The organism is Nostoc sp. UIC 10607, assembly GCF_047228265.1.
Classification (GTDB): domain Bacteria; phylum Cyanobacteriota; class Cyanobacteriia; order Cyanobacteriales; family Nostocaceae; genus Nostoc; species Nostoc foliaceum_A.
In genome coordinates this window covers 1-57,671 of the sequence record NZ_JBIQNW010000036.1, presented here as the reverse complement: position 1 = coordinate 57,671, position 57,671 = coordinate 1, and the positions used below count along the sequence as shown (strand labels likewise).

51 protein-coding genes and 1 pseudogene (1 of these 52 running past the window's edge) are annotated in these 57,671 nt (G+C 41.8%); 27 read left to right on the top strand and 25 right to left on the bottom strand.

What is annotated here, in order from left to right; all coding sequences use genetic code 11:
- The 10 genes from ACEYW6_RS24440 to trmD all read right to left on the bottom strand — a co-directional run.
- Positions 1–1,423, bottom strand: partial view of an amidohydrolase gene (locus ACEYW6_RS24440; protein ID WP_412981790.1) — the 5' portion only. The gene continues 32 nt to the left of window position 1, outside the view; the window shows 1,423 of its 1,455 coding nt (coding positions 1–1,423); it begins with the start codon at positions 1,421–1,423; the stop codon falls past the left edge of the window.
- A gap of 429 nt (positions 1,424–1,852) precedes the next feature.
- A complete protein-coding gene (locus ACEYW6_RS24435; RefSeq protein ID WP_412981800.1) occupies positions 1,853–1,969 on the bottom strand; it encodes a PEP-CTERM sorting domain-containing protein in 117 nt (38 codons plus the stop codon).
- Between the two features lie 101 nt (positions 1,970–2,070).
- Positions 2,071–2,883 (bottom strand): alpha/beta fold hydrolase, encoded by an 813-nt coding sequence (locus ACEYW6_RS24430; protein WP_412981789.1) that lies wholly within the window; start codon positions 2,881–2,883, stop codon positions 2,071–2,073.
- Between the two features lie 188 nt (positions 2,884–3,071).
- Positions 3,072–3,566: an NUDIX hydrolase gene (locus ACEYW6_RS24425; protein ID WP_190894735.1), complete on the bottom strand. Its 495-nt coding sequence runs from the start codon at positions 3,564–3,566 to the stop codon at positions 3,072–3,074.
- Positions 3,567–4,442: 876 nt separating this feature from the next.
- A complete protein-coding gene (gene argH, locus ACEYW6_RS24420) occupies positions 4,443–5,831 on the bottom strand; it encodes an argininosuccinate lyase (protein ID WP_412981788.1) in 1,389 nt (462 codons plus the stop codon).
- Positions 5,832–5,955: 124 nt separating this feature from the next.
- Positions 5,956–6,165: a hypothetical protein gene (locus tag ACEYW6_RS24415; RefSeq protein ID WP_412981787.1), complete on the bottom strand. Its 210-nt coding sequence runs from the start codon at positions 6,163–6,165 to the stop codon at positions 5,956–5,958.
- 107 nt (positions 6,166–6,272) lie between these two features.
- A complete protein-coding gene (larB, locus tag ACEYW6_RS24410) occupies positions 6,273–7,061 on the bottom strand; it encodes a nickel pincer cofactor biosynthesis protein LarB (protein WP_412981786.1) in 789 nt (262 codons plus the stop codon).
- Positions 7,062–7,126: 65 nt separating this feature from the next.
- A complete protein-coding gene (locus ACEYW6_RS24405) occupies positions 7,127–8,881 on the bottom strand; it encodes an ABC transporter substrate-binding protein (protein WP_412981785.1) in 1,755 nt (584 codons plus the stop codon).
- A gap of 93 nt (positions 8,882–8,974) precedes the next feature.
- Positions 8,975–9,460: a 2-C-methyl-D-erythritol 2,4-cyclodiphosphate synthase gene (ispF, locus tag ACEYW6_RS24400; RefSeq protein ID WP_412981784.1), complete on the bottom strand. Its 486-nt coding sequence runs from the start codon at positions 9,458–9,460 to the stop codon at positions 8,975–8,977.
- A gap of 24 nt (positions 9,461–9,484) precedes the next feature.
- Positions 9,485–10,198 (bottom strand): tRNA (guanosine(37)-N1)-methyltransferase TrmD, encoded by a 714-nt coding sequence (gene trmD, locus ACEYW6_RS24395; RefSeq protein ID WP_412981783.1) that lies wholly within the window; start codon positions 10,196–10,198, stop codon positions 9,485–9,487.
- 537 nt (positions 10,199–10,735) lie between these two features.
- Between trmD and ACEYW6_RS24390 the strand changes: the two genes are divergently transcribed.
- Both ACEYW6_RS24390 and cphA read left to right on the top strand, forming a co-directional pair.
- Positions 10,736–11,599, top strand: coding sequence for a cyanophycinase (locus ACEYW6_RS24390; RefSeq protein ID WP_012412065.1), 864 nt, complete (start codon positions 10,736–10,738; stop codon positions 11,597–11,599).
- Positions 11,600–11,770: 171 nt separating this feature from the next.
- The gene (gene cphA / locus ACEYW6_RS24385) at positions 11,771–14,476 is read left to right on the top strand and encodes a cyanophycin synthetase (RefSeq protein WP_412981799.1); all 2,706 of its coding nucleotides are present in this window, start codon (positions 11,771–11,773) and stop codon (positions 14,474–14,476) included.
- A 69-nt stretch (positions 14,477–14,545) separates the two neighbouring features.
- On the opposite strand, the gene tatA is transcribed toward cphA, so the two are convergent.
- On the bottom strand, positions 14,546–14,719 hold the full coding sequence (gene tatA, locus ACEYW6_RS24380) for a twin-arginine translocase TatA/TatE family subunit (protein WP_190894808.1): 174 nt from the start codon (positions 14,717–14,719) through the stop codon (positions 14,546–14,548).
- 113 nt (positions 14,720–14,832) lie between these two features.
- Complete coding sequence (locus ACEYW6_RS24375) at positions 14,833–16,233, bottom strand: serine/threonine protein kinase (RefSeq protein ID WP_412981782.1); 1,401 nt, start codon at positions 16,231–16,233, stop codon at positions 14,833–14,835.
- Between the two features lie 94 nt (positions 16,234–16,327).
- Here ACEYW6_RS24375 and cbiT point away from each other — a divergent pair, with 94 nt between their 5' ends.
- Together cbiT and ACEYW6_RS24365 are read left to right on the top strand one after the other, a co-directional pair.
- Positions 16,328–16,930 carry a precorrin-6Y C5,15-methyltransferase subunit CbiT gene (gene cbiT, locus ACEYW6_RS24370; RefSeq protein ID WP_190894743.1) on the top strand — a complete coding sequence of 201 codons (603 nt, stop codon included), beginning with the start codon at positions 16,328–16,330 and terminating at the stop codon, positions 16,928–16,930.
- Between the two features lie 121 nt (positions 16,931–17,051).
- Complete coding sequence (locus ACEYW6_RS24365) at positions 17,052–17,933, top strand: phosphatidate cytidylyltransferase (protein ID WP_196511660.1); 882 nt, start codon at positions 17,052–17,054, stop codon at positions 17,931–17,933.
- A 256-nt stretch (positions 17,934–18,189) separates the two neighbouring features.
- On the opposite strand, the gene ACEYW6_RS24360 is transcribed toward ACEYW6_RS24365, so the two are convergent.
- Positions 18,190–18,903, bottom strand: coding sequence for a DUF2993 domain-containing protein (locus ACEYW6_RS24360; protein ID WP_412981781.1), 714 nt, complete (start codon positions 18,901–18,903; stop codon positions 18,190–18,192).
- 134 nt (positions 18,904–19,037) lie between these two features.
- On the opposite strand from ACEYW6_RS24360, the gene ACEYW6_RS24355 reads away from it, so the two are divergent.
- The gene (locus tag ACEYW6_RS24355; RefSeq protein ID WP_190894746.1) at positions 19,038–19,796 is read left to right on the top strand and encodes a pseudouridine synthase; all 759 of its coding nucleotides are present in this window, start codon (positions 19,038–19,040) and stop codon (positions 19,794–19,796) included.
- A 29-nt stretch (positions 19,797–19,825) separates the two neighbouring features.
- Complete coding sequence (locus ACEYW6_RS24350; RefSeq protein ID WP_412981780.1) at positions 19,826–20,641, top strand: helix-turn-helix domain-containing protein; 816 nt, start codon at positions 19,826–19,828, stop codon at positions 20,639–20,641.
- Between the two features lie 134 nt (positions 20,642–20,775).
- Here ACEYW6_RS24350 and malQ read toward each other — a convergent pair whose 3' ends face one another.
- On the bottom strand, positions 20,776–22,284 hold the full coding sequence (gene malQ, locus ACEYW6_RS24345; protein ID WP_412981779.1) for a 4-alpha-glucanotransferase: 1,509 nt from the start codon (positions 22,282–22,284) through the stop codon (positions 20,776–20,778).
- 173 nt (positions 22,285–22,457) lie between these two features.
- On the opposite strand from malQ, the gene ACEYW6_RS24340 reads away from it, so the two are divergent.
- The 8 genes and pseudogenes from ACEYW6_RS24340 (at position 22,458) to ACEYW6_RS24305 (ending at position 28,766) form a co-directional block, all read left to right on the top strand.
- Positions 22,458–22,889, top strand: coding sequence for an NUDIX domain-containing protein (locus tag ACEYW6_RS24340; protein ID WP_412981778.1), 432 nt, complete (start codon positions 22,458–22,460; stop codon positions 22,887–22,889).
- A 107-nt stretch (positions 22,890–22,996) separates the two neighbouring features.
- Positions 22,997–23,503 (top strand): annotated as a pseudogene (locus tag ACEYW6_RS24335) (RidA family protein); the annotation flags it as partial.
- A 44-nt stretch (positions 23,504–23,547) separates the two neighbouring features.
- Positions 23,548–23,808, top strand: a complete 261-nt coding sequence (locus ACEYW6_RS24330; RefSeq protein WP_412981777.1) for a type II toxin-antitoxin system ParD family antitoxin — start codon at positions 23,548–23,550, stop codon at positions 23,806–23,808.
- A 50-nt stretch (positions 23,809–23,858) separates the two neighbouring features.
- On the top strand, positions 23,859–24,116 hold the full coding sequence (locus ACEYW6_RS24325; protein WP_412981798.1) for a type II toxin-antitoxin system RelE/ParE family toxin: 258 nt from the start codon (positions 23,859–23,861) through the stop codon (positions 24,114–24,116).
- A 157-nt stretch (positions 24,117–24,273) separates the two neighbouring features.
- On the top strand, positions 24,274–24,747 hold the full coding sequence (locus ACEYW6_RS24320) for a hypothetical protein (protein ID WP_163934555.1): 474 nt from the start codon (positions 24,274–24,276) through the stop codon (positions 24,745–24,747).
- A gap of 771 nt (positions 24,748–25,518) precedes the next feature.
- Entirely contained in the window at positions 25,519–28,110 is a 2,592-nt protein-coding gene (locus ACEYW6_RS24315) for a tetratricopeptide repeat protein (RefSeq protein ID WP_412981776.1), read from the top strand.
- 153 nt (positions 28,111–28,263) lie between these two features.
- Positions 28,264–28,503, top strand: a complete 240-nt coding sequence (locus ACEYW6_RS24310) for a hypothetical protein (protein ID WP_412981775.1) — start codon at positions 28,264–28,266, stop codon at positions 28,501–28,503.
- Complete coding sequence (locus tag ACEYW6_RS24305; protein WP_412981774.1) at positions 28,500–28,766, top strand: type II toxin-antitoxin system RelE family toxin; 267 nt, start codon at positions 28,500–28,502, stop codon at positions 28,764–28,766. The genes ACEYW6_RS24310 and ACEYW6_RS24305 overlap by 4 nt, the downstream gene beginning before the upstream one ends.
- Before the next feature lie 82 nt (positions 28,767–28,848).
- Here ACEYW6_RS24305 and ACEYW6_RS24300 read toward each other — a convergent pair whose 3' ends face one another.
- The 3 genes from ACEYW6_RS24300 to ACEYW6_RS24290 form a co-directional block, all read right to left on the bottom strand.
- A complete protein-coding gene (locus tag ACEYW6_RS24300; RefSeq protein WP_412981773.1) occupies positions 28,849–29,094 on the bottom strand; it encodes a toxin-antitoxin system HicB family antitoxin in 246 nt (81 codons plus the stop codon).
- A gap of 364 nt (positions 29,095–29,458) precedes the next feature.
- On the bottom strand, positions 29,459–30,115 hold the full coding sequence (locus ACEYW6_RS24295) for a (2Fe-2S) ferredoxin domain-containing protein (protein ID WP_412981772.1): 657 nt from the start codon (positions 30,113–30,115) through the stop codon (positions 29,459–29,461).
- A 63-nt stretch (positions 30,116–30,178) separates the two neighbouring features.
- On the bottom strand, positions 30,179–30,436 hold the full coding sequence (locus ACEYW6_RS24290; RefSeq protein ID WP_412981771.1) for an Asr1405/Asl0597 family protein: 258 nt from the start codon (positions 30,434–30,436) through the stop codon (positions 30,179–30,181).
- A gap of 442 nt (positions 30,437–30,878) precedes the next feature.
- Here ACEYW6_RS24290 and ACEYW6_RS24285 point away from each other — a divergent pair, with 442 nt between their 5' ends.
- From ACEYW6_RS24285 to ACEYW6_RS24260, 6 genes are all read left to right on the top strand, one after another.
- Positions 30,879–31,433: a Dps family protein gene (locus ACEYW6_RS24285; RefSeq protein WP_163934571.1), complete on the top strand. Its 555-nt coding sequence runs from the start codon at positions 30,879–30,881 to the stop codon at positions 31,431–31,433.
- Positions 31,434–31,999: 566 nt separating this feature from the next.
- A complete protein-coding gene (gene carB, locus ACEYW6_RS24280) occupies positions 32,000–35,266 on the top strand; it encodes a carbamoyl-phosphate synthase large subunit (RefSeq protein ID WP_412981770.1) in 3,267 nt (1,088 codons plus the stop codon).
- 570 nt (positions 35,267–35,836) lie between these two features.
- Positions 35,837–36,793, top strand: coding sequence for an RNA polymerase sigma factor, RpoD/SigA family (locus ACEYW6_RS24275; RefSeq protein WP_190894756.1), 957 nt, complete (start codon positions 35,837–35,839; stop codon positions 36,791–36,793).
- 258 nt (positions 36,794–37,051) lie between these two features.
- Positions 37,052–37,396, top strand: a complete 345-nt coding sequence (locus ACEYW6_RS24270) for a DUF760 domain-containing protein (protein WP_412981769.1) — start codon at positions 37,052–37,054, stop codon at positions 37,394–37,396.
- 454 nt (positions 37,397–37,850) lie between these two features.
- Positions 37,851–38,285: an 8-oxo-dGTP diphosphatase MutT gene (gene mutT / locus ACEYW6_RS24265; RefSeq protein ID WP_190894758.1), complete on the top strand. Its 435-nt coding sequence runs from the start codon at positions 37,851–37,853 to the stop codon at positions 38,283–38,285.
- Positions 38,286–38,557: 272 nt separating this feature from the next.
- Positions 38,558–38,980 carry a hypothetical protein gene (locus tag ACEYW6_RS24260; RefSeq protein ID WP_412981768.1) on the top strand — a complete coding sequence of 141 codons (423 nt, stop codon included), beginning with the start codon at positions 38,558–38,560 and terminating at the stop codon, positions 38,978–38,980.
- Positions 38,981–39,161: 181 nt separating this feature from the next.
- Here the strand turns inward: ACEYW6_RS24260 and ACEYW6_RS24255 are convergent, their stop codons facing one another.
- The gene (locus ACEYW6_RS24255) at positions 39,162–39,332 is read right to left on the bottom strand and encodes a hypothetical protein (protein ID WP_412981767.1); all 171 of its coding nucleotides are present in this window, start codon (positions 39,330–39,332) and stop codon (positions 39,162–39,164) included.
- Positions 39,333–39,409: 77 nt separating this feature from the next.
- Between ACEYW6_RS24255 and lysS the strand changes: the two genes are divergently transcribed.
- Positions 39,410–41,095, top strand: coding sequence for a lysine--tRNA ligase (lysS, locus tag ACEYW6_RS24250; RefSeq protein ID WP_412981766.1), 1,686 nt, complete (start codon positions 39,410–39,412; stop codon positions 41,093–41,095).
- 155 nt (positions 41,096–41,250) lie between these two features.
- On the opposite strand, the gene ACEYW6_RS24245 is transcribed toward lysS, so the two are convergent.
- Complete coding sequence (locus ACEYW6_RS24245) at positions 41,251–41,847, bottom strand: glyoxalase-like domain protein (protein ID WP_190735826.1); 597 nt, start codon at positions 41,845–41,847, stop codon at positions 41,251–41,253.
- A 196-nt stretch (positions 41,848–42,043) separates the two neighbouring features.
- On the opposite strand from ACEYW6_RS24245, the gene ACEYW6_RS24240 reads away from it, so the two are divergent.
- Together ACEYW6_RS24240 and ACEYW6_RS24235 are read left to right on the top strand one after the other, a co-directional pair.
- Positions 42,044–42,673: a sigma-70 family RNA polymerase sigma factor gene (locus ACEYW6_RS24240; RefSeq protein WP_412981765.1), complete on the top strand. Its 630-nt coding sequence runs from the start codon at positions 42,044–42,046 to the stop codon at positions 42,671–42,673.
- Positions 42,674–42,771: 98 nt separating this feature from the next.
- Positions 42,772–43,854, top strand: coding sequence for a tetratricopeptide repeat protein (locus ACEYW6_RS24235; protein WP_412981764.1), 1,083 nt, complete (start codon positions 42,772–42,774; stop codon positions 43,852–43,854).
- Positions 43,855–43,912: 58 nt separating this feature from the next.
- On the opposite strand, the gene ACEYW6_RS24230 is transcribed toward ACEYW6_RS24235, so the two are convergent.
- Both ACEYW6_RS24230 and ACEYW6_RS24225 read right to left on the bottom strand, forming a co-directional pair.
- Complete coding sequence (locus ACEYW6_RS24230) at positions 43,913–44,581, bottom strand: hypothetical protein (protein WP_412981763.1); 669 nt, start codon at positions 44,579–44,581, stop codon at positions 43,913–43,915.
- 367 nt (positions 44,582–44,948) lie between these two features.
- The gene (locus ACEYW6_RS24225) at positions 44,949–46,457 is read right to left on the bottom strand and encodes a sensor histidine kinase (RefSeq protein WP_412981762.1); all 1,509 of its coding nucleotides are present in this window, start codon (positions 46,455–46,457) and stop codon (positions 44,949–44,951) included.
- A 391-nt stretch (positions 46,458–46,848) separates the two neighbouring features.
- Between ACEYW6_RS24225 and ACEYW6_RS24220 the strand changes: the two genes are divergently transcribed.
- Positions 46,849–49,809, top strand: a complete 2,961-nt coding sequence (locus ACEYW6_RS24220) for a hypothetical protein (RefSeq protein ID WP_412981761.1) — start codon at positions 46,849–46,851, stop codon at positions 49,807–49,809.
- 94 nt (positions 49,810–49,903) lie between these two features.
- Here ACEYW6_RS24220 and ACEYW6_RS24215 read toward each other — a convergent pair whose 3' ends face one another.
- A complete protein-coding gene (locus ACEYW6_RS24215) occupies positions 49,904–50,347 on the bottom strand; it encodes a hypothetical protein (RefSeq protein ID WP_412981760.1) in 444 nt (147 codons plus the stop codon).
- 646 nt (positions 50,348–50,993) lie between these two features.
- On the bottom strand, positions 50,994–51,404 hold the full coding sequence (locus ACEYW6_RS24210) for a hypothetical protein (protein ID WP_196512105.1): 411 nt from the start codon (positions 51,402–51,404) through the stop codon (positions 50,994–50,996).
- Between the two features lie 957 nt (positions 51,405–52,361).
- On the opposite strand from ACEYW6_RS24210, the gene ppk1 reads away from it, so the two are divergent.
- Both ppk1 and ACEYW6_RS24200 read left to right on the top strand, forming a co-directional pair.
- Positions 52,362–54,542, top strand: coding sequence for a polyphosphate kinase 1 (gene ppk1 / locus ACEYW6_RS24205; RefSeq protein WP_412981759.1), 2,181 nt, complete (start codon positions 52,362–52,364; stop codon positions 54,540–54,542).
- Positions 54,543–54,733: 191 nt separating this feature from the next.
- On the top strand, positions 54,734–55,150 hold the full coding sequence (locus ACEYW6_RS24200) for a response regulator transcription factor (protein WP_190894770.1): 417 nt from the start codon (positions 54,734–54,736) through the stop codon (positions 55,148–55,150).
- Positions 55,151–55,278: 128 nt separating this feature from the next.
- Here ACEYW6_RS24200 and ACEYW6_RS24195 read toward each other — a convergent pair whose 3' ends face one another.
- Positions 55,279–55,452, bottom strand: coding sequence for a hypothetical protein (locus tag ACEYW6_RS24195; RefSeq protein WP_190894771.1), 174 nt, complete (start codon positions 55,450–55,452; stop codon positions 55,279–55,281).
- A 313-nt stretch (positions 55,453–55,765) separates the two neighbouring features.
- On the opposite strand from ACEYW6_RS24195, the gene ACEYW6_RS24190 reads away from it, so the two are divergent.
- Positions 55,766–56,329, top strand: coding sequence for a DUF2854 domain-containing protein (locus tag ACEYW6_RS24190; RefSeq protein ID WP_412981758.1), 564 nt, complete (start codon positions 55,766–55,768; stop codon positions 56,327–56,329).
- Positions 56,330–56,698: 369 nt separating this feature from the next.
- On the opposite strand, the gene ACEYW6_RS24185 is transcribed toward ACEYW6_RS24190, so the two are convergent.
- Positions 56,699–56,959, bottom strand: coding sequence for a chlororespiratory reduction protein 7 (locus ACEYW6_RS24185; RefSeq protein ID WP_412981757.1), 261 nt, complete (start codon positions 56,957–56,959; stop codon positions 56,699–56,701).
- Between the last annotated feature and the right edge of the window lie 712 nt (positions 56,960–57,671).

The window sequence follows — 57,671 nt, the reverse complement described above, 5'->3', positions numbered from 1 at the left end:
TCTGAGCAATGGAAGTAGCTTCACGGCGAATCCTCTCAGGGTCAACCGTGAGCATCCTACGTTTTTCCATTAGAACTTGCCCATTTACAATCACACTATCAACATCTTGGGAATCTGCTGCATAAACAAGATGTGAGATGACATCGTAAAGCGGGAGCAAGTGTGGTTCTTTAAGCTGGACTTGAATTAGGTCTGCTTGAAGTCCCACCTTAATCGCACCAATTTTATCTGATAAGCCGAGTGCTTCTGCACCACCAAGTGTTGCCATACGCAAAACTGTCTTCGCCGGTACAGCAGTGGGGTCAAGGGTAGTCCCTTTATGGATGAGGGCGGTGAGGCGAATTGCCTTCCACATATCAAGAACGTTATTCGATGCGGCTCCATCCGTACCTAAACCAACTTTAATTCCCGCTTTCAGCATCGCCGGAATCGGCGCAAAACCAGAAGCCAGTTTCAAATTCGAGTCAGGATTGTGGATAACACCAACACCGCGTTTAGCCAGCAGGGCGATTTCACTTGCGTTAGGCCAAACAACGTGTGCGGCAAATACACGCGGTTCCAGGAAGCCGAGATTGTCTAAATGTTTGACTGGGGTTGCGTTATAGCGTTGCTGGACATCTTTAACTTCAGCTTGTGTCTCTGCCAGGTGAATTGTCAACGGCACATCGTAATGACGCGCAGCCTGAATAGCTTGGACGAGATGCTCTGGCGAGACGGTGTAGGGAGCGTGTGGAGCAATAGCTGGTATTATACGTTCGTTCTTACCTTTCCAATGTTTCAGAAAATTTATCGACGAGGCAAAGGCATCATCCCATCCTTGGAAACCAGGGCTGGGAAAATCTATTGACGAGGGCGCAATAATGGCGCGTAAGCCGCATTCACTAACGACTTTGGCAGCGACATCTGGCTGAAAGTACATATCAACAAAGGTTGTTGTACCACCGCGTATCATCTCCCAGCAGGCAAGCTGTTCGCCAACGCGGACAAAATTTTCATCAACGAACTTCCCTTCTGCTGGGAAGATGTAATTCTGGAGCCAATCCTGCAACGCTAAGTCGTCTGCAAGACCACGAAACAGAACCATTGCTGAGTGAGAATGACCGTTGACCAGACCCGGCATCAGCACCATACCGTCGCCTGGCAGCGTCCTGTCGGCTCTGTAAGATGACGTGATTTTGTATTGTGTATCTACTGCAACAATTTTGCCGTCCTTAATGGCGATCGCACCATTCTGGATGACGGGTTGTGCTTCGTTCATCGTTACGATGAAATCGCCACCCACAATCAGTTGTACTCTTTGCTTCCCTTGAGCAACTAGATTATAGTTACTCTGAGCAATAACTATCTGACCGAAAAAGACGAACAACGTCGTACAGACAAAAAGAACTAATAGCTTATAGTATTTTGTCAGATGATATTTCACACTAAAATATCCTTGTTGAATTTTTGTCGTGACTTTATCATCCGTCTAATTGCTACTAATTTCACCATTAAAAATTGTGATTTACACTCATATATCTGTAAGCATTCTTCACAAATTGTTAGTCTTGAATAGCAACCTTTAATCGTTTCTTAATCACTTTCTTTGGAGAAAAATAATCGTTACTAAATAAGACTCTCATTAAAAATGAGAATTGATTATAGACATAATATTAGGAAATAAACCTTCAAACCCTGTTATTGTTTGAATTTTAAAAGTTGCTTTTGAATTTTCTTATCCTAGAATAATTAAAGCTGGTCACAAATATCTAAAGCTTCTGTGACCAGCTTTCATCAATCTTGGAAAAGTTAAGGAATTTTTGATATTTAAATCCACGAAAAATTAAAGTTTTCTTAGAGTGTCCCAAGAGGGTTAAGCTTTGGCTTTCTGAGCAGCAACTTGTCTACGCTTTATCAACCAGGCGATGCTACCAGTGAGAACTGTGCCACCCGTTGTTAATGGTTCAGGGACTGGGGTAGTAGGGGTAATATTAATTAATCCATTGTTCTGATCTATTGTTCCCTCATATCAATTCTTTGTAAAGTTGGATACTTTGCGGTTGCTTCCAGCAAAACGATAAGTCCAAATGCTCAATTCCCTTTAATAAACTCCTGAATCTCAACTGCTACAACTCCAGCACAAGATTCTGGTAAGTCATTTCCGGCATGAGCAATCATTTTCAACTCGACTTTCGGCATCAGTTGAGCATAAACCCGGCTCTTGGCTAAAGCATCTGGTGTATCTTGGCCACCTTGTAAAATAAAAACTGGCACATCTATCATGTAAAGCCGCTTTTGTACTAATTCCGCCTCAATTTCTGCTTGTCGCCGTTTGAAAAGTAACTGGCAACCGATGGGATACGGCAATAGCGACTGACGCAGCTGCAAGTCCTGTGCAATTTTTTCATGCCAACCTAAGATTTTAGTGAAGGGAGTTAGCGATCGCAACAATTTAACTATTAGGGGTGGATAGCTTAGTAATCGCCGCATCTTCTGGCAATACTGTTCTTGTCCTTCAATCTCTACACCCTCTGGTGCGAACAGTATCAAACCATCAACTTTCTCTGGATACTTTAAAGCATAGCTAGCAGCAATCCAACCCCCAAGAGAATGCCCTACTAAATATACTTTTTCTAATTTGACAGCTTGTAGGAATTCAGCTAAACACTCTACTTGTAAATCTATCGAATGGTGGATATTCGGATTTTCTGATTCACCAAACCCTAACAAATCAGGCGCAAAGCAATGGAAATCTTGTGCAAGGGACTCCATTACAGATAACCATTGACTGCTCTCATTCCAAGCACCATGTAGAAAAATTATAGGAGTTTTTTCACCGACTTCACGCCAGAATATTAGCCCTTGAGAGAGCTTTATCCGCGAGTTACGGAATAGTGTATCCATTTTAATTTAGTAGTTAACTTTTAGCACCATAATAAATAGCCATTGGTCATTGGTCATTAGTAATTAGTTTTGGGCAAATTACAAATAGAGAAGCGTGAGCCGTTCGTGTAGCGTCTCGTAGACAAAAGAGGCTTCCTTAAATCATATACTTTGGCAGCTAATGCCTCATGACTAACAACTAAATATTGTTATGCCAGTGTTGTCAAGCCATTCAAGTAGTCTTGCAACTGCCGAGTATGGTCGTGAGACATCTGTCCTGAAGGTAGCAAATTGGGAGAGAAAGCTTGGATTTCCATGACTTCTAAAGTATCTTGAATCTCCATTGTCCCATGCACCTCGGCTTCAACCACAATACAAATTGAATGGATTCTGGGATCGCGGTCTGGTGCTGAGTAAACTCCTACCAAACGATTAATTTTCACCAATTCTAGCCCGGTTTCCTCGATCAATTCCCGGCGGACTGTGTTGGGAATATCTTCTCCCCAATCCACCATGCCTCCAGGCAATGCCCAAAGACCATCATCACGCCGCCGGATCAGTACTATCCGACCATCGGGTAAAATTGGGATGATACTAGTGCCAGTAATGGGATGACGAAATATTATACCCAATACTGTTTGTCCAATACGCCATAAGCTACGTGTGGACTGGACAGCTGCCGGAAAAAAAGCAATAACGTTCAATCTTCAAATTTTTGTATTGTATTCTATAGTTCTCTACCACTTACATAGACTCAACTAATAAAATTCTTGTTGAGTTTTGTTTTATACTAAGATGTTTGTGGATTGAGATTTTATTCTTACGATTTACGTAGAATATTATTAATTCTAACATCAAGTTTCAATAGAAGCACTGTATTCATATATACATATTATTTGTTAAGCCAGAAAACTTTTCAGTTTATCACTAATATTCGTTTTGCCAAAATCAGCTATCACTAATAGTTTTTCAACATCTATTCAAAAAATTAATTTGAATAAGCAGTTAAAATCTATAATTCAGAAGAGATAATTAAGCGGGGTTTGGTTTGAGACTGCCACCTAATTCTTGATAACATTGTTTGGTTTGTTCCAAGAACAACTAGTTAGTTAATTTACATCTATTTGACGAATTTGAATCTAATAAAAGTTATTTTTTGTCTAGCTGGCGAAGATAATTTAGAATTTTTCTTGACAGAGAAAGGTTGAATGCGGTAGACTAGTACACTGTTTAAAGCGTATTTATTGCTGCACTAGGCTACAAGTATATCAATGACATTGGTAGCTGATATTGCCTATGTGATGCCTAGTTGCTACTTTTTTTGTTGTTTATTAATGAGGTGAACATGGCCAAGCGCCGTAACCCGAAAAAAGAAAAGGCGCTACGGAACCAGGCGTATGCCAGAAAGTTTCGTAAACGAACTACGACAGGAAGAATGCAGAGAAGGTTCCAACAAAGACCACCAAAGAGTGAAGAAGAAGAAGGCGCAGCAGCAGCTGACACTGAATAAGCTGTCTGCTTAAATCCTTGTTATTTAGATTATTTATTTTTTAGGGCGCACATTTGTACGCCCTTATTTTTTAATCGATAGCGATTTGAGCGCGGGCGGCTATGAGTGCTTTGCTGACTTGTACAAAGCCAGTACCACCATAACTGTTACGGGCTGCCACAACTTGACGGGGGGATATTGCCTCATAAATATCTGCTGCAAATGCCGGATGTATTTGTTGCCACTCTTCCAATTTCAAATCTTTCAGGAGTTTACCTGCGGCAATACTAGTTTTTACCACTTTACCCACAAGGTTGTAAGCTTCCCGGAAAGGGACACCCCGTGCTGCTAGATAATCTGCTACATCGGTAGCGTTAGAAAAATCTTCCGCCACAGCTTCTGCTAACCGGTGGGTACGAAATTCCAAGCCTTCTCTGAGCAAAATCGTCATTGCTTCTAAAGAGGCTTTGACTGTGTTGACACTATCAAATATTCCTTCTTTATCTTCTTGTAGGTCTTTGTTATATGCCAAGGGTAATCCCTTCATAATTACTAACATCGCCTGTAGATGCCCGAATACACGTCCTGTTTTTCCCCGCACGAGTTCTGGTACATCGGGGTTTTTCTTTTGGGGCATGATACTGGAACCAGTGGCACAGCTATCTTTGAGGGTGACAAAACGGAATTCTTCTGATGACCAAAGAATGACTTCTTCTGCAAGGCGGCTGAGGTGAACCATAACCAAGCTAGCAGCACACAAGAATTCGATCGCAAAATCGCGATCGCTCACTCCATCGAGGCTATTGGCATAAACATCGTCAAAATTCAATAGTTTGGCTGTGTAGTGGCGATCAATGGGGAAAGTAGTTCCCGCTAAAGCACCGCACCCCAAAGGTGAGATATTGACGCGGCGAGAAACATCACCCAGACGTTCCCAGTCGCGTTGCGCCATTTGAAAGTATGCCAAGAGATGGTGAGCTAAACTCAGGGGTTGGGCGCGTTGTAGGTGGGTATAGCCAGGAATCAGAGTTTCAACGTGCTTTTCGGCTATATCCAGTAAAACACCTTGAAATTCTCGCAATTCGCTTTTGATTTGTTGGATTTGGTCGCGGAGGTAGAGTCTGGTATCGGTGCCAACTTGGTCATTACGCGATCGCGCTGTATGCACCTTTTTACCTACATCGCCGACAATTTCTGTCAGTCGCCGTTCAACTGCAAAATGTACATCTTCAGCATCGACACCAGGCTGAAATTGACCCTGACGGTATTCTTGGCGAATTTGTTCTAAACCTGCAACCAGTTGCTCGCCTTCTTCTTGGGAGATAATGCCCGTGTGAGCGAGCATTTTGACATGGGCTTGAGAACCAGTGAGGTCATATTCTATTAATGCAATATCAAAACCTATACTGGCATTAAAACGAGCGATCGCTGGATGCAACGCTGATTCAAACCTCTGGCTCCAAGTTTCTTCTTTGGTCATAAATATTTATCAGGGAGTGGGGAATGGGGAGTGGAGAATGAGGAGTGATGATTTAGGAACAAGAGAAAGACAATTTTCCTGATTTCCCTATTCCCTACTCCTTATTCCCCACTCACACCTAGATTTAACCGTAGCTAGTTAGATTCCGAATGATATAGCCAATGACTAAACCAATCAACAATGCCCACACTTGACCTGTTTGGATAAAGTGGTTCCAAGATTTTTGCATCTGACCCATCAGGTCTGGGTCAGTAATTGTTTGTGCTAGTAATGCTGTCAAATTTACAGGCAAATGCCAATATAACTGAGATATCAAATCGCTGTAATGACTCATATTTGGTAATTAAGAGGTTGCGGGTGGCAAATTTCAGCATCAGTTGATTTTCTACATGAATTACTGATGATGTACTGAAATATTGCGTATAACCTCAATGTCTTAACTCAAGATGTAGCTGATGCCAACCGCAATTTCTCGGCAGTCCGCAAAATTTGCCCCGCCAAAACTGCTGCGCCAAAACCATTATCGATATTGACTACGCCTACTCCCGCAGCACAAGAGTTAAGCATTGTTAATAAAGGTGCTAAACCGCCAAAACTTGCACCATAACCGATGCTGGTGGGTACGGCAATTACAGGACAACTCGCTAAACCAGCGACAACGCTGGGTAAAGCGCCTTCCATCCCCGCCACGACAATCAATACCGATGCTGACTCAATCAGGTGGCGGTTACTCAGCAAACGGTGAATCCCAGCAACGCCAACATCCCAGAGGCGCTGGACGCGAAAACCAGAAAGTTCAGCAGTCACAGCAGCTTCTTCAGCAACGGCTAAATCGGCGGTACCAGCAGAAAGAATGCCAATTTCACCTGCAAATTGTGGTTCGATGGTAGGGGGAGCGATCGCACAAATTCGCGCCGATTGGTAATATCGTAAATCGCTAACTTTTGATTGCAGTGCAGCATAAACTGCTGGTTCAATGCGAGTCGCCATCACCACCGGGTTGCGGAAGCGCATCACCTCCATAATTTGAGCAATTTGCTCGGGAGTTTTACCAGGGCCCCAAATCACTTCTGGGAAACCAGTTCTTAGCTGGCGATGGTGGTCAATTTTGGCAAATTCACCCACAGATTCATAAGTTAAGTTTTTGAGTGAGTCTAATGCCGTATCTGGCGTAACTTTACCATTAGCAACCGCTTCGAGGAGCGATCGCAATGTTTTTTCATCTGTCATTAGTCCTTTATCCTTTATCCTTTATCCTTTATTCTTGTCACTAACTACTGACTAATAACTAATGACTAATCCGTTATTTTGATTTCATGAATGTTCCAGAATGCGCCACCCAATGCAGAGTATTGGATACCTTCAAAGCGATTACGTACTGCTGACATTGATAAAGGATTAACTAGATAAATAAATGGTAAATTTTCTTGGGTAATCCTTTGGGTTTCAGCATAAATTTCTTTCCGCTTTGCTGGGTCTAATTCCCTTGCCCCTTGAATATATAACTTAGCAATTTCTGCTTCCCAAGGAGCCACTTCCCAACCTTCAATTGGCTTTTGTCCTGCTTGGGGTTTTTGATTAAACATATGTAATCCACCTTCGGGAGACCAGACATTAGCTCCATCATTTGGTTCTAAACCACCAGTCAGACCCAGCATAGAAACTTCCCAATCTAATGAATTTGAAAGCTTATCTGTGTAAGTATTCCATGCCAGAGGAGTGAAATCAACTTGAATACCAATTTTACTCAGGTCTTGTTTAATCTGCGAACCAATTGCTTCGCGGATTTTGTTACCAGCATTGGTAAGCAATGAGAAGCGGACGCGGTTTCCTTGAGCATCTATTAATTGGTTTTTGTCGTTATATTTGAATCCTGCTTTTAGTAGCAGTTCCTTCGCCTTTTGTGTATTGTAGTTATAAACTTTTAGACCTTCTTCAGGCGACAGATAATAAGGACTTTGCACGGAAATCGGTGAATTTTGTGGTTTCCCCAAACCACGAAAAGTGTTGTTAATCATTGTTTGTCGGTCAATCGCATAGGCTACTGCCTGCCGAAATTCTACAGTATTAAACCAACGCGATTTTATTGGATCAACCAGGGGTTTTCCATCCCTTTTACCTTTATTTAAATTAAAGAAAACAAACGTCGTACCTGTTGCTGGACCACCATTAAAAATTTTAAAATTCCCCTGTTCTTCTTGCACCTTTAGTAAAGAAAAGTAATCTGGTGAGACTCCTACAGTATCTAACCCGCCAGAACGAAATTGCAGCAAGGAAGTATCTGTTGATTCCACAATTTGCCACACAATCCTTTCAATATAAGGTTGGGATTCTCCTTTTGGCCCTTTGCGCCAATAGTAGGGATTGCGCCTGAACACTACACGCTGACTTGTGTTATAGCGCTCTAGCTTGTAAGGGCCATTAACAATAATTTGATCTGGAGGAGTATCAACGCCCCATTTTGACAAAAATATTGGCTTACCCTCTTGGTCTTTTGTCTTTATAGATGGTTTTAGGGTATGAGCAGGTAGAATTGGCAGCCCTAGAGTTCCCAAGAATGGCGCAAATGGTTCTGGAGTTGTGAATTCAATCCGTCGAGCATCGATTTTTCGTACCTTTGGCAATGCCCTACTTTCACCAATTCGTAGCACATCTCTAGCGTCTGTGGGAATCGCTTCGTTAAGATAAATATCGTTGAAGGTAAATACTACATCATCTGCTGTTAAAGGCTGCCCATCAGACCATTTCAATCCCTGGCGTAGGGTAAAAACAAATCGCAATTTGTCATCAGAAATTTCCCAATATTCCGCTAAAGAAGGCTCGATTTTGCCCGTTATGGGGTTTTCAGTTGTTAATCCTTCATAAATCAGAGGAAAAACATTTGGAGACTCCTGACTGAGAGGATAATTAAAAGTTTTGGGATCACTGAGAATGGCACTTACCAATTGCGGCACTTGAGCAGCTGTGCTTTTGAAGTTAGCTGGGTTGCAGGCGGTAAGTGTAAGCGCTGTTGCTGAAGTCAAAATTATTGGCAACCAAAAATGTTTCATTGCCAGAAATATTTTTCTAAAAAATTTCATAATTTCAAATTTATTTCCATCCTAATCAGTCTTGAATATCTTTTTCAGGGGCTAAAAGAAAAGTTATTCTGAAGCAACTAGCAAGACAACAGCATAAGCACATATACCTTCTTCGCGTCCAACAGGGCCTAATTTTTCGTTAGTGGTAGCTTTGATGCCAATTTGATTTGGTTCTAATTTTAAAACCGCCGCTAGTTTATCGCGCATGTTGTGAATATGCGGTTTTAATTTTGGACGTTCTGCTACTACCACCGAGTCAATATTTCCCACTTGCCAGCCTTGATCCCGAATCAGTTGATGTACTTGAGTTAATAGTACTAAACTATCTGCTCCCGCCCATTGGGGATCGCTAGGCGGAAAATAATGACCAATATCGCCCAAAGATAATGCCCCAAGCATGGCATCCATAATTGCGTGGGTCAGCACATCAGCGTCACTGTGCCCCAACAAACCCAGTTCATGGGGAATTTGAATTCCACCTAAAATTAAAGCGCGATCGCTCACCAGTTGATGAATATCGTAGCCGTTACCAATACGAATTTTTGTCATTTGTTATTTATTATTGGGCATTGCTTATTCTTCCTCGTCCCCTTGTGCCCTTGTCCCCTTATCCAATTTTTCCAGGAGATCAGGGCGACGAGCGCGGGTTTTTTGAATTTGTTGTTCGTAACGCCACCGGGCGATCGCTGCGTGATTTCCAGAAAGCAAGACATCAGGCACTTTCAAACCGCGAAAATTGGCAGGACGAGTATATTGGGGATAGTCCAACAACCCTTCCTCAAAACTTTCTGCGGTGAGGGACTCAGTTTTGGCTACGGTTCCTGGTATTAGCCGCACTACGCCATTAATCAAAGCCATTGCTGGAATTTCTCCGCCAGTCAGAATAAAATCGCCTAAAGATACTTCACGAGTTACCAAATGCAGCACCCTCTCATCCACTCCTTCGTAATGCCCACAAATAACTACTAACTGGTCATAATTTGTCGCCAATTCTTTCAGAAGAGGTTGATTAATTGTTTGACCCTGTGGACTCATCAAAATTATTTCTCTTCGGGGTAGAATCGGCAGCGATTCCACAGCGCTAAAAATCGGTTCTGGCTTCATTAGCATCCCTACGCCGCCACCGTAGGGTTCATCATCTACCTTTCGGTGCTTGTCAGTGGTAAAGTCCCGTGGGTTAACCAGATGCACTTCGGCAATCTGTTTGGCTAAGGCTTTACCCAGTAACCCCGAATTGAGAACAGAGTTAAAACAGTCAGGAAAAAGTGTAACTATATCAAAGCGCACAGTTATTCGTATTCGAGGACACTAATCTTAAATTTGGATGTCTAGCAAACATCGCCAAGCCAAGGTCGAGTCAAACTCCAGTTAAACTTTATCAATAGTATCTAAGACTACCAGACCTCTTGGATTTTAGATGGGATCAAAAGTTTTTCTAATTACTTAATTTATGTTTAAATGTTGTCACAACTACATTTAAATTAATAATCATATCAAGTTAACAACTTCCAGGATGCATCGAGCCAGCCTCAGAAAAAAGCGTAGTCTTACCTGCTCGTCCCCAGCCCCAGAGGGGGAATCTAGCCCCCTAAAGACTATTTTGCCCTGCTGCAAGTGGACAGGTGAAAAACAAGGCCCTGGCTTTGAGAAATGGGAACGAACACGTTTAGACTGAGGCAACGCGAGCGTTAAGCGAGAATTTGGAGAGTGGCTGACTCAGTTCCAAACTTCCAAAAAGTGTCCTCTCAAAGAAGCAAAGCGCAAAAATCATCAGGCAACTGATCCTTGTTAAATTCACCTGAAGTTGTTGACAGGAGAAACAAAATGCCGCAATTACAAGCTAAATCGCTAGAAATGAGGACACCCCAAGCAACTAAAACCGCCGTTCTGGTTATCGGAGGCGCAGAAGATAAAGTTCATGGGCGCGAAATCCTACGAACTTTTTTTGGACGTGCCGGTGCTAGTAAGGCTTATATTACAATTATTCCATCTGCCTCTCGCGAACCCGCCATCATCGGTGGTCGGTATATTCGCATTTTTGAAGAAATGGGTGCTCAGAAGGTAGAGATTTTAGACATCCGCGAACGAGAACAGTGTGAAGCCTCCCAGATCAAAGCATCCTTAGAAGCCTGTAGTGGGGTATTTTTGACAGGAGGAGACCAGCTGCGTCTTTGTGGCGTATTGGCAGATACACCAGCAATGGAAATTATTCGGCAGCGGGTGAGGGCGGGGCAACTTACACTAGCAGGCACCAGTGCAGGAGCGGCAGTAATGGGGCATCACATGATTGCTGGCGGCGGTAGTGGAGAGTCGCCAAATCGTTCCCTAGTCGATATGGCAACGGGTTTGGGATTTATTCCTGAAGTAATCGTTGACCAACACTTTCACAACCGTAATCGGATGGGGCGGCTAATTAGTGCGATCGCAGCTCATCCCGATCGCTTAGGTATTGGCATTGACGAAGATACTTGTGCAGTGTTTGAACGTGATGGTTGGCTACAAGTTATGGGTAAAGGCAGTGTCACCATTGTTGATCCCACTGAAGCCACCCACACCAACGAACCCCATGTCGGTGCTAATGAACCATTAACAGTGCATAATTTACGTCTCCATATCCTCAGCTACGGCGATCGCTTCCACTTGTACCAGCGGACTGTATTGCCTGCTGTACACCGAATCTCCAGCTGACGGGATAGAGTATCTGAGGTTACACTGAGTTGACCGCACATTTATTTCTTACCGTAGAAAAATGATAAGAATACCATGTAAAAAGAAAAAACTGTTTGCAATGAACAGTTTAGCGGTCAATTCCAGTAAGAAACTAGAATTTTGGTTCCGAATCTCCATCTACCTATTCCCATGAGAATCCTCAAGATCCAGACCTTACGCGGCCCAAACTATTGGAGCATTCGACGCCACAAGCTGATCGTCATGCGCCTCGATTTAGAAACCCTTGCCGAGACGCCCTCGAATGAAATCCCTGGCTTTTATGAAGGATTAGTTGAGGCGCTGCCGAGTCTGGAGGGCCATTATTGTTCGCCTGGCTGTCGTGGTGGTTTTCTGATGCGAGTCAAAGAAGGCACTATGATCGGCCATATCGTGGAACATGTAGCCTTAGAACTCCAGGAATTAGCTGGTATGCATGTCGGCTTTGGTCGCACCCGCGAAACTGCTACACCCGGAATTTACCAAGTAGTGATCGAATACCTGAATGAGGAAGCGGGACGCTACGCTGGACGAGCCGCAGTGCGGCTGTGCCAGAGTATTGTTGATCGAGGCCGTTATCCGAAGGCAGAACTCGAGCAAGATATCCAAGACCTGAAAGACTTTACTCGTGATGCTTCCCTAGGCCCTTCTACTGAAGCGATCGTCAAAGAAGCAGAAAAAAGAGGTATTCCCTGGATGTCTCTAGAAGCCCGCTTTTTGATTCAGCTAGGCTACGGCGTGAACCAGAAGCGAATGCAGGCCACAATGACGGATAACACCAGCATTCTCGGTGTAGAACTAGCTTGTGATAAAGAAGCCACTAAACGCATCCTCGCTGCCGCTGGTGCACCAGTACCCAGAGGTACAGTGATCAACTTCTTAGACGATTTAGAACAAGCCATTGAATACGTTGGCGGCTATCCCATTGTTATCAAGCCCCTGGATGGCAATCATGGACGTGGGATCACCATTGATATCAGAACTTGGGAAGAAGCTGAAGCCGGATATGAAGCTGCCAGACAGGTTTCCCGGTCAATTATTGTTGAAAGATATTACGTTGGGCGCGACCACAGGGTATTAGTGGTTAATGGCAAAGTAGTAGCAGTAGCCGAACGTGTCCCGGCTCATGTGATTGGCAACGGCAGATCCACCATCTCCGAACTGATTGAGGAAACTAACCTTGACCCAAATCGCGGCGAAGGACATGATAACGTCCTAACCAAGATTGAACTAGACCGCACCAGCTACCAGCTGCTAGAAAGGCAAGGCTATACCCTAAATAGCGTGCCACCCAAAGGTACTATTTGTTATCTCAGAGCAACGGCAAACTTAAGTACAGGTGGTAGCGCTGTAGACCGTACCGATGAAATTCACCCAGAAAATCTTTGGTTGGCACAACGGGTAGTGAAGATTATCGGTTTGGATATCGCCGGACTCGATATCGTCACCACAGATATTAGCCGTCCACTGCGGGAAGTTGATGGCGTGATTGTGGAAGTTAACGCCGCTCCCGGCTTCCGAATGCACGTTGCCCCAAGCGTTGGTATCCCCCGCAACGTCGCCGGCGCAGTAATGGATATGTTGTTTCCCAACGAGCAATCCAGCCAAATACCGATCCTCAGCATTACGGGTACTAATGGCAAAACCACTACTACCCGACTACTAGCACATATTTATAAACAGACTGGCAAAGTAGTAGGATATACTACAACTGATGGTACATACATCGGTGATTACTTAGTAGAAGCTGGTGATAACACAGGGCCCCAAAGTGCCCATGTCATCCTCCAAGATCCCACAGTAGAGGTAGCTGTACTAGAAACGGCTCGCGGTGGCATTCTTCGCTCTGGATTAGGCTTTGTAGCAGCAAATGTGGGCGTGGTTTTGAATGTAGCCTCCGACCACTTAGGAATTGGCGATATAGATACCATTGAGCAGTTAGCTAACCTCAAGAGCGTAGTAGCGGAAGCCGTATTCCCGGATGGATACGCGGTACTTAACGCCGATGATCGCCGCGTCGCCGCCATGTCAGAAAAAACTAAGGCTAATATTGCTTACTTCACAATGAACCCCGACTCGGAATTGGTGCGGAAGCACATCCAAAAGGGTGGAGTCGCGGCGGTATATGAAAATGGCTATTTGTCAATTGTTAAAGGTGATTGGACACACCGCATAGAAAGAGCAGAAAATATACCTTTAACAATGGGCGGACGTGCACCGTTTATGATTGCCAACGCTTTAGCTGCAAGTTTGGCAGCATTCGTGCAAAACGTCACAATTGAGCAGATACGTGCTGGTTTGAAGACTTTCCGGGCTTCAGTTAGTCAAACGCCAGGACGGATGAATTTATTTAATTTAGGCAACTACCACGCTTTGGTGGACTATGCTCACAACGCAGCCAGTTACGAAGCTGTAGGTTCCTTTGTTCGGAACTGGACTACAGGACAACGGATTGGCGTAATTGGTGGCCCAGGCGATCGCCGTGATGAAGACTTTGTTACTTTGGGCAAATTAGCAGCACAAATTTTTGATTACATCATCGTCAAAGAAGACGATGACACACGGGGACGGGCACGAGGTTCAGCCGCCCAGTTGATTATTCAAGGCATCACCGAGGTTAAGCCTGACAGCCGCTATGAATCAATTCTGGATGAAACTCAAGCGATAAATAAAGGCTTAGACATGGCTCCTGATAACAGTCTGGTGGTAATTTTGCCAGAAAGTGTGAGTCGGGCTATTAAGTTAATTAAGCTGCGTGGTCTAGCCAAGGAAGAGACACACCAACAAAATTCCGGCACAACTGTCATCGATTCCCAAAATGGAATAGCACCTTCTTCTGTTGTTAATACCTTGCTGTAGTCAGGAGAAGACCGCGCTGGCTCTCCAACGTACTGCCTCCTCCTGTCTTTTGTATTCTGACTACTTTAATTACTGTTTTTCTTGTTCCGAATTGGTTTCGTCACTGGGAGTTTTCATCTCCTCCTTAAACCCTCGTAGGGTTTTGCCCAGTGCGGTTCCCAGTTCGGGAATTTTTTTTGGGCCAAAAATTAGAACAGCGACTATGGTAATTACAGCTATTTCTGGCCATCCCAGTCCAAACATATAAATTTCCTCTAAGGCTCCTTTAATTAAATATAGACATTGATGGCTCAAATCTGATGAGTTCACCATTGATAAGCGAAGCGCTCGACCCTCTTGAGCGATCGCTTGCTCAACTAACTTCCCATTGGATTAATAATTGGTAAACCTAACCAGTCACTTAATTCATGAGCTAACCATTCCAGTTCTACTTCGGATTTAATGCCACCATCGTTTCCACCAATCTGATATTTTTGTACTCCTGAGCAAATATATAATTGTGCTGGAACGGCAACTCTAGTGCCTTCAGAGTCTTTAGTAAAGTGCTTTGGAATGTAAACCAACTTATTAATACTTTGCCTTGGCGATGGCCGGGGACCCTCAAATTTCCAACGAAACAACTCCCAGCTTAGGGCAATTTGTTTTGGATTCAGGCGTAAGCAGATGCGTCCAAATAAATTAAATAAAAATTTATACACCATCATCAAGCCAGCACCCCAAAAAGGAACTGAGAACAAGGCAAAGGGGATGTTGGCAGGAAAAGGGGCTGAGAGAGCGCCAATCGTCCAAAACAGGATAAATGAATTCCAGACGATCGCAAATAAACCTGTAAATACTATTGATGCATCAAAACCAGATGGTGGAATGATAATTTCTAGAGAATCCCAATTTTTGGTTAGTTGAATCTTACTCCCATCTGGTTTGCTCACAACCAAAGCAGGTAATTTCGACTGTGGTTTTTCTAAAGCTGCGATCGCTTGGGTTGCAGAACTAAAACGCCGTTCTATGCTAGGTTCAATCATCCACTTTAGCCAATTGCTAAAACTGGGACTCACATTAGCTGCTTGTTCAAACTGAATGCGAAAGTCCTTTTGGGGTAAATCGGCTGGGTGATTACCCGTCATTAAATAAATTAAGGTTGCGCCTAAACTATAAAGGTCAGAGGCTGCAACAGTGCGTCCACCAAATTGCTCTGGTGGCATATAGCCATAGGTTCCTACCACAGTTCTTGTTCCAGTTTCGGTGGCGAGGACAGTCTGCACTGAGCCAAAATCTACCAAATAAACTTGACCAACACTATTACCAGAACGCTCCCCTAATAAAATATTGCTAGGCTTAATATCACGGTGAATTACAGGCGGATGTAGCTCATGTAGGTAAATAAGAATCTCTAAAAGCGCTTTGGCTATCTGTTTGACTTCAGCTTCTGTAAAAGTTCGCCCAGTTTGTAAGTATTGCTCTAAAGTTTTTGCTGGGATATAAGTTTGTACCAGGGCAAAACCTTTGATGGTTGGTAAATTGACCTCAAAATAGTTTAAATAGCGAGGAATTAAGGGGTGTGCTAGGTTTTTTAAGGTTTCGGCTTCTCGCTCAAACAGCTTTAAATCATCCCATTCAAAATCACCGCCAAAAGAGAGTAACTTGATAACGACTAATTCCTGAGTTTGCAAGTCACGAGCTAACAAAGTTCGCCGCCCTGCTTTTTTTCCTAGTAGCTGCTGAACTTCATAGCGCTCACCTAATATTTCGCCAATCATTATGGTTTCTTATAATGCTACGTTTGAAAAGTTTTTAGAGCTTAGAGCTTTTCAATTTGGCAAATCGATATCTTTAGTATAATTGCGTAATTCTATGCCCTCCCAACTTTGGCCTTATATTACCCCTGGTATTCCCGATGAATTGTTTGAACATTTGCCAGGAATTCCCCTGAGCCAGCGAGAAGTCAGACTACTATTGATTGCCCAACTGCGACTAAAATCAGATTCTGTTTTGTGGGACATTGGCGCAGGGACGGGGACAATTCCGGTAGAAGTGGGGCTATTGTGTCCAAACGGAAAGATTATTGCTATAGAAAGGGATGAAGAAGTAGCTAATCTAATCAAGCGTAACTGCGATCGCTTTGAGGTTAAAAATGTCGAAGTAATTGAAGGTAGCGCCCCAGAGTGTTTACACGATCTTAAGGTCACCCCTCACCGTGTTTGTATTGAAGGAGGACGCCCCATTCAGGAAATTCTGCAAGCAGCTTGGCATTATTTACCCCCATCCGGTCGGGTTGTAGCCACAGCTGCTAATCTAGAAAGTCTGTATGCTATTTCCCAGAGTTTTTCTCTGTTAAGGGCTAGAAATATCGAAGTCGTTCAGTCTGCGGTTAATCGCTTAGAGACGCGTGGCTTTTCTCAAACCTTTACCGCCGTTGATCCCATTTTTATCCTCAGTGGTGAGAAACTGGACTAGGGACTGGCGGCTGGGGACTAGGGGCTAGGAACTAGGAAAAAGTTTTCCAAATACCTAATACCCAGTACCCAATCCCCAGTACCCAATACCCAATCCCCAGTACCCAATCCCAAATACTTCTATGCCTTGGTCTCGGATTATTAGTGGAATTGTTGCGATCGCTCTTGCTCTTTCTGCAACCCTTTTGGGGGGTTGGTACTTTACCATCATCTTTGCGGTTATCATCTTTTTGGGTCAACAGGAATATTTTAATTTAGTGCGAGCCAGAGGCATCGCTCCGGCCGCTAAAACGACTATGGTTGTCAGCCAAGTTTTGCTGGCAATTTGTACCCTTGATGGCAGTTTAGCTGACGCTGTGATGCCAGTTGCTGGCACACTTATTTGTTTTTACCTGCTGTTTCAGCCCAAATTTGCCACGATTGCTGATGTTTCCGCTTCTATTATGGGGCTATTTTACGTAGGTTATTTGCCGAGTTATTGGGTGCGATTAAGAGCAATTGATAGTGCTGCTTTTAGCAATCTCGCTTTTGGAGGTTACTGGCCCACAACCTGGACAGATTTCTGGGAAAAGGCAAATTCTGCTTCTTTACCACAAGGTTTTACAGCAACACTGCTGACTTTTTTGTGTATTTGGGCAGCGGATATCGGTGCTTACACTATTGGCAAATTCTTTGGGAAAACCCGTCTTTCTGAGATTAGCCCGAAAAAAACTGTAGAAGGTGCTGTCTTTGGTATTACTTCAAGTGTTGCTGTAGCCATAGCAGGAGCCTATTATCTACATTTGCCCAGATCCCCCTTGACTGGTTTAGCACTGGGTTTACTAATTGGTATTGCTAGCCTTTTAGGGGATCTTACCGAGTCTATGCTCAAGCGGGATGCTGGGGTCAAAGATTCTGGACAATTAATCCCTGGTCACGGTGGTATTTTAGACCGTACTGATAGTTATATTTTCACTGCTCCTTTGGTTTATTATTTCGTGACACTACTGTTGCCGCTACTATAGAGCTTCTCAGTTGAGTTCAATACACACCTAAGAAGAACATTCCCAACTCTTGTAAGGCTTGTCATTACCCACATTTTTGCAACAGTTAAAGTATTGCACTGACCTACATCCAGCCCAGAACTTAAGCTTTCGCCTTAGAATTCTATTCCAAGGCGAAATAGAAACGAAGCGAGGGATTGTCCCCTTGTCCTCCTCATCCCCTAAGAGCCGCTATATCATTTAAAATAATCTATTAGCATTTTTTAATTTCTAATCCTCAAGGATTAACGTTAATCCTCCCACGACACAATAGCTTGCCTGGGATCAGCGTTAGTTCTTGAATATCGACATCTGAGCCAAGATCCAGATTGTACTCATGATTGTCCTCTAATATATCTCCCTGGTTGGACTTGATTTTTATATGTGCCAGTTGCAACTCATGTCCACTGAGTAACTGTGAGCTTAGACAAATCTCTAGAGGTCTTGTTTCACTATTGGTTACTCTCATACCTCGCAGTATAATTTGGTTGTTATCAAGGATAATTTCTTGCCAATTTATTGGTTGTGACTTTGGGCAATGTGTTGGTAAAACCTTAACCAGCAAATCGCTCAAAGCAGTCGATAATAAGTCAGATGAGAGAGAAGCATTGAGATCCTTCTCGTCTACGATCAAATCGCCAACCACTGGTACTGTTTCTAACAGTCGCAGAGGTTTTCCCTTGAGTACGGAGCCGATGTTTATCCGAATATTTTCTGCTATTAATTTAATTTGTGTAATCAGGAGACCTTGATAAACTGCATGAGTAGCAAAAATAGATACCGAAGGGATACGCCCAGAGAGGATTTGGCGATCGCTCGCTTTAATCTCCACTTCTAATTCAGATATTTGGCTCACTTGCGCTCTCAACCAGAGCTTTAGTGCTGTTGTGAGTACTTGCGTAATTATGCGGATTTTATTTGCATTTGTTGTTTGGGAATTTTGCTCTGGCATTTAACCAATCTGTTTATGAGTATTTGTTCAACAACCGAACATAAATTAAATAAGTCTTAAATGTAACATTTATGCCTACTCACTACAAAATACAAATATCATTTAATTGTTAACAGTAAATAAGCAATTTCCACATGGAGGCACGGTTACAAAAAATTCTCGCTCAATGGGGTATCGCCTCACGTCGTGAAGCCGAAGAAATGATTAGGCACTCACGAGTGCGGATCAATGGGGTGTTGGCACATTTAGGTCAAAAAGTTGATCCCCAAAAAGATGCGATCGCAATCGATGGTAAACCTGTATCCGAAAAGCAGCGTCCGGCTTTAATATATCTATTGCTACATAAACCAGTGGGAGTGGTTTCGACTTGCTACGACCCTCACCGCAGACCAACAGTCCTGGATCTACTACCGAAAGAATTACGGGAGGGTTCAGGTATTCACCCAGTTGGGCGTTTAGATGCAGACTCTACAGGAGCATTAATCCTTACCAATGACGGAAATCTGACATTTGGACTAACCCATCCACGTCACAGTATTTCCAAAACATATCGTGTTTTGGTCAAAGGACATCCTCCAGAAGCAGTACTGCAAATGTGGCGTCAAGGTGTGATGTTGGAGGGTAGAAAAACCAGGGCCGCTAAGGTACACCTAATAGAACATCGAGCCGAGCAAAGCTTTTTAGAAATAGTGTTGCAGGAGGGAAGAAATCGCCAGATCCGCCGTATAGCTCAACAGTTAGGATACCCAGTAATCAAGCTGCATCGGACTGCTATCGGCCCAATTCAATTACAAACTCCCAAAGAACCCTTGTTGGAAGAGGGTCAATATCGTTCCCTCAAAGATCACGAGATTCGCTTTTTGCAAGATCAGATAACGCAACCTAATTATTGATTCAGTGGAGTTAAGGAGTGTCAGCAGGCATGAAATGGCTAAGAAAGAAGAATAATCACCAGCCATCACTTTCATTAGAGCAACAACGAGCCGAAAAGTTGGCAGAAATGGGCGCTCAACTTTGGGCATTGCGTCAAGAACAGGGATTATCTCTAGAGCAAGTGGTTGTATTGACCAGGATTCCCCGGCGATTATTACAGGCGATCGAAGAAGGTAATTTAAACGATCTGCCAGAACCAGTCTATATTCAGGGTTTAATCAGGCAATTTGCCGATGCACTAGGCTTGAATGGAGTAGAATTTTCTGGCACTTTTCCAATCAGTTCTGCACAAGTGAACCCTCCAGGTAGGGGGAATAATTCACCCCTTGATCAACTACGTCCGATTCACCTTTACTTTCTTTACATATTCCTAATTGTATGCTCCGTAAATGGCTTATCTCAGTTATTAAATAACGCGGTACTACAAGCAAGTAATAGCCAAAACCAGCCATACCTCAAACAAAAGTCCATTGTTAAACCAGAACTAGCCCAACTAAAAGAGTCTGTGGAGGTTCAACCGGTTAGCAATACCCTTAGCGCTGTCCAACAGGGAAAGGCTGTACAGATTGGTGTCACTTTGAAAGCGTCATCTTGGATTCGCGTAGTAGCCGATGGCAAAACCGAGTTTGAGGGTATTCTGCCTGAAGGAACTCACCGGATTTGGAAAGCCCAAGAGCAACTCACAGTGAAAACTGATAATGCTGGTGGTGTGTTGATGAGCGTCAATCAAGAGAAAGCCAAGGAAATGGGAGAACCGGGGAAAGAGGAAGAAGTTAGGATTGCGGCTGCTAAACCTAAGTTTTGAGATGAGGGAGATGAGGAGGATGAGGGGGACAACGAGACAAGGAGGACAAGGAGGCATTTACTCCTCCCTCTGCCTTGTCTGTCTTGTCTGCCTTGTCTTCCCCTGCTCCCCCTCCTTCCTCATATCCCCACTCTTCACTGGGCTTGCGGAGCGCGTCCATTAAGTCTGGTAAGAACTTTCAAGCGATCGCCTAATTCTTGTGTCAAAGCTGCTCCTTGATAGCGCCACCCCCAGTTACCCTCAGCAATACTAGGAAAATTCATCCGCGCTTCGTTTCCTAATCCCAAAATATCTTGCAAGGGAATAATCGTTTGGTTGGCTATGGAACTCAAAGCTAGGCGAATTAAATCCCAATGGATGCCTTCAGGACTAATACAACCTAAATAAAGCAACAGATTTTGCTTTTCGTAGTCGCTGGCTGAATTAAACCAGCCTACAGTTGTGTCATTATCGTGAGTGCCGGTATAAACTACAGCATTTCGCGGGTAATTGAATGGTAAAAATGGATTACCGGGATCAGAACCAAAGGCAAACTGTAAAACCTTCATCCCAGGAAATTCATACTTATCTCGCAGTGCTTCTACCTCTGGTGTAATTACTCCCAAATCTTCCGCCAAGACCGGTAGCTTGCCCAACTTCTGCCTAATCACTTCAAAAAAAGCATCACCAGGTGCTTCCACCCATTTACCATTCATGGCAGTTTCTTCACCTTGGGGTACTGACCAATATGCCTCGAAGCCCCGGAAGTGGTCAATGCGAATTATATCTACATAATCCAGCATTGCCTCAAAGCGCTGTACCCACCATTTAAAGTCTTGTTTTTGCAATTCTTCCCAGTTATAAACCGGGTTACCCCACAATTGACCAGTGGCGCTAAAGTAATCTGGTGGGACTCCGGCCATTTGGGCAGCAACTCCAGTCTCTTCATCTAAGCAAAAGATGTCGGGATGTGCCCACACGTCAGCACTATCATGAGCTACGTAAATGGGGATATCGCCGATAATGTCTATACCGCGCATGTTGGCGTAGCTTTTCAGGTCTGACCACTGCCGGAAAAACTCAAATTGGATGAACTTGTAATAAAAAATCTCCCCATTGAGCCGACGCTCTACCTGAGCTAAGGCTTCGGGTTCACGCTTGACAAATTCTGGTTTCCATGTATGCCAGCTTGCATTGTCGTTAGCATCTTTCAACGCCATAAATAAGGCGTAATTATCTAGCCAATAGGCTTTGCTGTCGCAAAAACCTGCAAACTCTTTTTGCTGGATGTCCGTAGCATTTGCTCTAAAGTTTTCACAGGCTTTTTTCAGCAGCCCAATCTTAATCGGCATAACTTGGTCAAAGTTTACCTTTTCTACGGGAAATCCTGGTAAATTAGCGAAGTCTTCTTCAGTTAGCAAACCCTCATCTCGCAGTTTTTCTGGGCTAATTAGCAGGGGATTTCCTGCCATTGCCGAGTAGCACATATAGGGGGAATTACCGTATCCAGTGGGGCCCAAGGGTAAAACTTGCCAATATTGTTGATGGCTCTCTTTAAGAAAATCGATGAAGCGATAGGCTTCTAAGCCTAAATCTCCAACGCCGAATCGACTGGGAAAGGAAGTAGGATGCAGCAAAATGCCACTGGATCTAGGAAAAGGCATATTTAACCTGAATTATGAGAGGGAGCAATTATCTGATGGACACGCTACGCGATCGCATCGAATTTATCACGGAACAGTATTTGCAGGATAAATCAAGTAAACTCATCTTGATTGTCATTTGTCTTTGGTTGATTAACTAATGACCAATGACTAATGACCAATGACTAATAACTATGACTTACCGAAATCCTGCACCGACAGTTGATATCATCATTGAACTAGTAGATCGACCTCATCGGCCAATAGTGTTAATTGAAAGACATAATCTACCCTTAGGTTGGGCTATTCCTGGTGGTTTTGTGGATTATGGGGAAGCGGTAGAAGTGGCGGCCCGGCGGGAAGCTGAGGAAGAAACGGGTTTGCAGGTGGAGTTAGTTGAACAATTACTGGTGTATTCTGATCCCAATCGCGATCCGCGTCAGCATACGATTAGTATTGTGTTTTTGGCAACAGCGACGGGGGAACCTGTGGCTGGAGATGATGCTAAGGGTGTAGGAATTTTTGAGTCTTGGCATGTGCCTAGTAATTTATGTTTTGACCACGATCGCATTTTGCAAGATTATTGGCGATATCGGCATTATGGGATACGTCCGAGGTTGGGGTAGAGGACGAACCGCGTTCGCGGTTCGTCTCGTTGGTGCAGCCTTTCGTAGAGAAGAGAAGAAAGAGAGGAGAACAATACCTAAGTCATTATCACTAATACGGGTGCGGTCGAGATGCTGACCTGACTAGTGCGATAATGCCAGATGGAGAAGTCTCCAAACCGATCGCTGCTGAAGCGGAAATCGGTAAGCAAGAAACATCGTTAGAGAAAGTAATATCTATGACCCGTAAAGTAATTAATACTGATAACGCACCCGCTCCAGTCGGCCCTTATAATCAAGCGATCGCAGCTTCAGGTCAATTTCTATTCATAGCTGGACAAATTGCCATCGATCCCAACCTTGGTGATGTCGTCTACACTGATGATGTCAAAAAGCAAACTGAGCAGGTATTAGCTAATCTTGAAGCCATCCTCACCGCAGCCGGGGCGACTTTCCAAGATGTCGTGAAAACCACAGTATTTTTAGCTGATATGAATGATTTTGCGGCGGTGAATGCCGTTTATGCTAAATATTTTCCGGAAGATACAGCCCCAGCGCGGGCTTGTGTGCAGGTATCGCGCTTACCTAAAGATGTGTTGGTAGAAATTGATGCGATCGCTGTGATTAGCGGTTAGAGGAAATAGAACCATTGCTAAAGGTGATTTCAGAGAGATAAATCATGAACATTGAACTGAAACCTGAACATGAGCAATTTATCCAAGCCCAAATTGCTAGTGGAAAATTTACAAATGCAGATGAAGTAATTGATGTAGCATTTCATCTGCTAGAAAAATTAAATTCTGAGTATGTCCAATGGGTGGAAGAAACCCGGCAAAAAGTTGATGTTGCAATTGCTGAAATTGAACGAGGGGAAGTTTTAGATGGCGAAACTGTAGTGATGCAGATACTAGAAAAATTCCAAAAGGCGCGTGAGGCTTAGTAATGAGCCGCTATGTCATTTCACTATCTGCTAGTCGCGACTTAAATTAAATTTCTGATTACTTTTTAATCCGCAACCTAGAAGCAGGAGAAAAACTATTTAGAGAGTTTAACAATAAATGTCAAAATTTAGCGATGTTTCCAAATATGGGACGCAGCTATGCTCATATTAAACCTTCATTACGTGGCTTACCGCTAAATGGATATGTCATTCTCTACCAAGTGATTGATGATGGGGTTAAAATTTTGCGCGTTGTCAGCGGTCGTCAAGATTTAGAATCTTTATTTGCAGAGTCGGATGAAGAGTAAAGCCATAAATTTTGTTAACTGAGATGAGAAAATATCAAGACGTTTTTTGGCTTGCTGTAAAGTGCAGATAAAACTCTGTCAATTACCTCTCAGCAAATGCGATCGCTTCTGTAACTTTGGGAATACTGAAATTATGTACCCTAGAGGAGTATTAAAAATGGCAGAAAATCGCATCAGTGCCAGTTTAGCCCCAGCAGACAAGAAAGCAGTAATGGAGGCGATCGCTACAATTAGAGAAAAGTTACCGTTTTTGATTGATTTGACCCCTGAAGATCGGCGAACAATGCTGAAGATGGGGGATAAAAGTCGGGCTTTTGTCAGCAAAGCTTTAGAAGTGGCAACACAAAACCCTAACTTTTTGCCTCGTTACTTTGATTTAGAAGAAATGCGCCGGGACTTGGAAATATATGAGGACTTGTACCCGGTGCTGTTGTCTCTAACGCAACTGCAAGAATTGGTGGATGATACCTGTATAGCTGCTGCTAGTGAAGCGTATGCAGCAGCATTAGCAGTTTATAGCTACGCCAAAGCTAGCGGTGATGTCGCAGGTTTAGATGCAGTAATTGATGAGATGGGACGCAGGTTTAACCGCCGTTCTAAGAAAAAGCAATCCGAAGTCCCAGTTAGCTAAAACTTGAAGCAGGCAATTATACCAGTTGTCAACTTGGTAAAATAAACGCCATTTGTAGGGGCATAACAATTTTATGCCCTTTTTGCGTTTTATATTCAAACATTTTTGAAACTTGCGGAGAGAGGTTTTGTCTGTGTAGTTGCGATTTTTATAGCGCATCTCGTTTATCTAAAATACACTTTGACCTCTCTCCAAACCTCTCCCCTACAAGGGGAGAGGCTTTGAATCTTACTCCCCTTCCCTTGTAGGGAAGGGGCTGGGGGTTAGGTCTGTATTGGACTCCATTGAGAAGCGTTAAGTCGCCAGGGCATTTTTGAGCCTCAGAAGGTCAAAGTTGAGCCTCAGAAGGTCAACATCGAACCTCAGAAGGTCAACATCAAGCCTCGGAAGGTCAACATCGAGCCTCAGAAGGTCAACATCGAGCCTCAGAGGGTCAAAGTTGAGCCTCAGAAGGTCAAAGTTGAGCCTCAGAAGGTCAACATCAAGCCTCGGAAGGTCAACATCGAGCCTCAGAAGGTCAACATCGAGCCTCAGAGGGTCAAAGTTAAGCCTCAGAAGGTCAACATCAAGCCTCGGAAGGTCAACATCAAGCCTCGGAAGGTCAACATCGAGCCTCAGAGGGTCAACATTGAGCCTCAGAAGGTCAACATTGAAATTAAATCAAGGTTACACGTAAAAATTACATAGAAAAAGTCTGGTAAATTCAGAAATACACCTTGTATATTTAGTAGTTATTCTGTAAGCATTCGCATCTCTAAATTGAATCTTGTAATGAACCCACAAAACAAGCCCAAGAGTCTACAAGATATTCTTAAGCAGCGCCAGCAATCAGGTTTTGTGGGTCGTGAAGACCAAGTAAACCAATTTCGTCAAAATTTAGCATTACCCCCAGAAGATGATCGCCGTCGTTTTCTGTATAACGTTTGGGGTCAAGGCGGAGTTGGTAAAAGTACTCTGCTGCGACAGTTTCGTAAAATTGCTGACGAAGCAAAAATCATTTCGGCTTACATCGATGAAGCTGAAAAAACTATACCAGAAGTCATGGGTCGTCTAGCTGAGGAGTTAGAACGGCAAGGTCACAAACTAACGCAGTTTACAGAACGGTACAAAGTTTACCGCCAAAAGCGCCAAGAACTAGAAACAGATCCAGAAGCTCCTCAAGGGTTTTCCGCTTTTGTAGGCAAAACTGTAGTTAAAACTGGTGTGCGTCTAGCGCGTCGAGTTCCTGTTGGCGGTGCTGTATTTGACTTTGTAGATGAGAATGCTTTGGCTACCCAAGCCGGAGAATGGGCATCATACGTTGCAAAAAAAATTACCAATAAAGATGAGGTGCGCTTAGTTCAAGAGCCTGAAGAAGTTCTGACCCCGTTATTTTTGCAAGATATTTTTAAAATTGCTGAGAAAACTGCTGTTGTTCTGTTTTTTGATACCTATGAACGCACAGGAGAATTCCTAGATAACTGGCTACGGGAAATTTTGGACGGTCGCTACGGTGAAGTATCTCTCAATATATTGATAACCATCGCCGGTCGGCATGAATTAGATAAAAATTATTGGGCACCCTACGAGGGGTTAATAGTTCGTTTCCCTCTGGAACCGTTTACAGAAGAAGAAGCCCAAGAATATCTAACTCGCAAAGGCATTACGGACAATCGCATTATTGAAGTGATTTTGCGACTTTCTGGAAATTTGCCCCTGCTGGTAGGAATGCTAGCAGATGCTCATCCCAATGACCCCAACCAAGTACTTGAACCTAGCAGTAGTGCTGTAGAACGGTTTTTAAAATGGATTGATGACCCGAAGCGGCGGCAAGTTGCTCTCGATGCGGCCATTCCTCGGTGTTTGAATCGGGATGTTATAGCCAAGTTAAGAGGAGAAAAAGAAGCAGATGAACTGTTTGCTTGGCTCAAAGAAACATCCTTTGTCAACGAACGTACCGACGGCTGGGCTTATCATGATGTGGTTAAAACCCAAATGTTACGCCACAAGCGTCTTTCATCGCCCCAAGGTTGGGCTGAGATACATAGTAAGTTGGCAGACTATTACGATACGCTAGGTAACGAATTGCAATTAGAGCAAGTAAAAACTTGGCGAGATCAAACTTGGCAAAGCCATAAGCTCAATGTTTTGTATCACCGCTTATGCCAATCACCACAAAAGTACTTACCTATAGCTCTCAATGAATTTCTTGCTGCTCTCAAAAATCAACTAACTTTTGCCCAATTTTGGGCAGCAACAATGCTTCAGGCTGGTAAAGATGTGGATTATGCTGAAGTTCAACGTTGGGGTGAGCAACTAGCCAATTGGTTAAAAGCTTATGAAGACAAACGTTATGAAGCTGCGGCTGAAATGCTCACAACACTCTTGAGCGATATTCGTCTTGAGGACAAATGGCGTGCAGTAGCGTTAGATTGGCGTAGTTATATTTACTCTCTATCTAATCAATACTCAAAAGCTTTGGAAGATTTAACCCAGGCGATAAAGTTAGTGCCTGAAGAAGTTGAGTATTTAACAGTTCGAGGTATGACTTACTGCCAAATGCAGCGCTACCAAGAAGCACTACTAGACTTTAACCGTGTTATTGAGCTTAACCCAAATTATCAATGGGCGATCGCCAATCGGGGTATTGCTTACCGCCTAATGAAACGCTACCAAGAAGCACTGCAAGACTTAAACCGCGCCATTAAAATTGACCCTAATGACCAATGGGCGCTAGCACATAGAGGTGTAACTTACCGCTTTATGCAGCGTTACCCAGAATCACTGCAAGACTTAAACCGCGCCATTAAAATTGACCCGAATTATCAATGGGCGATCGGCAGTAGAGGTGATACTTATCGCTATATGCAACTCTATAATGAGGCATTGGAAGACTTTAACCGTGCCATTGAACTTGACGGCAATTTCCAATGGACACCAGCCACGGGATTTAGGGGTTTTATTTACCAACGAATGCAGCGCTACCATGAAGCACCGCAATATTTAGACCACGCTATTGTACTTAGCCGAAATTACCAAGATGATTGGTATTTGTATGAGCGAGCTTTAACTTACCTAGCCCTTAACCAACCAGACAAAGCACGGGCTGACTTGGTGCTTGCTATGAAGCTTGCTAAAGAGTATTACGAAAAAGATTCTAAAAACTGGCGTAATAGCTTTAACTTAGCTCTTTATTATTTGGCTGCTCAATATAATCAACCAGCAGAGCAGTTATATCGGCATACCATATCTCAAGGTGCTTCCTTAGAGCGTATCCGTATAGCAGTCCAAGACCTGAATGACTTTTTAGCTGTGTTCCCTAACCATGTGCAGGCTACATCCATGCGACAGTTGTTGCAGTCTTCTCTAACTGAGGTTATGTAATTTTCACTAGGAATTGTGAAGTGATCGCTTTTACAAGTGTGTCCTTCTAATGAGAGGCTGTAGGCGTAGCCCACCGCAGGCATCGCTAGTCAAATCTCTTGATACCTGAAATAAGAATCTAAAAAAAGTAAACCCACGCTTGGACGATTAAAGATGAAATCAGCACACGAAAGAGAACAGTTAATTAAAGATATCAACGTACTGTTACATCAAGCTTATGACAGTACTTTAGATGAAATTCACGCACTCTTAAAAAGAATCGATGATGTAGAAGATGAAGAAGACTTAAAAGCCATTAAAGAAGCTAGAGAAGATATACGCATTAATGGCACTGTGTCTTGGGATGAAATTCAAAACGAAATAAGAAACGAAATAAACAAGAATGTTGCGTGAGCTACGAAGTGAAATTTTCCAAGGGTGCGAAAAGGCAGTTTCGGAAACTACCTCTAGACGTACAAGAGCGCATACAAACTAAAATCAACGACTTGGCAATAGAACCTCGTCCAAATGGGGTAAAAAAATTACAAGGTGATGATAATTACTATCGTTTTCGAGTAGGAGATTATCGAATTATTTATGAAGTAGTTGATGATGTTTTGATAGTAACTGTAATTAAAGTAGGACATCGTAGCGATATTTATAAAGATGAAAGTTAGCACAAGTCCGTCAAGCAACTACCGCCAGAGAGTAAACAAATAGTATTATTACCCCTGAAGGTGAAGACCCTGCACTGTGTTGTTAAGCTGTGGGTAAGCGATCGCAAGATTCCGGTTCAATATCTGGTACTTTCGCTAAAACTGCGTTGTATTTTTCTCGACTGCTTCGCTTTGCTAACTCCCCTAGATAAATTTCAGTTGTGAGTGCAGCGATTTTCTCCGCAACTGCTGTCGCCACAAACTGACAGATAGAAATCCCGTCTTGTTTGGCAAGTTCCTGCAAACTTTTGTACAAAGAGTCAGGAAGCTGAATGCTGAGGTTGCTCATGACAATGCGATCGCTAAACCCAATTGCCTACAAACATTAAGCGATCGCAACTACTACTTTGCCTTGCTCATGACAAATTGTAGGCGATCGCTTAATTCAAAACTCTTGCAAATACTAGGCAAAAGTCTAATGCCGAGTATTAATGGAACACACTTGAGAAGATATTATTAAGCTTTCTCATTAAAATGTCAAGGTTTCACTAAATAGGTGGGTGGGAAAATCCATAAGTACGTCATTGCGAGTAAAACGTACTCCTGCAAAGAAGTAAGCTACGCGGAGTCTCTGGTAGAGAAGCAATCACTAAGATTTCAGCGAGGTTACATTTGATTGCATAGTTAAGTTTATTCATGCTTACCTACTTACCTCAGCAAGGCTTGCCATTAGATATCACCACTTCCCTTAAATTCTCAGGCTGTACTGACAAACTCTTTTCACCAAAATGCTTATCCATTAACGCCGGGACTTGTGAGGCTTGAATTCGGCTATGGCGCGTTTTATCTGGCATTACTAGATTAGGCCCAGCTTTACAGTTTTTCATGCAACCAGTGCCCTTGATTGTAACTTGGTCTTCTAAACCGCGATCGCTTAAAGCCGCCTCTAACGCCTGACAAACTCCTTTACCACCGCGTTTCATACAATCAGACTTTTGACACACCAAAATCGTGGCTTTAGTCTTAGCTGGTTTTACCTTGACATTATCAATCGATGGGGGTTCTTGTGGTGCAGCGATAGTTTGAACTGTCGCCATTTCAGAACGCGCCGCCATCACACGTTCAGCCTTCAGTGTAACTTTGTCTTTTTTTATATCGTGTTCTTTATAACCAACAACTTGTAACCAAGTACCTGCTGGTAGCCGCAAGTCAAAAGCCGCCCGTAAATGTTTAGCCAGTTTAACGTAGCATTCACCCTCATGAGTACCCAGCAGTAAACCTTTCAGCTTATAGCCATCTTTAATAACAAAATCTATAAATCTGCCCTCAAGGCAAAATTCTGATACTTCCATATTGTGAGATGCGCCCATTTTTTAACCTCCTTTTAACTAATACAAGCTATCAAGCGAGATATTCTCAGCAACAGCTAAAGATTAGAACTGTTGGTAGCGACTTTGCCAGCAACACTCAAGAGTCCAAATCTGGTCTTGACGGGAGGCTGCTAATCGCCGGATCACACTCCAAAGTTGAATAGCTGCCATAGGAGAGCCAATTTCAACTTTTAAGGGCTGGTTAGCCGTACAACTACAGGGAATATCTAATTCCTTTAGGCGTTGATAGACTTGCCAGCGGTCTGCCCAATTCACCTCTACAAGGTGCTTGCTTTCTATTTCTGAACTAAACGATTTCAAGAGAATTGCCCTCAAAGTGCAACAAACTTGCAGTAACTACCGCGATTTAACTCTCTGCTTTTTGAGAGTCTGAGGAGTGTAACCTCTTAAAACCAGCATACCTTAAGTGCAAACAATTCTCAGTAACTTTGAAAAAAAATTCAAATTTTTGCAGCCATTCCATATTGAGAGGGGGATGAGGGACGCAAAGAGGACAAGATAAAACTTTCTCTCCCTGTTCCCGTTGAGAAATATGCACATTTAAGCTTACATGTCAATAATAATGAGAATTTTATGCAACTTGATGAATGTGGCATCATCTAGCAAACAAGAAACTTGAGACTTTTAGTAAGCAAAAATACAAAATCTTGTGATGGCGAATCGGCTTGTTATTATTGTTAAAATGTTAATATGTAAGGAATAAGCAGTTAAAATCTATAACTGTTAAAAAGAGAGGAACGCAATGTCTGAAACGCAAACTTTGTTACGTAATTTTGGTAATGTATATGACAATCCTGTGTTGCTGGATCACAGCGTAACTGCTCCAGTTACAGAAGGATTTAACGTTGTATTAGCTAGTTTCCAAGCACTATACTTGCAGTACCAAAAGCATCATTTTGTAGTTGAAGGTTCAGAATTTTACTCTCTGCATGAGTTTTTTAACGAAAGCTACAACCAAGTACAAGACCACATCCATGAAATTGGAGAACGCTTGGATGGACTAGGTGGTGTGCCAGTAGCTACCTTCAGCAAACTAGCAGAATTAACCTGTTTTGAGCAAGAATCTGAAGGTGTATATTCCTCTCGCCAAATGGTAGAAAATGACTTAGCCGCAGAACAAGCTATTCTTGGCGTAATTCGCCGCCAAGCTGCTCAGGCAGAGAGTTTAGGCGATCGGGGCACACGCTATCTGTACGAAAAGATTTTGTTGAAAACTGAGGAACGTGCTTATCATTTGTCTCACTTCCTCGCTAAAGACAGCTTAACTTTAGGGTTTGTCCAAGCTGCTCAAAGCTAAAGCTCTCATAATCTAGATTTGTCTAGCTAGACTGAAAGAAAAAGTTAGCAGCACTAACTCTTAAAATATTATAAAAAATGGCAGAGAATGGAATCCTTATCTCTCTGCCATTTTTAATCTAAGTAAACATATTTTCATAATATTTAATATTGAAAATATTTAGCAATTAGATAGTTCATAAATATTTTTAGTTGAAAAATTTATTAATATTCAAGCATCAGAAAAGTATATGCCAGAATAAATCACCATCTGTTGCTAAATCTCATTAGATTAAATAATAAAGATTCGCAAAAACCTTAAGAATTTTAGCATCGCAATTAAATAAAATTAGAAATACAAAATAATCATTAGGTATAAGGCATTGGTCAATAATCAATAGTTCTTCCCCTGCCTCCCTACTCCCCCTGCTCCTCCTGCTCCCCACTTTGTACAGACGCGATTAATCGCGTCTCTACCCACTCCCCTTTGTCATCAAACTTAGAAAACTTAATAATAAAAAGCACGACAGGGGGTAAAGACCCTTAAAATAATCAGGATTTGTATTCTCGTACTCCAAGGCAACGACTATGCCCCGCCGTGATGACCTCCGGAAGATTCTACTGTTAGGCTCTGGCCCAATTGTGATTGGACAAGCCTGTGAGTTTGACTACTCTGGCACTCAAGCCTGCAAAGCGCTCCGAGAAGAAGGCTATGAAGTGGTTTTGGTCAACTCCAACCCTGCAACGATTATGACCGACCCGGAAACGGCCGATCGCACTTACATTGAGCCGCTAACTCCGGAATTGGTCGAAAAAGTCATTGAGAAAGAACGCCCTGATGCTCTCCTACCGACGATGGGAGGACAAACCGCTCTCAACCTCGCTGTTGCTTTAGCGAAAAATGGGGTGTTGGAAAAGTACGGCGTTGAGTTAATCGGCGCTAAACTACCAGCCATCGAAAAAGCCGAAGATCGAAAACTTTTTGGTGAGGCAATGGCAAGGATTGGGGTAGCTGTGTGTCCCAGCGACACAGCCGAAACTTTGGAAGAAGCCAAAGCTGTTGCCCGCCAAATTGGTACTTATCCGCTAATTATTCGTCCAGCTTTCACAATGGGTGGAAGTGGCGGTGGTATTGCCTACAACCAAGAAGAATTTGAAGAAATGGCACAGGTAGGTATAGATGCCAGCCCCGTTTCGCAAATTCTCATTGACCAGTCTTTACTCGGCTGGAAAGAATATGAACTCGAAGTGATGCGTGACTTGGCAGATAACGTAGTGATTATCTGCTCCATCGAAAACCTTGACCCTATGGGCATTCACACCGGGGACTCAATTACCGTCGCTCCCGCGCAAACCCTCACTGATAAAGAATATCAAAGGCTGCGGGATATGGCAATTAAAATCATCCGCGAGATAGGTGTGGAAACTGGCGGTTCTAATATCCAGTTTGCCGTCAATCCGGTTAATGGAGATGTAGTTGTAATTGAAATGAACCCCCGTGTTTCTCGCAGTTCGGCTTTGTCTTCCAAAGCTACGGGTTTCCCCATCGCCAAAATGGCAGCAAAATTGGCTGTGGGCTACACCCTGGATGAAATTAAAAATGACATCACCAAGAAAACTCCCGCATCCTTTGAGCCAACAATTGACTATGTGGTAACAAAAATCCCTCGCTTCGCCTTTGAAAAATTCCCCGGCTCCGACCCAGTGCTGACAACCCAAATGAAATCAGTCGGGGAAGCAATGGCAATTGGGCGGACTTTCAACGAATCCTTCCAAAAGGCGCTGCGATCGCTCGAAACTGGACGCGCTGGTTGGGGTTGCGACAAAGCCGAAAAATTACCCAGTGGTGAACAAATTCGCGCCCAACTGCGAACACCTAACCCCGATCGCATTTTCTCCGTGCGCCATGCCTTGCAACTAGGAATTAGTGCTGAGGAAATCTACGAACTGACTGGTATTGACCCGTGGTTTCTAGATAAATTTCAGCAACTGCTAGATGTCGAGAAATTCCTCAAGCGGACACCCTTGCAGCAATTGACAAAAGAGCAACTTTATGAAGTGAAGCGGGATGGATATAGCGATCGCCAGATTGCTTATGCCACCAAAACCACCGAAGATGAAGTTCGCGCCTACCGCAAGTCACTAGGAATCATCCCAGTTTACAAAACCGTAGATACTTGCGCCGCTGAGTTTGAAGCCTTTACTCCCTACTATTATTCTGCCTACGAAGAAGAAACAGAGGTAATGCCCGCAACCAAGCCAAAAGTGTTGATTTTGGGTGGTGGACCCAACCGGATTGGGCAGGGAATTGAGTTTGATTATTGTTGTTGTCACGCCGCCTATGCCTTGAAGAAAGCGGGGTATGAGACGATTATGGTCAACTCTAACCCAGAGACAGTTTCGACAGATTACGATACCAGCGATCGCCTTTACTTTGAGCCTTTAACAAAAGAAGATGTCCTTAACATCATCGAAACTGAAAATCCAGTGGGGGTAATTATCCAGTTTGGCGGACAAACACCGCTAAAGTTGGCTATCCCATTACAAGAGTTTCTTAACAATGACACATCAGGACTGATCACTAAAATTTGGGGTACATCGCCAGATTCCATTGACATGGCAGAAAACCGGGAGCGGTTTGAAAAGATTCTCCAACAGTTGAATATTGCCCAACCGCCTAATGGTATTGCGCGGAGTTACGAAGATGCGCTGATTGTTGCCAAACGCATTGGTTATCCGGTGGTGGTGCGTCCCAGCTATGTGTTGGGGGGACGAGCGATGGAAATCGTTTATTCCGATGCTGAGTTGGAACGCTACATGACCTTTGCGGTATTAGTGGAACCAGAACATCCGATTTTGATTGATAAGTTTTTGGAAAATGCGATTGAAGTCGATGTAGATGCGATCGCCGATCATACAGGGCGGGTAGTGATTGGTGGCATTATGGAACACATTGAGCAAGCAGGAATTCACTCAGGAGATTCAGCTTGTTCTTTACCTTCTATTTCCCTTTCACCAGCAGTTCTCAATCAAATTCGCACTTGGACGGTGCAGCTAGCACAAGCACTGTCAGTCGTGGGGTTGATGAATATCCAATTTGCCGTAGTGGGTGCAAGCAGTTATTCTCCCCAAGTTTACATTCTGGAAGCTAACCCCCGCGCCTCCCGTACAGTGCCTTTTGTATCTAAAGCAACGGGTGTACAATTGGCAAAATTAGCATCCTTAATTATGTCGGGTAAAACCTTAGAGGAGCTAGGCTTCACCGAGGAAGTCATTCCCACACATATTGCTGTAAAAGAAGCTGTATTACCCTTTAATAAATTCCCTGGAACTGATACAATATTGGGCCCAGAAATGCGCTCTACTGGTGAGGTGATGGGGATTGACAGTGACTTTGGCCGTGCCTTTGCCAAAGCAGAATTGGGTGCTGGAGAGCGTTTACCACTGACGGGAACTGTATTTGTATCAATGAGCGATCGCGATAAAGCTGCCGCCGGTGCTGTGGTGAAGGAATTTATCGATTTGGGCTTTACAGTGATGGCTACCCTTGGTACACGCAAAGTTCTTCTCGAACAAGGGTTAAATGTTGAATTAGTGTTAAAACTCCACGAAGGTCGTCCCCACGTCCTAGATGCAATCAAAAACCAGAAAATCCAACTTATTATCAACACTCCTTCCGGGGAAGAAGCCCAGACTGATGCTAGGTTAATCCGCCGCACAGCCTTAGCTTACAAAATTCCCATCATTACTACCATTGCTGGCGCAAAAGCTACCGTTGCCGCCATCCGTTCTTTACAAAATACGACTTTGGATGTAAAAACCATTCAAGAGTACTGCCCGATTGCGAGGGAGTAGGGAGTGGGGAGTGGGGACTGGGGACTAGAAAAAAGTTTTTGAAATACTCAATACCTAATATCCAATGCCCAATTCCCAATCACCAGTCCCTAGTCCCCATTCCCAGCAAAAATTAAGTAATTGTTATAAGAGAATGACTATAGTTCTCATTAGAGATATTTTAACAAATATGAGGAAGCTTATGTTAACCAGATAATTTCTTAAATTGACTTACTAGTCAGCCTTGAGAGAGAGGTAGATATTGTATGAACTGGAACAACCAGGAAATTTAATGTCGCCATATAGCCAAAATATTCTCATAAATGTTACAATTGTTAATAAGGCTCCAATAGAAAAATGTTTAAGAAGCTACCTTTTATCTAACTGTAGATACTTGTGAAAAGTAGGAAATAACTGTAACTTTTAGCAGTTAAGAAGCCTAAATTTGATTATTATGAGCAGCCGAGTTTCTCGGGCGCGTAAGTTGCAAACCATAGCATGGGTTCCCAGTCTGACTGGCTAGTACCCTAACAAAGCATCTATACCTTAATGACCCTACCGCCAAACCCATCATTACCAAAGAGTAGCGCCATGAAGACCGCTCAGACAGCCACAGACCTCGTGCGGACTTACCTGCGTGAGATTGGCCGTGTGCCACTCTTAACCCACGAGGAAGAGATTTTCTATGGTAAGCAGGTGCAACGTTCCTGCACCTTGCACGAATCAAGGGAATCTCTTGCCACCCAGTTAGGTCGTCAACCGACTCTAGAAGAGTGGGCCGAAGCGACAAAGTTAGAACCAGCAGAGTTGAATGAAGCGATCGCTGATGGTGAGATTGCCAAGCGTAAGATGGTAGAAGCCAATTTGCGGCTGGTAGTCTCCGTTGCTAAAAAGTACATAAAGCGCAACGTCGATTTACTGGACTTGATCCAAGAAGGTAGTATTGGTATGCAACGGGGCGTAGAAAAGTTTGACCCTACCAAAGGGTATAGATTTTCTACCTATGCCTATTGGTGGATTCGCCAAGCTATCACCCGTGCTATAGCCGAAAAAGCCCGCACCATTCGGCTGCCTATCCATATTACTGAAAAATTAAATAAAATTAAAAAGGCACAGCGCCAATTGTCTCAAAAGTTGGGACGCGCTCCTACAGCTGGTGAGCTAGCTGAAGAATTAGAATTGACCCCCAAACAAGTACGAGAATATCTAGAAAAGGCGCGTTTGCCCCTTTCCTTGGATTTGCGGCTAGGTGATAATTACGACACTGAACTGGGAGAAATGCTGGAAGATCCAGGAGCATCTCCAGAGGAGTTTGTCATGCAATCTTCCCTATCTTATGACTTAGATCGCCTGATGGGTGATCTCACGCCACAACAAAGGGAAGTGATCACATTGCGTTTTGGCTTAACTGATGGACAAGCCCTAACGCTAGCTAGAATTGGTGAAATCCTAAACATCAGCCGGGAACGAGTTCGGCAAATTGAGCGGGAAGCCTTAACCAAGCTTCGCAAGTCTAAAGCCAACATGGATGAGTATTTGGCAAGTTAGAAGAAAGTTAGGAGTTAAAAGTTAGGAGTGAGGAGGTAATTAAAAACTCCTCACTCCTAACTTTATTTATTAGGGTGAGAAAATACGCTGACTTTGGTACGGTTACGCCTACTTCCATCAGAAAGCTAGGCTGTTACATTAGTTGACAGGAAGACAAGATAACTAGCTAAGTCTAATCCAAAACAGGCATTTCATATTTAAATCACAAGTTCAAATCACAAGCACCGCAGCCAGCAGTGGTAGTTAAGGAGCTAAAAAATGAGTAATCCATCCAATCGTGTCTCAGAATTTTTCAATAGCGAATCAGAAACTAGCGATTTACTATGGCAGTACGTTAAATCCTTGAGTCCAGAGACAGTTACCCAACTATCCAAACCTGCATCTACTGAAGTTTTTCAGGTGATGGAACGGAATATTACAGGACTATTGGGAAACCTACCTTCAGAACACTTTGGCGTTACTGTAACCACCAGTCGAGAAAGTCTGGGTCGGCTTCTTGCTTCTGCTATGATTAGTGGTTATTTCTTGCGTAACGCTGAACAGAGAATGAATTTTGAAATCGCCCTACAAGGGACTGAAACCAACAATAACCAAATTGACTAGAAATATAAAATTTGGGAAATTCAATATTCTTGTTGGGCTGATAGCTAGTCACAGTCACAACGATACTAAGTGAAAATAAGCCTCTGCGAAATCTTTGCCCCTAATTTCCAATCATGCATCAGCTAAAATTTTTTAAAATCTAAAGCAGTGACGAATTAAAATTCAAATTTAAACGCATAGGCAATTCGCCTTCCCGCAGGATAGGAGCACAAAGATTATCGCAGAGGAGCACAAAAGTTTTGAATGTGGTAACCTATGGACTTATGTAATTTGTTGATTAGTTACAACTAGAGGCTTATTGCTAAATGATTAATACATATTTGTGGAGAAACTAATAGCGGTAGACGGCCTTTGCAATAAATCTAAACTCGGCAGAGTTAAAACTAGTCTGCCGAGTTTTGTTATTAATCATTAGTTATTACTCTTCTTCATTTCCCCCTCTTCTCAATAAACTATGAGTCAAACCAGTTTTTTCCCACCCCATAAAATCATTGGTGTTGCAGTAATTTGGAACGCCCAAGAGCAAATTTTAATTGATCGCCGCCGTCCAGAAGGAGCTATGGGTGGTTTGTGGGAATTTCCTGGGGGCAAAATTGAGCCTGGTGAAACTATCCAAGAGTGTATTCAACGCGAAATTTCCGAAGAACTGGGAATAATAATTGAAGTAGGAAAGCATCTGATTACTATTGACCACTCCTATATAGACTTGCGCGTTACCCTCACAGTACATCACTGCCGCCATCTTACAGGTGTTCCCCAACCTTTGGAATCAGATGAAATTCGCTGGGTAACCTTAGAACAACTGGAGCAGTTTAGTTTTCCTAAAGCAAATATTCAAATTATTGCTGCCCTGAAGCAGTCTAAAGAGACAAAAGATTTTATTTTTTAAAAAAAGTACATAAATCTCTAATTACGCATTGATAGAGATATCTGCTCGACAAAAGCATAGATAAAGTTTACCACTTTAGTTTTTTTGGATTCCCTCAAAGCGGATAATATTTTCTAGCTGGACTACCGTCCTCTTATACCATTTCCTTTAATTATGTATCCTTATTAAAGGAAATGGTATTAGGGGTAGGATAAATCCGAGATTCAAAGTTAAGACTTGAAAATTGCTTAACTATATCTCAGGATTAAATTTAGATGTAGGCATTTCTCAATATGGCAATTCACTTGACAAAACGGCTTTCTGTGTTCGCTGCTATTCTAGCTCTTGTCCTTTTCATGCCGGGAATTGCCTTAGCTGCACCCGTTCAACTCTATACTACTTCTGGTGTAATTTTCGCCCAAACTAAAACTGCTAGCTACTCCAAGTTGTCGGAGATTAACCTGACTCCGCTACAAAGCCAACAACTCCAGGCTGTGCGTCAGAGAAGAAACAGGGAAATTGAGGCAGTCTTAAGCACATCGCAACGTGCCCAACTTAATCACAATCTCCGGGCTGGTAATAATATCAATCAAGCCCTAGAAAAACTGAATTTGCAACCAGAACAGCAAGATTTTGTAAAGGCGATCGTGCAATTTACCAACTTGAAAATCAAAGCAATCTCATCTAGGCATTCACTAAAAATAGTACAGCAATAAAGATTTTACTTGTAGAATTTAAATTTTGAGCCTTTGTCATAGAAGATATCAATAATATTTTCTATGACAGCCTTTTTGATAAAATGCGATCAAGCGATCGCACTTTTTCTTGTAGGTATCTCACCTACTATTGCCCAATACGCATAACGAACGTTGCATCTTCATCTAGAATAAATTCTTTTCAGACGCACACAGCGTTATTGCTACGTGTAGAGGTTATGGGGATAACTTGCCCTTCTATGAGTTCCACCCGTTCATCGGCTGTGATCATAACCGTCTCAAACATCCGGTGATATTCGTTTACAGTCCAGAGGCTGACTCTAGTTTCATAAATTTTAGGCGATATCATCATCTGCAAAAGTGCAAATATCTCTTACTCTCAACTTTTGCAGCATCTATAATTAATCTTGCCCTATTTAGTTCGTTACCATGTCGGAAGAAGATATCCGGGCCGCCAGGCTGGAGAAAGTAGAACAACTCAAGCAGCTAGGGACAAATCCCTACGCCTATCGTTGGGAATCTACCCATCATGCAGCGCAGTTGCAAGAAAAGTTTGCCGATTTAGCCAGTGGTGAAGAAGTTGATTTAGAAGTTGCGATCGCTGGACGCATTATGGCGCGTCGCGTTTTTGGTAAACTCGCTTTCTTCACCTTGCAAGATGAAACTGGCACAATTCAGCTTTATTTGGATAAAAATCGCATCCAAGAAAGCATGGCAGATATTGATGCTGATGCCTTCAATCACTTAAAACAACTCACAGATGCAGGCGATATCCTAGGAGTTAAAGGCACTATTAAACGGACTGAAAAGGGCGAGTTATCTGTCTACGTTAAACAATATACTATCCTGACTAAATCCCTGTTGCCGCTACCCGACAAGTGGCATGGATTAACGGATGTTGCCAAGCGCTACCGTCAGCGCTACGTTGACTTGATTGTTAACCCGGAAGTGCGGCAAACTTTCCGCCGTCGCGCCCAAATTACTGCTGGTATCCGTCGCTATTTAGAAGAACGGGATTTTCTAGAAATTGAAACGCCGGTTTTGCAAAGTGAGACTGGGGGTGCAGATGCGCGTCCATTTATCACTTACCACAATACCTTAGAAATGGAGTTGTATTTGCGAATTGCCACAGAACTTCATCTCAAGCGGTTGATTGTAGGTGGTTTTGAAAAGGTGTTTGAATTGGGGCGAGTTTTCCGTAATGAGGGAATTTCGACTCGACACAATCCCGAATTTACGACGATTGAAATTTACCAAGCCTACGCCGATTACAACGATATGATGGCGCTGACAGAGGGGATTATTACCACTGTCGCCCAAGAGGTACTCGGCACATTGCAAATTACCTACCAAGGGGAACCTATAGATTTAACACCACCTTGGCGGCGAGTGACAATGCACGATTTAGTTAAAGAATTTACTGGCTTAGATTTCAATTCTTTCCAAACATTGGAAGAAGCAAAAACAGCAAGTAAAAATGCTGGTATTCCTGGTGTAGATGAAGCCAAATCAATTGGTAAGTTACTAAATTTAGCTTTTGAAGAGAAAGTAGAAGCTAATTTAATTCAACCTACCTTTGTAATTGATTACCCAGTAGAAATTTCGCCTCTAGCAAAACCCCATCGTTCTCAACCTGGTTTGGTGGAAAGATTTGAGTTATTTATCGTCGGGCGAGAAACTGGAAACAGCTTCTCAGAACTTACCGATCCTATCGATCAAAGAGAACGCCTAGAAGCCCAAGCTGAAAGAAAAGCTGCTGGTGACTTAGAAGCCCAAGGTGTAGATGAAGACTTTTTGACAGCCCTTGAATACGGTATGCCGCCTACAGGTGGTTTAGGGATTGGGATTGATCGGTTGGTAATGTTATTAACTGATTGTGCCAGTATTCGGGATGCGATCGCCTTCCCATTACTCAAGCCTGAAGGCAGCGTTATTAAGCAATTTACCTATGAGCCAAAAACTCAAACACTGACTATTGAATTTGATAGTGGAAGTGTTTACGAGTATTTCAAAGTACCTCCCAGTGTCAAGGAAGACTTAGACAATGCACCGTCTAAAGGTCAATACTTTAACAAGTTCATTAAAGGGAAATTTAAGTTTGAACAGTTGAGTTGACCTACTTAAGCATATAAACACTAAGGTGCGTTAGGTAAAGCCATAACGCACCATTTTTATTTGCCAAGGTTTACGCATAAAAAATATTGGGTGGAGCGATGCCTACGGCTGCAAGCTACGCACCACCCAACCTAAAATAATCAATCTAAAGTCCACTAATTCGCTACTTCAGCCACCTCAATCACGCGTCCTTCATAGTCCTTGACCAAAAAATTCAGGGGCTTTTGGTTGCGAATCTTGAATTTCAAACCACGCACTTCGACTCGCATTAAAATCATTTCCAGGCAGTCGTGATCAAAACAAACGTGGCGTTGCTGATTTTTGCTACCTAAACTCGCCCCAGTAATGACATGTAGCTGGGTGTTTTTCTTCAATTGATACCACAGCCCATCGTTGGCATTATTCATCATTTTGCTAGATAAGCTCGGCCCAGTAGACATATATAGCGGATCAATCCCAGTTGCGCCTATAGTTTGTTCGTAGTTGTAGTAGTAGTGCAAAGGCACCTCAGCTGCTGGCAAATCTAGCAGCCCTTCATACAACTGTCGGGCAATCTCCAAATCCGACACCATTACAGTGTGTACTTTTGGCGCACTAGTAAGGAACATCCACATTGCGCCAGCGTAAGCTGCTAGCAGCATCACCATAATGCCTTGGGTGGAGAACAGGCTATCTAAGGGCAGGGAAGGCAGAAAGGAGCCTAAGGTAAGGGGACTGAGCAGGAACGATATCACACTAACTGCTATAACCATGAACAAATAAGGATTCTATAAGGGAGCCGATTTTATGATTGTCGATTAAGACTAAAATTAAGTCTTTGTTTCTAGTTTATCAATACTGAAGTAGTCTGAGTCTGGGCTACAAACTGGGCAACACCAAGATATTATGCGATTAGCTACGGGAGTGCAATTCCCAAAACTATTTTAACAACTATCAATCGAAAGGCTTATGCAAATTCCTCATTTCCCGGAAGCTAATCACCCGCTGGTGAAGTCGCTGTTCCATCACAGTGACCATGAACTACTGACTCTGTTTCAGCAAAATCCAGATACCGGAAAGTACTTTACGGTGATTTTTTGCCGCTATAGTCCCATAGTGTATACCTTAATTCGGCATTCGGCGCGATCGCCTGTGCAGGCAGATTATCTGTTTGCCCTCACTTGGCGGCATATCTATTACGAACTCGGTGGACTAAATTTAACTGACTCTGAATCAGGCGAGGAAGCCTTAACCATGCAAAATTGGTTAATTAATATGACAGCTTTCTGTATTAACGAGATTAAACTACCACCCACAGAAGCAATTCATTATTCTCTCCAAGCGACTTCGCCGCCACTATGGTGCTATGTGGAACAAGCGTTAGACCAACTACCGCCAGTTTTGCGATTAATCGTGTTAATGGCTCAAACTTTCCACTGGAGCGAAACTAGAATCGCCGCCTATCTGCAAGCCGAAGGAGAAGCGATCGCTCCTAACGAAGTAGCCAATTTTCTCCAGGAAGGCTATCGTATGCTAGAGGACAAATTACCCACAGATATCCGCACCATATACTTTGGAGAAGATTTAACGCAATCTTGATTTAAGTATAAATGCGTATACTATCTGTCTTCAATTTAAAAACTTAAAACTTCTTCTTAGACCTTCTACTTAAACCCGCAACTTTAGGGGTAATTTTTATGAAACAAAGGCTTGTATTTCCCAGGCAAAAAGTAGGCTTAATTTGTGTAGGTGCGATTTCTCATCGCCAAGTACTTTTACACAGCTTTTTACTATTTACTTTTTTGCTGAGTCCGATAGCTGCGGGTGCGGTTGATATTACACAACAACTCCATCGCCCTTTAAATAGTTCCGTTGGGCGACAGTCAAGAGATGAAGCAGATAGCTTGCTGCGTATCGGTGAACAACAATATGCTTCAGGATATGCCGATAAAACAATTGCATCGTCCTTGCGGGCGCTGGAACTTTATCACTCAATTGGCGACCTGAAAGCACAAGGTCTGACTTACAATTTGCTTGCTAAGGCTTATGTGCAGCTAGGCAGTTTAAAAGAGGCGGAAGATTCTTTACGACGAGGATTAGCGATCGCTCGTGATACTAAAGACTTTCAAACTCAGGTTTTTGTGCTCAATAATATCGGTACATTTCTGCTGCAACTAGGAGAATTTGCTGCTGCTGGCAAAACTGTTGAAGATGCACTCACAATTGCTCACAATGTCAAAAATATTGAAGGCGAAGGACTGTCTTTGAGTAATTTAGGATTAGTAGCAGCTAGGTTGGGAGATTATAACAAGGCGATTAAATTGTATGAAAATGCTTTAATTTTTCGCCGTCAGACTGGCAATGCCATCGGTGAAGCAAATACCTTAAATAATTTAGGAGAGGCTTACTTAGCATCTGGAAATTATCGAGATACCATTAGCGCTTATGGGGTAGCAATGCGGATAGCTAAAACTAACCGCGATCGCACTAATGAATTACGGGCAATTGACGGTTTAGTTACTGCTCACACTGCTGTCGGACGCTACGAACGGGCTTTTGATTTACTAGAGCAACGTTTAGCACTCGCTAAAGAATTGCGAAATTTGCGAGAAGAATTAAAATCTTTTGAGTCTTACGCTCAGTTATACAAGCAACAAGGTAATTACCTAACTGCCCGCAATTTTTACGAAAGGGCGATTATATTGGCGCGAACATTGGAAGACAGCAAGCAAGAAGTGCAATTGCTAGATCAGCTAACTAAAATGCTTCAGCGGAAGTAGGAGTTAGGGTAAGGTTAGGATTGAAGATTTGTTTTACTCCTAACTCCTAACTCTTCGATTAATTCAAGAACACTGAACCGTTTTGTTCAATTCTCATAGCACTTCTACCCTGTGCTGGATCAGTGGCTTCGTTAAATGTAACTTCCAAATTTCCTGCTTCTGATGAGGGTTTTGGAGTTACCGTCAGTTGTCCGCCATCTTCTCGTTGGAATGTCACCGTTACTGGTGCGTTTAGACCTCGCAGTGTTACATCTGACTTACCTTGTAGCGATCGCGGTGCTGTATCGCCAATTACTTGGTAGGTTACATTAGCCGCAGTGTCATTCACCAACTTGATATTAACTGCACCATTCGCCAGTGCGATTGTAATGGTGGGTGCTTGTTGTTGACTAGGCAAAGGTGGTTGACTTACGGAAGCTCTTGGTGAACTAACGGGTGCTTCACCGCCAACACCTAATCTTGTTTGATCTTGTGATGGGGTCGCAGGGACGGGAAGAAGCCCTTGGGCTGCTAGTCTTTGAGTTAGCGCATTAGGAGGACATCCTTGTGGTACCACAACCCGATTGTTATGTGGTTCTTCGTAGAAAATCCTAGGACAAGGGTTAACCTTGGGAGTAGATTCTTGTGCTACTACTTGAGGAATTGCTGGCAGACTAATTAGTAATCCTCCACAAATAGCGCCAAATAACTCGGCAGACTTCCTAAAGTTTTTAGACTTCATATTCATTATTGACTCCTATAATAACAATCACATTATTTATTGTAAGAATTGTTAAATAAAAAAATGATAAGGCTTTATCTGTAATTTATGCATTCAATATTAGCGATTAATTCTAATTTTTGTATCTAGCCAAAGACTAAAAAATTAGACATAACTATTTCATTCCTAAGACTGAAACAGCTAAATCATTAGTGTTAAATTCCAAAATTAACCAACATAATAATATTGTTCTGCTCAAGTAGTAAAGAAGGAAGAGTCAAAATATCAAACTGTGGCAATTCAATAAATGGCTCAATATTGCAGATGTTGTTATATGTAGTAAATTTGTTTAATTTTCTACATCTATCACAGGAAACAAAAATTTCTTGCCAAATTAAGACTCAAGAGTTATTGGTAAAGTGACAGTAAAAGTAGTGCCAATGCCTTGGATACTTTCAACTTGAATATGACCTTGATGATGTTCGACAATAGCTTGAGCGATCGCTAATCCTAATCCTGAACCAGTAGGACTGGCTGTAGCTGTATTTCCAGTCCTATGAGTCCGTGCCGGATCTACCCGATAAAAGCGGTCAAACAAGCGTGGTAGTGCTTCCGCTGGAATTCCAACTCCGGTATCACTCACTTTAACTTGTAACTGGGCACTGGTGTAACGTAGTCCAGAAACACGATTTATTCCCTCTATCCGCGCCAATTCCACTTTCACCCGTCCACCTGCTGGCGTGTAATACAAAGCGTTAGCAATCAAATTTGTAAACAACCGCACCAGTTGATCCCAATTACCCACAAGGGTAAACCAATTTTCCAGTAATTCGGGGCTAGTTTCGGAAGCAGGAGGATCAACTAAGTCCAGAGAAAGAGCGATTTCTTTTTCAGGGACTAACAATTCTTGTTCTTCAACTACCTCCATCAGCAAGGCATCTAGCGGACAAGGTGAAAAAGTTTCTTTGCTAATACCACTATCCTGTCGTGCTAAGAAGAGTAAGTCATTGACTAACTTACCCAAACGCTGCGTTAACCGTTCCACCACCTTTAACTGTTGCCGATACTGCAAAGAAGTAGTCGCTTCTATCTCTGCTAAATCCAAGTCAGCAAGGGCGACTTGCACATTGGTTTGAATCAAAGTAATGGGACTTCTAAGTTCATGAGAAGCATCAGCAGTAAATTGTTTGAGGCGTTGGTAGGACTCGCCTACAGGTTCCATCGCTTTACCCGAAAGAAACCAGCCACTTGCACCTACAGAAAGCACCATTAACGCAATACCTAGCGCTAAATCAAAAATTAACTGGCGACTGGGTTTGGTGACTTCAAACCAGGGATGACTAACACGCAGATATCCTAATACTTGCCGTCCTACTTCCACCCTTTGGGTAACTTGCCGTAATAACAGTGCAGAGTTTTGAGTGGGGATTGGGGAGTAGGGAGAGACGCGATTAATAGCGTCTGTACTGGGAAGTTTATCATCTTTGCTTTTTTCTTTCTCTGGCTTAATTACGCGCACAGTTTCACCAGTGCGGTTGGCATGAATGGGAATATTTAGGGGTTCGGATAGCGTCGACCAAAGTAATTCACCAGTTGGACTAAACCATTCTAGGTCGATGTGGTCATCTTCTACGGTGTCCGCATTATCACGAAAACTGGCTTCTAAATTAATGCGAACTTTATCTGCATCAGCATTAATTGGCTCAAATATAAGCGTAGATGCACAACGGCTTGTTGTAAGACAACGCTCCACTATTTCCACTACATGGTTAAGAGTATCATCAATCCGCTCAATCAGTGTACTGCGGACGTATAAATAAACGCCACTTGCAAACAGTAGTAGTAATACGGCAGTGACGGCAGTGTACCAAATTGCAAGACGGCGGCGAGTAGCCTGAAACATATTTTTCACCCACTTTTTTGACTTAATATCTCTAGATTAAGTGTATATACGGTTAAAGTTTAGCTCCCTTTTTTACTTCTGGTGATTTTGCTGAGGTTTAGTTTTTGCTCAAGAATTACACTCTTGTTGCAGTAAATCTGCTTAATCCTATTTTATTCTTTACAGCCAGGATAAAAAATTGATTTACTTTGACTATCTATATCGAGATTTACTGAAACCACTGTTGAATGCATCCAAATTAACTAACCAAAAAATCGAGTTTTTTAAATCAAATCATGGATGACTATATAAATTGTTTTTTCAGATCAAACAACCATAGCCAACCTTCAGTAGCTTGATTTAAATTTTATTTATTTTTGCTTTTGAATCTACCAACCAGCATATTTCTATTGTGGAAACCTATAAAGTCCCGAACGAAAAATTTCTTAATATCTCACTAATGAGATTAAAGAAAAAGGTAAAAATCCTTGTAATGTGCTTGTTGTCTTCAACAATTCTGTTCAAATTAATATTAGTTCAATTATCTGCGATCGCATTAGATTTAGACAATCGTAAGAATGTTGAATTAATAGTAGACGATGGTGCAATTACTAGCGTTAAAAAGTATAGCAAGTTTGACAAAATAGATAATTTGCAAAGCAAAGCACTGTTAAAACAAACTTTAAAAGATGCTAACTCTAACTTACAGAAGATAAAACATTTACATGACTTCACCATAGCTGATGTTATCCCAATTGAAGAATATAAAGTAGAGCCTCCCAAGCCACCTGAGCAAGATGAAGAAGAAACTCAACCAGATACGATTAAACCATCAACTCCAAATGAACAGAAACCCTACACAACAACACAACAAATACTAATAGAAAAACTACGCCAAGCTAAAAAGCAACAACAAGTAAATCAGAAGAAAATAATTATTGATGCTTTGACACTTAGTGCCAACAGGTACCCGTGGATTGTTAACCCTACAGATAACCTTAGTTTTAGACCTCAATTATTTAAACCAAATGAAGACGAAAATTATATAGATACGGATTTAAATATCAGATTTTCTGGAGAAAATCAGTTTATTGATAAATTTACCTATGCTAAATTTCCCAAAGCTGAACAGTTTTACTGGGTTCTTGATAACAATAGATTAGTAATTGAGACTAAGGGTACACAAGCAGGTATTATTGCTCAAGGTAGAGCTTCTGAAAATTACACTACCCAAAATATGACATCAACCCAAGGATTTTGGGGTTTACAATCTCTTACGACTTTACCTGTAAATTTTGACGAATTAATCGGCGAAGCTGGAATTAATGATTTTTCTATAGTTTCTATAGCAGGAGAACTAGTTAATCCTGAAGGAATACCTGCTGGTAGAGTGATAATTAATAGCGGAATTAATCCTGAAGATCCTAATGTCACAGTTCTGGAAAACATTACACCAATTCTTGGTAGTGGCTCTACTTTGAGTAATGACGGTGGGGGAGCTTTATTTGAATTATTAGATGGTACTAATACACCTCGAATTATACAAGCCTTTCCTACCACGAATTTAAAGCCTTTACTAAATGGGGGAAGCGTTAAACTCCAACTAGGCGAAATTATTCCTGATTCTGTTCTAGAATCAGCTGGTATTTTATGGGGTAATATTTTGACAGGTGAAGGCTTTGGTTTTACTGCTCCTGTCTCTTCATTACCAGGTATTAAGATTGCCCAGAGAGACGAATTTGATAATTTTGATTTGTTGAATATAGCAGTCAATCCTTTCTTAACGCCACTAGAGAGAGACTTGTCTTATTTAAATTCTTTATCTTGGGTATCTTTCGGCAAAAGAGACCCCGTATTTGAAGTTTTATCTGATACACAAAAAACTTCTAATTGGCACAGGTTATATGTTAATCATCCTCATAACCGTACCATTATTCAATACGATCCAAAAGAAATTAGTGCTACTTATTCTAATGTTTTTGCTAGTCCTGGATTATCGATTACAGCTAATTTTAGTGAATTTAGCATTGATGGTATACAAACAGCTAACTCTACTTTAGGACTGGCATTAGGTGGAATTTTTGAATTTATAAAAATAGATAATATTGACGAAAGTTTAGCAGAAGCGCGGCAAAGCTTTAAAAACGGAGAAAGTTTTGTTCCCTTAAATACAAAGTCTACACCAGATCAAAGAAGACAAATTAATAATAGAATTAATCGTACTTTAGCGTATTCTAATGCAGCCAGCAGTCTAGAACAGGTATCTGGAAGTTTTACACTTGAGAGTAAAATTACTCCCAATGACTCTAGTATATTGCAAATAAGAACAGGAAATCACAAACGCGCAGTTCAATTTTTACAAAGGGATATTGAACTTTTAGATCCAGGTGATACATTCTTTTCAACACTCAGACTTTCTAATGAGAGATTTGGGCCTCTGACTTTCATAGGAAATCAAATCCCTTTGACTAATACTGATATTAATCCTATTAACGAATCTACCGGTGCTGAAATTATTTTGACTAACTCTCAAGGGAGACAATTTGTCCAACGGTTTAGTTCCGAAGATAACACTATAGTACCAATTCCAGTCCGGACATTTGATTTAGCGTTCGATTATTTTGAACTCACCAGAGTTGATCTCATAGGTGTGAGCTTTAAAAGCTTTAATGGTTATCTATCTTTACCCTCAGTCGAATTATTAGCTGCGGGTTCTGCTGGTGATTTAAACTATAGCGCTAGCTTGGGAACTTGGTTTAATATAAATGCCAACTCAGCGCCTGGAGTTTCTAATAATAATTTAGGGTTAGCAGAACCATCTGTGGGCATATATGCTAATGTTCTGGTTAATTATATTAAAACTGATGTCCAGTTAGGCTCAAATAAAAAACCTGTAGCTATCAATACTCACGTACCATCCCTAAAAATTGACTGGAATAGTGCATCAAATAGCAATAATCCTTTTTCTACTGTCTTAAGCTATTACTTTAATCATCAAGAAAGAAATTTAAGTTTTTCTTTAGCGCCTGCCATAGCTTTTATTCAAGATAATAGTAATGGGGAGTTTCTAGGACTGTTTAGTGGTGAACTTAGTACTAGCACGGGTTTTAATATTAATACCAACCTAGAGCTAGGTAAAAATATTTTTTATGAGTTACAGGGGTTACAAAGGCTCGGCACAAATTTATCTGTTGGTGCTTATATTAAAAATTATTCTACAAGAAATCTGGGTTTAAATAGCCGAGTGTCTGGCTTAAACTATGGAGCTATTTTTAGATATAACTTTACCGATAATAATGTTTTTCTAGAATCTAAAATTGGTACGGGCGAAAATGGATTTGATCTGCAAATTCAAGGTGGTTATCGATTTTAAAGGCACAGGGCAAGAGGCAATTAATACTTTTCCTATTGCCCGAAAAATCCTCATGTTCGTAGATGCAGCCACGAGATTAATATAGTTTTTTCAGTTATTCTAAAGCCCCTAAGCCGTTAGTGCTGTTGATTGCCTGAATGAGAGAGGCTGCATCGGGAATTGATGCTGGATTATTGACTGTTTGTAAAGTTGGATTTAAAAGCGAATTGTTATTATTTGTGATTATTTCACTGGCTGTTCCTACTGTGAGAGATAAAGAAGTGATTCTTTCATTAGTTGCTCCAATATTTGTAAAAGTAGGCGTTATTGTTAAAGTCGTGTTTGTGCCAGGATTTAAAAAATTATTACTAACAGGTAAGGACAGTTCACCACTAACACTTTGATAAGCGCCGGAAGGTGAAACTATAGAAACAGCACCACGCGCCACAGCTTGTTGTGCATGTACTGGCGCTGCAATTAAATTGCCTACACTGATAAAACCCAGCAAGTAAAGGCTTCTTTTGATAGTTAGAGGTAATTTACGGAACAGGCTATACATAATTAATCTACTCCTCATGCTCTTTTAGATTTGCATGAGCAATATAGCCGTAACTTCCTAGAAAATTTGATTGCTAGACTACTAAAATTTGGTATAAGGATTAACACTTAGTAAATAAAGTCAAAAAGCAAAGGGCAAAAGGCAAGAGTAATTATTGCGTTATTGTCTTGTGCCGATTGCCTTTTAGCTTCTGCCGATTGCCTGTTGTCTCTTGCCTATTGCCTAATTTAAAAGATTTAGTGAAGTATCTATTTAAACAATATCAAAAGCCCGATTTCTTTAAGAAATCGGGCTTATATGGTAATATAGTGGATAAGTTTGGAATACCGCCCCTCAACTACATTCAAGGGGCTGTATTTTTTTATTCAATCTGTTATGTCTCACTCGCTCTCTACCTTATCCCGCATCAAAACTATGGATATAGGTAAAGGAAAGTCTGTCAAAGAGTCGATTTGCGTATTACCAAATATTTTGCTGCAAATGCCTAGCGTGTTAATGTCACAGTTGTTTTGTCTCAACTGATGGCAACACTTTCTCAAACAACACCCAAAAAGACATTGAAAATCAACGCAAGGTGTGAAAGCATGTAGACTAAAAGCCGATCGCTTTTTACACTATCGTGATTCTCTATCAGGTAACAATAAGTCTATTCTAAACCGCCATTAGCTGCTCTGACAAGGGTTGCTATATCTACAACATCTGTAAAAGCACCGTTATCAATGGCTGCCGCAATAGCTGCTTCGATTGTGGCACTAGGCGGTGAAGTTAGGGTTATAACTGCACCTGGATCTATTGTGAAAGTATCTACAGCTTCATCATTTCCACCTATAACACCAGTATATGTAGGTGTAACAACTAATGTTGGCCCGGTAAAATACGCACCAGAAGGTGCAGTTAACTCAGCACTGACGCTGAGAGAAGAACCTGATGGTCTAACGATTGTAACCGCACCACGAGCAGCAGCATCTCCTGCATTTGCAGGTGCAGCAAAGAAATTACCAACACCAACCAAACCTAATACGCAAACACTGCCTTTGATAATTGTAGATAGTTTCATGATTCACAAGCTCCTTGTGTTTTCATCTTTGCGTTTTCAATATAACCTTGACTATTAATAACTATTTCAGTAATAACACTGAAATTATTCAAAATATTGGTAGTGATAAATTAAAAAAACTAATAGACGAAATTATTAGTGCGGATCTTAATGACAGCAGCACAATCACAAAAAATAGACATATAGCATGGCTTGTAATTACTTAATTACTGTAGTGAAGTTGTGGCAATGCTTACTAAATTTCGCATTTTGGAAAACCAAGTGTAGAAAGCCCTGGAGGTAAAGCTTTAGACTGTTTACAACACAATAATCCTCTGTAAAGACTACTTAATAATTCGTCATAAATTGTCAGAAATGCCTATGTCATATCTTTGCTAAATCTTAAGTGCATCTTTATGGTTAATATGCTGTGGGTAACGATTTGAATTCCCAGGCTTCTAGCAATTCTCATGTGGATGCAATATTTTCTAGGGGCGTACAACTATGCGCTCGTACTATATTCCACACAGTTGAAAACGGCTATAAAATCTAGTTATAGGTCAATAGGCTGGGTGTTAGTGATATTTTTCCCTGCAAGATCTCCCTAATCCCCCTTAAAAAGGCTTGCTCTAATTCCCTAAGGAGGGTTTAGAGAGGATCTAAGCCTTAGCCCAAACGTATTGAGTTATGGGTTGGGTAGAGTGATTCTCTGAAAGAGATGCGACGCGATCGCAAAACCAAAAAATTTCTTAGTAATTTTCGGTTTCATAGCTACACAAGTTTTTTTAATCTTTAACTGAAGTTATTTAAATAGAAATAGATTTTTGATTTAAAGATTATGTCTGTCCCTTACCAGTAGCGAGGTAGAGAATCAGCACAATCAAAAATTGCCTCAGCGTTATGCTCAAGCACCATTTAACTTACTATGTTTATTGTCCCCCAGTTCAATGGGCCACATCTGCCTGTCCTTAGGTCATTATGGCAAAATCTAAGAAAAGCTCTACCCCCATCAATCTCAGCGATCCACAATATTATCTTAACCGAGAGTTAAGCTGGCTAGAATTTAATGGCAGGGTATTACATGAAGCCTGTGACGATCGCACGCCCCTTCTGGAACGCCTCAAGTTTTTGGGAATATTCAACTCTAATTTGGATGAGTTTTTCATGGTGCGTGTTGCTGGTTTAAAGCAACAAGTAGAAGCGAAAGTTAGCTTGTTAACTCCCGATGGTCGGACACCACAACAACAGTTAGACGATATTCGGTCTACCCTTATTCCCCAGGTAAAGAAACAGCACCAACATTTTGAGGAAGTACTTCGTCCCCTACTAGCAAATCACGGCATCCATATTCTGGATTACATAGATTTGAATCAAAAACAGCGGACTCATCTCAACAACTATTTTGAGGAACAAGTCTTTCCAGTTTTGACTCCTTTGGCTGTTGATCCTAGTCATCCCTTTCCTTTTATTTCTAATCTCAGTCTAAATCTGGCTGTTGTGGTCAAAAACCCAGACACCGAAGAAGAATTCTTTGCCAGAGTTAAAGTCCCTAGTGTTCTACCACGCTTTTTACCGATACCGCCGGAGTTGGGAGATCACAACAACGAAAAACCTGCTCACTGGACTGGTGTACCTTTAGAACAAGCGATCGCTCATAACTTAGAATCTCTATTTCCAGGGATGAATATTCAAGAATATCATCCGTTCCGCATTACCCGTGATGCCGATTTGGTCTTAGAAGAAGATGAAGCAGATGATTTGTTGTTAGCGATCGAACAGGAATTGCGAAAACGGCGGCTGGGTGGAAGTCCAGTCCGGCTAGAAATTCAATCCCAGACTCCTGAAATAGTGCGATCGCGATTATTGCAAGATTTGGAATTGACAGAAAGTGATCTCTACGAAGTAGACGGTCTTTTGGGTCTGCGGGATTTGATGTATTTTATGTCCTTGCCATTGCCGGAACTCAAAGATCCACCACGCCAATCTGTTGTACCATTACGCCTGCAAAGGCTGAGGGAACCAAGTCTAGACCCAGATGCACTAGAGACGGACGAAGGAAAAGACTTTTTTGCTGTGATTCGCGAAAAAGATTTGCTAGTACACCATCCCTATCAATCCTTTTCGGCTACAGTGGTGCGCTTTATTACCCATGCGGCCTACGACCCGAATGTGTTAGCCATCAAGATGACCCTTTACCGGACTTCTGGCGACTCGCCTATAGTCAACGCCTTAATTGCCGCCGCCGAAAATGGCAAGCAAGTATCTGTACTGGTGGAATTAAAAGCGCGATTTGATGAAGAGAATAATATTTACTGGGCAAGACGACTAGAAAGAGTTGGAGTTCATGTTGTCTATGGTTTAGTGGGGCTGAAAACCCACAGTAAAACCGTTATGGTGGTACGGCGGGAAAAAGACCGGATACGTCGCTATGTGCATATTGGCACAGGTAACTATAACCCCAAAACGGCACGACTGTATACAGATTTGGGATTGTTTAGTTGCCGTGAAGAATTGGGTGCTGACATCACAGATTTATTTAATTTCTTGACAGGATACTCCCTGCAAAAATCTTATCGAGAGTTGCTGGTTGCGCCTGTGAATATGCGCGATCGCTTTTTGGCACTAATTCACCGCGAAATCGAAAATGTTCAAAATGGATTTTCTGGACGCATTGTTGCCAAAATGAATTCCCTAGTCGATCCAGAAATTATCACCACTTTATATGAAGCTTCTCGCGCCGGAGTGCAAATCGATTTAATTATCAGGGGCGTTTGCTGTTTGCGTCCAGGACTCAAAGACATTAGTGAAAACATTCGCATAATCAGCATTGTCGGTCGCTTTTTAGAACACTCTCGGATTTATTATTTTCATAACAATACACAAGAGGAAATCTATATCGGCAGTGCCGACTGGATGCGCCGCAATTTAGATCGCCGAGTGGAAGTAATTACCCCAGTGAAAGACCCTGATATTGCTAAAGATTTGCAAGAAATTATGGGAATCATGCTCGCAGATAATCGGCAAGCTTGGGAATTACAAGCCGATGGCACTTATATTCAACGCCGTCCCTATGATGATTCTCCAGAAGCTAATTCACAAAAAATTCTCATGAATATGGCATTACGCTCAAGTGGTGTAGCCTCAAACCTGATTGATTAAAAAATCAGTTACTTCTACCTTGACAACTAGCTCAACTTAGTTTTTTTTAGAAAACTTTAATTTTTTGAGAAGTTATCTAAGTTGTTTGTCATGGATTCACACAAGTTATTCAACCATAGGATAGAGTTAGTGCTGGCACTTGTTCCCATAAACTAGAGAGGTTATTCTAAATAAATTTGTCTTTCCCCTCAATGTTAATGTTATCCTGTGAGCTTTCTACCTTGCGTGTTCTAGTAGTTGATGACCACGAACTGACTCGTTTAACCTTACAATTAGTTTTTTCTTGCCAGGAAAATATTCAAGTAGTAGGTTTAGCCAGTAATGGTGAAGAAGCTATAGAAATGGTTAAACGTTGCCATCCTGACGTAATTGTTTTAGATTTACAGATGCCAGTCATGGATGGCTGGAGTGCGTCTAGTCACATTAAAGCTATATCTCCGAACACCCAAATCCTTGCTTACTCCTCAGTGGAAGACGTAAATTTTCAGGGCGCAAAGGCAATGTCTAGCTTTGATGACGTTTGCAAGAAAGATGTACCTACAAGCGAACTTATTGCTTTAGTTAGGCAGTTAGGTCAGCGTGCAGGAGATGGTTCAGTTGCAGGATAAATATACAGCTATGTTGCTTCGCCAACTTAGGCTTAGTTCAATTTTGGGGATTTGAGGACATGATAGTAATGAGAAGCGTCGGTATAACCTGGAATTTACGGTTATACCGACGCGGTTTTTGATAATTTCTACTCTACCGGAATGGTGCGTTTAAATTCATCAATTAATTCATCCAATTCTTCCAAAGCCTGATTTACGTCAATTCTCAAAGTTCCCAGGTTTGGTTGTTCCAGTAGGCTTAACAGGTACTCGCGTTTACTTTGAACTGCGACAATTCTTTCTTTTATAGTCTGTAAATCCATTATTTTTTTCCTATCTATTAACTACCTTTAAGTTTTAAGTTAACTTAAAATCAAACATTCTGGGGCACTATACGCCCTTAGTAATCCAATACACTAACTTTATGGGTTAGAAACTCTCCGTATCACCGCGTCTACCGAAGTTCTGAATTCTAAGGAAGGCAGAATTTATTGACTTGTTAGGGTATCAGTCTTAACTTGGCAATTTTGAGTTGCTTGAATACTACAGCCTAGGGACAATCTTCTTCCCTAATTTGTTACTCATAGCCGATGATAATAAAACTAAGGTATTAAAACTTTATACTAATTTAAGCTCATGCTACGCCAAATCTCTTTGGGAACAATCGGTTTAACCATCGGCGGTATATTAACCATCATTGGCTTCGTCGCCTATGCTGGTAATAATGCCACACTCAATCTTGTCGGATTTTTTTACGGGATTCCTCTATTGTTGGGAGGGTTAGCGCTGAAAGCTAATGAACTCAAGCCAGTACCCCAAACTACGTCACCGTCAGCATTGATACTGCGGGAACAGCAAGCAACTGATACTCAAAATAAAATTCGCAAAGATATCACCCGATATTGTTACGGTCAAGATGCTCATCTAGATACAACCCTTTCTTTTCTGGGTTTGAGTCCCACAGACCAGGAACGGCCAACAGTCACAGGGTTGCGAGAAGAAGAAGTTAATGGGAGCTATGCCCTAATTTTAGAATTTGATTCTCCGCTAATACCAATTGATGTATGGCAAAAAAAGCAGGAAAAAATGACCAACTATTTTGGCCCTGGATTGGAGATTAAAATAACACAGCCATCTGAAAATACAATTGAGCTAGCGCTGATAAATACTCAAAAAGAGTCATTAGTCAGTAGTCAATAGTCAAGAACGATTGGGCGAATAGAATGAGACTGTTGGTCAATTCAGGATGGGTTAAACCCCCACGCCTAAAAGCTTGGTTTTGGATTGCTTTGCCACCCTGCAATAAATTCCTTCCTCATAGCTAAAGTGCGTTTCAACACACTGAAATTAAAAAAATTAAGATGGATTGGAGTTGATGGGTTAGATCACCTATCAATTCGCCAACAGTCTCATATAATTCCCTACTCCAGAAACAAAGTCCACTTACGTGGACTTAATAAAATAACTCGCATAGGCGGGTTTGGTCTGTGTAGCCAACTAGTGCGGTCTTTTCCTAATGCAAAGAAGCGTCTGGGTGTTTCCCCAATAAGCAACTGATTGCTCAAAAAGTTACTTTTCTAAACGAACTGCATACCACTGTAAATATTGCCCAAGACCAATATCTAATTCGCAGGTGGTGTCGAGTAAATATTGTGCTTGAGCTTCCACGCTATTAAACTTCTGCAAGTCAGGCGGTAAATCTTGAATTATGAGTTGTTGGAGAGTTGTTTTGAGCTTTTCTAATAACTCTGATGGTGTCAGAAATTGTTCTTGTTGATTTGTTTCTAGAACTACAAAGTGATCTTGCTGATACATTAATGGGTCTGGCATTTTAAAGATTTAGTGAATGTAAATAGGTTTTGTTTTTTGATAAGAAATTTTGGTTGTTTGTGTAGCCAAAAACATGGCGTTTTTATGTGCAGTTTGTGAAGTAATTATAGAATTTAGTTGTTCAAAATATGAATTTTATTTTAATATGTCTTTATTTATTATATCTATATAAATCTAGCCATAGCTAAAAAAATTCTATCTTTCAAAACAAACAATCTATATTTTAATTTAGCTAGATATATTGAATCTAATTCAATCAGAATTTTTACTTAATTTATTAACCCATGATTACTAAAAAATAAATTCTTAAACCAAGTATAATTTCAATCTTATGTAATTATACTAAATCTTTGCAACACTTATCGAATAGACTAAATAAATTAAAGCCAAGTGATATTAGTATTTAGTATTAGCTATCTTCTGAGTGCACTTTGGGAATTATTTTGCCCTGTCTCACAAAGTTTATAAACTAACTAAAAAATTAAATAAGTAAGGTGTGTATTTGCAATTCTCCAAAAAATTGTAATTTAACTTTAACAATGGGGAAATATAAAAGTAACATTTCCTCCCATAACCATAGCCGAACAAAAAGGTAACAATTGCCTTCGTGTTCCAATTATAGATTGTCTATGCAACTTATACCAATTTAATATGAAGCTGCATAGAAAAGAGCTTCTAGGATAAAATTATAAGAAGAGATAGAAATTACCTG

Excerpts from the sequence above, each read along its gene's own strand:
- tatA (WP_190894808.1), bottom strand. The coding sequence starts at position 14,719 with ATGTTTGGACTGGGATGGCCAGAAATAGCTGTAATTACCATAGTCGCT.
- ACEYW6_RS24340 (WP_412981778.1), top strand. The coding sequence starts at position 22,458 with ATGACTTACCGAAATCCTGCACCGACAGTTGATATCATCATTGAACTA.
- ACEYW6_RS24300 (WP_412981773.1), bottom strand. The coding sequence starts at position 29,094 with ATGAGCAACCTCAGCATTCAGCTTCCTGACTCTTTGTACAAAAGTTTG.
- ACEYW6_RS24245 (WP_190735826.1), bottom strand. The coding sequence starts at position 41,847 with ATGGTTATAGCAGTTAGTGTGATATCGTTCCTGCTCAGTCCCCTTACC.
- ACEYW6_RS24310 (WP_412981775.1), top strand. The coding sequence starts at position 28,264 with ATGAAATCAGCACACGAAAGAGAACAGTTAATTAAAGATATCAACGTA.
- cbiT (WP_190894743.1), top strand. The coding sequence starts at position 16,328 with ATGCCCTCCCAACTTTGGCCTTATATTACCCCTGGTATTCCCGATGAA.
- ACEYW6_RS24185 (WP_412981757.1), bottom strand. The coding sequence starts at position 56,959 with ATGCCAGACCCATTAATGTATCAGCAAGATCACTTTGTAGTTCTAGAA.
- ACEYW6_RS24235 (WP_412981764.1), top strand. The coding sequence starts at position 42,772 with ATGAAACAAAGGCTTGTATTTCCCAGGCAAAAAGTAGGCTTAATTTGT.
- ACEYW6_RS24215 (WP_412981760.1), bottom strand. The coding sequence starts at position 50,347 with ATGTATAGCCTGTTCCGTAAATTACCTCTAACTATCAAAAGAAGCCTT.
- lysS (WP_412981766.1), top strand. The coding sequence starts at position 39,410 with ATGTCGGAAGAAGATATCCGGGCCGCCAGGCTGGAGAAAGTAGAACAA.
- ACEYW6_RS24225 (WP_412981762.1), bottom strand. The coding sequence starts at position 46,457 with ATGTTTCAGGCTACTCGCCGCCGTCTTGCAATTTGGTACACTGCCGTC.
- ACEYW6_RS24270 (WP_412981769.1), top strand. The coding sequence starts at position 37,052 with ATGAGTAATCCATCCAATCGTGTCTCAGAATTTTTCAATAGCGAATCA.
- ACEYW6_RS24390 (WP_012412065.1), top strand. The coding sequence starts at position 10,736 with ATGCCGCAATTACAAGCTAAATCGCTAGAAATGAGGACACCCCAAGCA.
- ACEYW6_RS24230 (WP_412981763.1), bottom strand. The coding sequence starts at position 44,581 with ATGAATATGAAGTCTAAAAACTTTAGGAAGTCTGCCGAGTTATTTGGC.
- ACEYW6_RS24375 (WP_412981782.1), bottom strand. The coding sequence starts at position 16,233 with ATGATTGGCGAAATATTAGGTGAGCGCTATGAAGTTCAGCAGCTACTA.
- ACEYW6_RS24240 (WP_412981765.1), top strand. The coding sequence starts at position 42,044 with ATGCAAATTCCTCATTTCCCGGAAGCTAATCACCCGCTGGTGAAGTCG.
- ACEYW6_RS24360 (WP_412981781.1), bottom strand. The coding sequence starts at position 18,903 with ATGCCAGAGCAAAATTCCCAAACAACAAATGCAAATAAAATCCGCATA.
- ACEYW6_RS24405 (WP_412981785.1), bottom strand. The coding sequence starts at position 8,881 with ATGAAACATTTTTGGTTGCCAATAATTTTGACTTCAGCAACAGCGCTT.
- ACEYW6_RS24275 (WP_190894756.1), top strand. The coding sequence starts at position 35,837 with ATGAAGACCGCTCAGACAGCCACAGACCTCGTGCGGACTTACCTGCGT.
- ppk1 (WP_412981759.1), top strand. The coding sequence starts at position 52,362 with ATGGCAAAATCTAAGAAAAGCTCTACCCCCATCAATCTCAGCGATCCA.
- ispF (WP_412981784.1), bottom strand. The coding sequence starts at position 9,460 with ATGACAAAAATTCGTATTGGTAACGGCTACGATATTCATCAACTGGTG.
- ACEYW6_RS24260 (WP_412981768.1), top strand. The coding sequence starts at position 38,558 with ATGGCAATTCACTTGACAAAACGGCTTTCTGTGTTCGCTGCTATTCTA.
- ACEYW6_RS24350 (WP_412981780.1), top strand. The coding sequence starts at position 19,826 with ATGAAATGGCTAAGAAAGAAGAATAATCACCAGCCATCACTTTCATTA.
- mutT (WP_190894758.1), top strand. The coding sequence starts at position 37,851 with ATGAGTCAAACCAGTTTTTTCCCACCCCATAAAATCATTGGTGTTGCA.
- ACEYW6_RS24415 (WP_412981787.1), bottom strand. The coding sequence starts at position 6,165 with ATGAGTCATTACAGCGATTTGATATCTCAGTTATATTGGCATTTGCCT.
- ACEYW6_RS24315 (WP_412981776.1), top strand. The coding sequence starts at position 25,519 with ATGAACCCACAAAACAAGCCCAAGAGTCTACAAGATATTCTTAAGCAG.
- ACEYW6_RS24200 (WP_190894770.1), top strand. The coding sequence starts at position 54,734 with ATGTTAATGTTATCCTGTGAGCTTTCTACCTTGCGTGTTCTAGTAGTT.
- ACEYW6_RS24210 (WP_196512105.1), bottom strand. The coding sequence starts at position 51,404 with ATGAAACTATCTACAATTATCAAAGGCAGTGTTTGCGTATTAGGTTTG.
- larB (WP_412981786.1), bottom strand. The coding sequence starts at position 7,061 with ATGACAGATGAAAAAACATTGCGATCGCTCCTCGAAGCGGTTGCTAAT.
- cphA (WP_412981799.1), top strand. The coding sequence starts at position 11,771 with ATGAGAATCCTCAAGATCCAGACCTTACGCGGCCCAAACTATTGGAGC.
- ACEYW6_RS24285 (WP_163934571.1), top strand. The coding sequence starts at position 30,879 with ATGTCTGAAACGCAAACTTTGTTACGTAATTTTGGTAATGTATATGAC.
- ACEYW6_RS24190 (WP_412981758.1), top strand. The coding sequence starts at position 55,766 with ATGCTACGCCAAATCTCTTTGGGAACAATCGGTTTAACCATCGGCGGT.
- ACEYW6_RS24255 (WP_412981767.1), bottom strand. The coding sequence starts at position 39,332 with ATGATGATATCGCCTAAAATTTATGAAACTAGAGTCAGCCTCTGGACT.
- ACEYW6_RS24355 (WP_190894746.1), top strand. The coding sequence starts at position 19,038 with ATGGAGGCACGGTTACAAAAAATTCTCGCTCAATGGGGTATCGCCTCA.
- ACEYW6_RS24320 (WP_163934555.1), top strand. The coding sequence starts at position 24,274 with ATGGCAGAAAATCGCATCAGTGCCAGTTTAGCCCCAGCAGACAAGAAA.
- ACEYW6_RS24195 (WP_190894771.1), bottom strand. The coding sequence starts at position 55,452 with ATGGATTTACAGACTATAAAAGAAAGAATTGTCGCAGTTCAAAGTAAA.
- argH (WP_412981788.1), bottom strand. The coding sequence starts at position 5,831 with ATGACCAAAGAAGAAACTTGGAGCCAGAGGTTTGAATCAGCGTTGCAT.
- ACEYW6_RS24295 (WP_412981772.1), bottom strand. The coding sequence starts at position 30,115 with ATGGGCGCATCTCACAATATGGAAGTATCAGAATTTTGCCTTGAGGGC.
- ACEYW6_RS24365 (WP_196511660.1), top strand. The coding sequence starts at position 17,052 with ATGCCTTGGTCTCGGATTATTAGTGGAATTGTTGCGATCGCTCTTGCT.
- ACEYW6_RS24330 (WP_412981777.1), top strand. The coding sequence starts at position 23,548 with ATGAACATTGAACTGAAACCTGAACATGAGCAATTTATCCAAGCCCAA.
- carB (WP_412981770.1), top strand. The coding sequence starts at position 32,000 with ATGCCCCGCCGTGATGACCTCCGGAAGATTCTACTGTTAGGCTCTGGC.
- malQ (WP_412981779.1), bottom strand. The coding sequence starts at position 22,284 with ATGCCTTTTCCTAGATCCAGTGGCATTTTGCTGCATCCTACTTCCTTT.
- ACEYW6_RS24430 (WP_412981789.1), bottom strand. The coding sequence starts at position 2,883 with ATGGATACACTATTCCGTAACTCGCGGATAAAGCTCTCTCAAGGGCTA.